The sequence below is a fragment of the Kineococcus halophytocola genome (assembly GCF_041276425.1).
Classification (GTDB): domain Bacteria; phylum Actinomycetota; class Actinomycetes; order Actinomycetales; family Kineococcaceae; genus Kineococcus; species Kineococcus halophytocola.
The window spans coordinates 57,672-115,342 of record NZ_JBGFTU010000013.1; the positions used below are offsets into that span (position 1 = coordinate 57,672).

Below are 57,671 nucleotides of genomic sequence, written 5' to 3' on the forward strand. Positions count from 1 at the left end.
GCTTGACGTCCTCGCGGCTGCGGGCGTCGAGGGCGACGACCGGGACGGCGGGGTCGACGTTGGCCGCGGCCCGCACCTGCTCCAGCGTGAGCTGGCTGCGGCCGGCGAAGGAGTTGACGGCCAGCACGAACGGCAGGCCGATCTTCTCGAAGTAGTCCAGCGCCACGAAGCAGTCGTCGATGCGGCTGGGGTCGACCAGGACGATGCCGCCGAGGGCGCCGTCGGCCAGGTCGTTCCACATGAAGCCGAACCGGTCCTGCCCGGGGGTGCCGAACATGTACAGGATGATGCTGTCGTCGATGGTGACCCGGCCGAAGTCCATGGCCACCGTCGTCGTCGTCTTCTCGCTGCCCTCCCCGGCGTAGTCGACGCCGACCGAGGCCGAGGTCATGGCGGCCTCGGTGCTCAGCGGCTCGATCTCCGAGAGGGCGCCGACGGTGGTGGTCTTGCCGACCCCGAACCCGCCGGAGACGAGGATCTTGACCGGGATGGGGGGGCGTTTCACGGCGACCGCAGCGGGCGGCCGGACGTCAGAGGGCAGCGACACCGTTGATCAACCTCTCGATGAACGAGACGTCGAACGCGAGGGACTTCGCGGTGGACGTCGTGATGAGCAGTTCACGGCCGACGAGGTCGCCGACCAGGACCTGGGCCACGCCCAGGGGGATGCCGACGAGGGCGGCCACCTCGGCGACCGACCGCGCCTGCGCGCACACCTGCAGGACCTGACCGGACTCGAAGGCCAGCGACCGGGCGGCCACCGCCTGCTCCCCCTGCGGGGTGAGCACGGCGGTGGTCTCCATGGCGATCCCGGCCGCACCGCCGCCGGTGCGCCCGCCGGTGAGGAGGTAGGCGCGGACCTCCTCACCGTCTCCCACCCCGTCCTCCTCCCCCGCCGCCGGGACGGTGCCCGGGGCGGTGGAGGAGGTGGGGGTGGGGGTCCCCGCCCCGAGGAACGGGCGGTCGAACTCGTCGAAGTCCTCGACGTCCTCGAACGCGTCGGGGTTCACAGCTGCAGGGACGTCTTCAGCTCGGTGACCAGCTCGGGCGTCAGCAGCGACCCGACCCGCTCGACGAGCATCGTCGTCTCGTAGCCGACGAGACCCAGGTCGCAGTCGGCGGCGGTGACGACCCCCAGGCAGGCCCGGCCCGCGATGGAGGACACCAGCAGGTAGCCGGAGCCGAACTCGGTGATGACCTGGCTCAGCGGGCCCTTGGACAGCAGGCGCGAGGCCGAGACGGCCAGCGTCGTCAGGCCCGAGACCGTGGCGGCGAGCTTGTCGGCGTCGGCGCGCACGAGGTCGGCGCGCATGGTCATGAGCAGGCCGTCGGAGGACACCCCGATGGCCTGTTCCACGCCCGGGGTCTGCTCGACGAAGCGCTCGAGCAGGAAGTTCACGTCCTGCGCGTTCTGGCTGACGGTCGCACTGGTGACGTCGATGCTCATGATCACTCGCTCTCGGGGTGCGCTGCGGTGGCTTCGTCGGACGTGGTGGGGCTGAGGAGGTCGGCGCTGTCGCGGCGGGCGCGCGAGACGCCGCTCTGCAGGCCGGACAGGCCGCGGCGGACCTGCTCGGCCGAGCGGGAGGTGGTCGCCGTCGCCGCGGCGTCCTGGCCGGTGTCGGGCAGCTGGGCACCGCGCACCCGGGTGGGCACGACCGGTGCGGACGGCGCGGAGAGCGCCTGGGCCGGCAGCGAGGCCACGACCGGGCCGGAGCCGGTGTCGGCCGTGCGGCCCAGGTCGCGGCCGAGCTCACCGAGCTGGGCGCCGCGGACGCGGGCGGAGGGGACGGCCGGGGCCGACTCCCGGACCGGGGCCGGGGCGGGGGTCGCCGGGGCGGGGGCCAGGGCCTCGACCGGGGCGGGCTGCACGGCCTGCACCGCGGCGACGAGCGCGGGCTCGGCGACGGGGACGACGGGCGCGCTGACCGGGGCGATGACGGCGGCCTCGGCCGGGGCCTCGGCCGAGGCCTGGACGGGGGCCCCGACGGGGGCCTCGACGACGAGCGAGGCGGGCAGCTCGACCGTCGCGACGACACCCGCGCTCGGCCCGGCGGACAGGACGACCCCCATCGACCAGCGGTCGGCCAGCAGACCGACGACGTGGTGCCCCAGCAGGCGCGAGTCCGGGCGGGTCAGGGCCGCGTAGGCGATGCGGCCGTTGGCCTCGTCCAGCTCCTCGGCGCTCATGCCGATGCCGGCGTCGGCGATGGTGATGCGGTACCCGCCCTCCAGGGTGGCCGCACCGGTGACCACGACCCGGGTGCTGCCGGCGGAGAACGCGGTGGCGTTCTCCAGCAGCTCGGCCAGCAGGTGGGTGGTGTCGGCGGCGGCGCTGCCGTGCAGCGTGACGTCGTCCAGGGCGGACAGGTCGACGCGGGAGTAGTCCTCGATCTCGGCCAGGGCGGCGCGCACGACGCTGGCGACCTTGACCGGGCGGGACTTGGCGCGGGTCTGCTCGGCACCGGCCAGGACGAGCATCGACTCGGCGTTGCGGCGCACGCGGGTGGACAGGTGGTCCAGCTTGAACAGCTTGTCCAGGACCTGCGGGTCGCGCTCGCCGCGCTCCAGGTCGGCCAGGAAGGCCAGGGTGCGGCTGAGCAGGTTCTGGTTGCGGCGGCCGAGGTTGACGAGCATCTCGGCGGCGGCGCGGTCGGCGCGGTGCTGCTCGACGGCCAGGTCCAGGGCGCTGTCCTGGACGTGGTTGAAGGCGACGGCCAGGTCGGCCAGCTCGTCCTTCGCCTGGACCGAGAACGCGGGCAGCGTGGGCGGCGTGGCGTCGGCGGGCATGGCGCGCACCGCGCTGATGGCCGCGGGCAGGCGCTCGGAGGCGACCTCGTCGGCGCGGGCCGTGAGCTGGCGCAGCGGGGTGACGACGGTGCGGATGAGGGCCAGCAGCATGAGGGCCACCAGGCCGACGGCCAGGACGGCGAAGCCGATGATGAAGCCCTGGGCGGTGCGCGCGGTCTGCGCGGCGGTGTCCTGGGCGGCGGCGTCGCGCGCCTCGACGGAGGCGGCGAGCTCGTCGGTCAGCGCCACGATGGAGGTGAAGGCGTCCAGACCGTTGCGCAGGTAGTTCTCGGCGTCGCCGACGCGGTCGTCGCGGTAGGCGATGAGCGCGCGGTTGTTGAAGTCGAACCAGTTGTCCCACAGCGTGATGAGCTGCTTGTTCATGTCCTGCTCGCGCGGGGTCATGATGTCCAGCGGCGCGGTGAGCAGGTCCAGGCGCAGGGCCTGCTTGTCCCGCTCCAGGCCGGCGTAGTTCACCGAGGCCGGGTCCAGGGCGGCGGCGGTGCCGATGCGGTAGGTGTCGAACGCGACGCCGATCTGCCAGCCCGAGACGGTGGCGCTCCAGAACTTCTGCTGCGTGGCGTACTGCACCACCCGGGAGGTCTGCCGGGTGTTGTCCATGGCCTGCGACTGCGCGTGGCTCCCGACGTAGGCGACCAGGCCGGTCAGCAGGGTCAGCGTCAGGATCACCCCGAACGCGATGGCGAAGCGTGCGCCCACCCGGACGCGACGCAACAAGAAGGTCATCCTTGCTCCTCTTCCAGCGGGGCGCCCTCGCGGTCGAGGCGCACCGGACAGTCATCGGTGACGGTGCTCGCCGGGAGACCGGCGCTGGAAGATGGATCGTCGTGCCGCGGCGGGACCTGCAGCCGCCGAACGGATGATCCTGAAACGTTTCTAGAAGGTCAGGCCCGGGCGTCCGAGGTCGTCAGCGCTGCCACAGCAGCGCGGCCAGCTCCGAGGCCACCGCGGTCGGGGCCGAGGCGTGGGCGGTGAGCTCGACGACCTGCACCTGGGCCCGGCCGTCGGGGCCGGCGTGCACGCGCACCCCGTGCCCGCCGGAGGACAGGCCGAGCACGACGTCGAAGCCGGGGCTGTCCGCGGCCAGGGCGGCCACGGCCGTGACCGCGCGGCCGAGGTGGCCGTCGGGGTCCACGACGGACGCGTCCAGGGACGCGGTGGCCAGGGCCGCCTCGAACTCGTCGCGCACGAGGCGCTCCTGGCGCACGTGCCCCTCCAGGCGGGAGGCGACGGCCTGGCGCCGCTCCCAGATCGACTGGTTCATCGCTTCCCTCCCGCGCTCGGAGGTCCGACGGCCCTCCCGAGCTGTCCTGTCGGCAGACCGGGCGGCCACCTTGAGCGCGGGGGCCCGCGGGGGCGGCGTCAGCCGATGCGGCGCTTGAGGCGGCGGCGCTCGCGCTCGCTGAGCCCGCCCCAGATGCCGAAGCGCTCGTCGTTGCCCAGGGCGTACTCCAGGCACTCCTGGCGGACCTCGCAGGACTGGCACACGCGCTTGGCCTCGCGGGTGGACCCGCCCTTCTCGGGGAAGAAGGCCTCGGGGTCGGTCTGGGCGCACAGGGCCAGCTCGGCCCAGCCCGGGTCCTCCGGCGTCAGGCCGGACAGGCCCGTCAGCCCGCCGGTCATCTCGACGAGCGTCAGCTCCGGGCGCCCGTCGGGGCCCGGGGAACCGCTCTCGCCCCCGATCTGGTCCCCGGTCTCGTCCTCGAGGTCGAAGTCGTCGACGTCGTCAGTCACTGGTGGCCCCCACAGCCTCGGTCCTGTCACTCACCGTGATGTGCCTGTCACCGTACGACCACCACTGGTGGAATTACACGCGTGTCGTCCCCCGGAGTCAAGCCCGTCGTGGTACCTGGTCGCGCACGTGCGAAGACTCCGACCACATCCGTCACACCAGGTCCACGCAGCCGCACCCACCGCACGGAGGACTCCGAGGGCCCGGGCGGGCGACAGGGGATGATGAGCACCGTGAGCGACGTGAACGGCCCCGGCCGGCCCCTGCGGATCACGGCCCTCGCCGGCGGTGTCGGCGGGGCCCGGTTCCTGCGCGGACTGCTGGCGCACCTGGCGGCCTCCCCCGACCCGGCCCGGCGCGAGGCGGTGGTGACGGTCGTCGGCAACACCGCCGACGACGTCACCTTCCACGGCCTGCGCATCTCCCCCGACCTGGACTCGGTCATGTACACCCTCGGCGGCGGCATCGACGAGGAGCGCGGCTGGGGCCGGGCGCAGGAGACCTCCGGCGTCGCGGCCGAGCTCGCCGCCTACGGCGCCGGCCCGTCCTGGTTCACCCTCGGCGACAAGGACATCGCCACCCACCTGGTCCGCACCCGGATGCTCGCCGAGGGCGCCACGCTCTCGGAGGTCACCGCGCACCTGTGCGAGCGGTGGCGGCCGGGCGTGCGGCTGCTGCCCATGACCGACGACGTCGTGCAGACCCACGTCGACCTCGCCGACGGCCCCGGCGGCGCGCTGCGCCGGGTGCACTTCCAGGAGTGGTGGGTCCGGCTGCACGCCGCGGTCCCCGCCGTGCGGATCGAGGCCGTCGGCGCCGCCGCGGCCACCCCCGCCCCCGGCGTCCTGGACGCGCTGGGCGGGGCCGACGTCGTCGTCCTGCCGCCGTCCAACCCCGTCGTGTCCATCGGCACCGTCCTGCAGGTGCCCGGGGTGCGGCAGGCGCTCGTGGAGACGGCCGCACCCGTCGTCGGCGTCTCCCCCGTCATCGCCGGGGCCCCCGTGCGCGGCATGGCCGACGCCTGCCTGAGCGCCATCGGCGTGCCGACGACGGCCGCCGCCGTCGCCGGGCTGTACGCCGACTTCCTCGACGGCTGGCTCATCGCCGAGGGGGACGAGGCCCCCGACCGGCCCGGCCTGGCCGTGCGCCGCCGCCCCCTGCTCATGAGCTCACCGGCCGCGACGGCCGACCTCGCCGGGGCCGCCCTGGACCTGGCGGGCGAGATCACCGACCGCGAGCGCGCCGCGTGAGCGCCCACCAGGGCCCGGGCCACCTGCAGGTCGTCGGGCTCACCGGGATCGGGGAGGTCCACGCCGGGGACGACGTCGCCGCGCTCGTCGTGGACGCCCTGCACGCCCAGCGCGCCTCCCTGTCCGACGGCGACGTCATCGCGGTCTCCAGCAAGGTCGTGTCCAAGGCGGCCGGGCTCACCGTGGCCGACACCGACCGCGACGAGGTCGTCCTGCGCGAGTCCCGCCGCCTCGTCGCCGCCCGGCGCACCGCCGGCGGCACCGCGCGCATCGTGGAGTCGGCCGCCGGGCCGGTCATGGCCGCGGCGGGCGTGGACGCCTCCAACGTCGAGGGCGAGGTGGTCCTGACGCTGCCGCACGACCCCGACGCCGCGGCCCGCGCCCTGCGGACCCGCCTGCACGAGCTGACCGGTGCCGTCGTCGGCGTCGTCGTCACCGACACCGCGGGCCGGCCCTGGCGCACCGGTCAGACCGACTTCGCCCTCGGCGTCGCCGGGCTGGACCCGGTGGAGGACCTGCGCGGCAGCCTGGACACCTCCGGCCGGGAGCTGTCGGTGACCGCGCGCGCCGTCGTCGACGAGCTGGCCGCCGCCGCCGACCTCGTCAAGGGCAAGGCCGAGGGGGTCCCGGCCGCGCTGTTCCGCGGCCTGGGCGACCTCGTGCTGCCCCTGGACGACCCCGGGCCCGGCGCCCGGTCCCTCGTGCGCTCCGGGGCCGGCGACTGGTTCCGCCTGGGCCACGTCGAAGCGGTGCGGGCCGCGCTGGGCGCCGGCGGGGTCGAACCCCCGCCGGTGACGCCGGGCACCCTGACCGAGCGCCTGGACCGGGCCGCCGAGGTCGCCCTGGCCGCCGGGCCGGTGACCGGCGGGGTGGTCCGCCGGCAGGGCCCGGCCCTGCGCGTGGAGGCCGCCGACGACTTCTCCCTCGGCGCCCTGACCCAGCGGGTGCTGGCGGCGCTGTGGACGGAGTTCCTCGTGGGGCTGGCCGACCGCGAGGACGGCGGCGTCCTGGTCCGCACCGTCGAACTGCCCCGCTGAGCGTCCCGGTGTCCGCGAGCGGCTGGGTCGACCTGTCCCGGCCCCTCGCGGCCGGGATGCCGGTGTACCCGGGCGACCCGGAGTTCTCGGCCCACCCCCTGCCGGGTTCGGACGGGGAGTTCTGCCGCGTCACGGCCCTGTCGCTGGGGACCCACACGGGGACCCACGTCGACGCCCCCGCCCACGTCGACCCGGACGGCCCGGCGCTCGACGAGCTGCCGCTGGACCTGTTCGCGGGACCGGCGCTCGTCCTCGACGTCCGCGGGGTCCGCGTCGTGGGGCCGGAACCCCTGGGGCCCTGGCCGTCGGGCGCGCGGATCGCGTTGCTACGCACCGGGTGGGACGCCCGCGCCGGGACCGCCGCCGAGTTCGACCACCCCCACCTGAGCCTCGGGGCGGCACGGTACCTGCGCTCCGCCGGGGTGCGCACCGTCGGCATCGACGCGGCGAGCGTGGACGGCCCGGGAACCCTGGCCGTGCACCGGGTGCTGCTCGGCGACCGGTCCGACCCCGGTGTCGTGGTGGAGAACCTGCGCGGCCTCGGGGACCTGCCCGAGCGGGTGGAGTTCGCGGCGTTCGGGTGGGCGCTCGCCGGTGGGGACGGGTCGCCGGTGCGCGCGGTCGCGCGGGCGCCGGCGTAGTCAGCGCGCGGCCCGCACCGCCCGGTTCGGCGTGTGGGTGGGCAGGGTCATCCGCGGGCCGCGGCGGGGCCGGTGGGCCCCGGCGAACTGCAGGAGCCGCTGGACGCGGAACCGGTGCCCGCGGTAGCACTCGATGACCTCGGCGCAGCCGGCGTCGTCGAGCACCTCCCCCGTCAGCGCCCACGAGACGTCCTTGGCGACGTGGTAGTCCCCGAAGCTGAACGCGTCGGCGTGCCCGTGCGCGCGCTGGCGGACCTCCGCCGACGTCCACACCCCCACCCCCGGCAGCGAGCGGAGCGCGCGGTCAGCCTCCTCCGGGCCCAGGGCCAGCGTGCGTTCCAGCCCGGCCGCGCGGGGGGCGGCCAGGATCGTCACCCTCCGGCGGCGCAGTTCGACCCCGGCCTGCAACCACTCCCAGGACGGCACCCGCAGCCACTGCTCCGGCGTCGGGGGCAGCACCAGCCCGGCGGGGCCGGGGGCGGGGTCGCCGAACCGGTGCACGAGGCGGCGCCAGGCGGCGAACGCCTCCACCCCCGTGACGACCTGCTCCAGCGCCGAGGCCGACAGGGCCTCGAAGACGGCCCGGGTGCGGCCGACGCGCCAGTGCTGGTGCGCGCGCCAGGACTCCACGAGGACGGGGTGCTCGGGGCGGGGCACGAAGTCGGCCCAGGTGTCGTCGGCAGCGCCGAGGAGGTCGGGCACCCCGGCCAGGGCCCGGTCCGTCCCCGGGCCCCAGGCCTGGGCGTGGACCGAGGCGTCGGCGGGACGGGCCCGCACCCGCAGCACGACGGGCCCGTCCGGGGTGCGGGTGGCGCGCCAGACGGACCCGTCGGGGTCCTGCCGGTAGGTCGGGTCACCGGCGCCGCGGCGCAGCGGCCGCAGCACGGCGGTGACGGGCACGGGCCGGCCGGGGGCCCAGCGCAGCTCTCCGTCCGGCGTCACGCCTCCACGGTAAGCGCCGGGGCGACCGGCCCGGGACGGCGTGCCGGCGGCCGGGTGGCCAGGTAGGAGCCGGCCAGGACGAGGACGAAACCGGCGAGCGTCGTGGCGGTGACCCGCTCGCCCAGGACGACCGCGCCGGCCACCACGGCGACGACCGGGTTGACGTAGACGATCGCCGTGGCGCGGACCGGCCCGATCTCCCCGACCAGGGCGAACAGCAGCAGGAAGGCTCCGGCGGTGCAGACGACGGCCAGCACCGCGACCGAGACCAGGACCGCACCGGAGGGCACCGCCGGCGGCAGACCGGGCCCGAGGGCCACGACGGGGACGTAGACGAGGGCCGCGAGCACGAGGCTGGCCAGCACGACGGCCGGGCCGGGCAGATCGGCGAGGTGGCGGGCCAGCACGGCGGGCCCGACGGCGTAGCCCACGACGACGACGGCGAGCTCGGCCACGGCCCCGGCCTGCCCCGGGTGCAGGTCGAACCCCACCAGGGTCACCACCCCGGCGGTGCCGAGCGCCAGCCCGGCCCACCCGAGCGCGCCGAGGTGCTCGGCCCGGCGCGTGGCGAGGGCGAGCAGGACGCCGACGACGGGCACGGCGGAGATGACGACGGCCGTCGTGGAGCTGGGCAGGTCGTGCTCGGCGCGGGCCAGGAACAGCCACGGCCCGACGATCTCGAACCCGGTGTAGGCGGCGAGGGCCTTCCACCGGCGCGCCAGGGCGGGCAGGGACCGCCGCACGTCCGGGCGGGCCAGGGCCAGGGGGGCCAGGACGAGCGCGGCCAGCGCGGTGCGCACGAGCACGAGGGTCGAGGGGGCCAGCTCGGCGCCGGCGATCTTGATGAGCAGGTACGGGACGCCCCAGGCCAGGCTCAGGGCGGCGAACAGGAGGGCGGCGCGTCGGGTCACGGTCCGATCGTGCCGCCCCCCTGAGCATTCAGTCCATCTAGAGTTTTCTCATGAGTCTCGACAGCGAGGACTTCACGATCGACCTGCGACGGTTGCGCCTGCTGCGCGAGGTGGAACGGCGCGGGACGGTGGCCGCGACCGCCGCCGCCCTGCACCTGACCCCCTCGGCGGTCTCCCAGCAGCTCGCCGGCCTGGCCCGCGACCTCGACGTGCCCCTGCTGGAACGCCAGGGCCGCGGCGTCCGCCTCACCGGCCAGGCCCGCGTCCTGCTCGGCCACGCCGACACCGTCGCCGCGCAGCTGGAACGGGCCCGGGCCGACCTGCTCGCCTTCGACGCCGGCCTCGTCGGGGAGGTGCGCGTCGGGACGATGGCCAGCGCCGTCTTCGCCGTCGTCGGGCCCGCGCTGGCGCGGCTGCGCACCGAGCGTCCGGGCGTGCGGCTGCTCGTGCGCGAACGCGAACCGGCCGAGGCGGTCGCCGGCCTGGACGGCGGGGACCTGGACGTCGTCGTCACCGTCGACCACCCGGCCGGCCCGCGCAGCGACGACGCCCGCTACGACCGCGTGGACCTGCTCACCGACGTCCTGGACGTCCTGCTGCCCGCCGGGCACCGGCTGGCGGGCCGCGAGGAGCTGGACCTGGCCGAGCTGGCGCAGGAGACCTGGGTCGCGGCCGCCCTCGGCGACGCCTGCCACCAGATCACCGCCGGGGCCTGCGCCGCAGCCGGTTTCGCCCCCGACGTGCGGCACGAGACGTCCGAGTGGGACGACCTGGCCGCCCTCGTCGCGGCCGGCGCCGGGGTCGCCCTCGTCCCGCGGCTGGCGCACCCGCTGCGCCCGGACGGGTTGCGCGTCGTGCCGCTGGCGGGCCGGCCGCCCGCGCGGTCCATCTACGCCGCCACGCGCGCCGGGCGCGGCACGGACGCGCCCACGGCCGCGGTGCTGGAGGCGTTCCGGGCGGTGGCGGCGGCCCGGCCGGACGGGGCCCGCTGAGCCCTCGTCGCCTCCCCGAGGAGCGCGGGGTGGCCTCGTTGCCTCCCCGGGGCCGATGATCGGCCTCGTTGGCCCAGCGCGGCCTCGCTGCGGAGGGACACGGGGTGGCCTCGTTGCCTCCCCGGGGCCGATGATCGGCCCCGGGGAGGCAACGAGGCAGAACCTCGGCGGCGCGCAGGAACCCCGGAGGGCGCGGAGGGGACGGGGTCAGTCGCCGGCCGACACGAGCCCGTGCAGGTGGCAGGCCGCGACGTGGCCCTCGCCCCCGACGCCCTGCCCGACCGCCTGCAGCGCCGGGTCGACGCTGTCGCACGGTTCGAACACCTGCGGGCAGCGCGTCCGGAACCGGCACCCCGAGGGCACCCGCGCCGCCGAGGGCACGTCCCCGGACAGCACGATCCGCTCGCGCTGCCGCTCCCGCGCCGGGGAGGGCACGGGGACGGCGGACAGCAGGGCCTGGGTGTAGGGGTGCTGCGGGTCGGCGGCGAGGTCGGCCGCGGAGGCGACCTCGACGACCCGGCCCAGGTACATGACGGCGATCCGGTCGGACAGGTGCCGCACGGCGGCGAGGTCGTGGGAGACGAACAGCAGCGTCAGGCCCAGCCGCTGCTGCAGCGAGCGCAGCAGGTTCAGCACCTGCGCCTGCACGCTGACGTCGAGGGAGGCGATCGCCTCGTCGCAGACGACGAAGTCGGGTTCACCGGCCAGGGCGCGGGCGATGCCGACGCGCTGACGCTGGCCGCCGGAGAACTCGTGCGGGTACCGGGAGGCGACCGAGGGGTCGAGCCCGACGAGGTCGAGGAGTTCGGCGACGCGGGTCGCGCGGGCCCCCGCCCCGCGGTGCAGGCCGTGCACCTGCAACGGCTCGGCGATGGTCTGCCCCACCGTCGTGCGGGGGTCCAGGCTGGCGTAGGGGTCCTGGAACACCATGACGGCGCGGCGCCGCAGCGCCCGCAGGTCCCGGGACGACAACCCCGTGACGTCGGTGCCGTCGAACTCCACCGTGCCGCCCGTGGGTTCCACCAGCCGCAGCAGCGCGTTGCCCAGCGTCGACTTCCCGCAGCCGGACTCCCCCACCAGCCCCAGGGTCTCGCCGCGGAGGACGTCGAGGTCGACGCCGTCGACGGCCCGCACGGCCCCGGTCGTCCGGCGCCGCACCCCCGTGGACCGGACGGGGAAGTGCACCTGCAGATCCCGCGCCCGCACCAGCACGTCGCTCGTCCCGTCGGTCGTCACCGTTCCTCCAGCCCGTAGAACGTCGCCGCGCGGTGGGTGCCGGAACTCCCGACGGGCACCAGCGGCGGTTGCTCGGTGGCGCAGCGCGCGTCCCCGCGCACGGGGCAGCGCGGGTGGAACACGCACCCCGGCGGCAGGTCCGTCGGGGGCGGCGGCGTGCCCGGGATCGCCACGAGGTCCTCGGTCGGGGACTCCAGCGAGGGCAGCGACCCCAGCAGCCCGCGGGTGTAGGGGTGCGCGGGGGCGTCGAACACCTCCTGCACGGTGCCGTCCTCGACGCAGCGACCGCCGTACATGACGAGCACGCGGTCGGCGGTCCCGGCGACGACCCCGAGGTCGTGGGTGATCCACACGACGCCGGTGCCGTGCTCGTCCTGCAACCGCGCGACGAGGTCGAGGATCTGCGCCTGCACGGTGACGTCGAGCGCGGTGGTCGCCTCGTCGGCGATGAGCAGCCGCGGGTTCCCGGCCAGGGCGATCGCGATGACGACGCGCTGGCGCATCCCGCCGGACAACTGGTGCGGGTAGCGGTCCAGGACCCCGCGCGGGTCGGGCAGGCCGACGTCGGCGAGCAGGTCGGCGGCCCGCTCGCGCGCGGCCTTCTTCGAGGGCACGAGCCGGTGGGCCAGCAACCCCTCGCTCACCTGCCGGCCGATGGTCAGGACGGGGTTCAGCGACGTCATCGGGTCCTGGAACACCATGCCGATGCCGTTGCCGCGCACGGTGCGCAGCTCGGACTCGCTCGCGCCGACGAGTTCGCGGTCCTCGAACCGCGCGGACCCCCCGACGCGGGCGTGCCCGGGCAGCAACCCCAGCAGCGCCATGACCGACACGCTCTTGCCGCTGCCGGACTCCCCCACGATCGCGACGGTCTCCCCGGCGTCGACGGTGTAGTCCAGGCCGTTGACGATGTGCGCCGTCCCGCGCGGGGTGTCCAGTTCCACCCGCAGGTCGCGGACCTCCAGGACGCTCATCGCGACCTCCTCCCCCGGCGACCGCCGGGCGTGCGCTTCCCGGCCTGCAACGCGCTGCGCTGCTGCGGGTCCAGCACGTCGCGCAACCCGTCCCCGAGCAGGTTGAACGACAGGACGAGCAGGACGATGGCCAGGCCGGGGAACACCGCGATCCACCAGGCGAGGTCGATGTACCCCCGGCCCTCGGACAGCATCCGGCCCCAGCTCGGGTCCGGGGGCTGGGTGCCCAGGCCGACGAAGGACAGCGCCGCCTCGGCCAGCACGGCGAACGCCAGGCTCACCGACGTCTGCACGATGACCGGCGGGGCCGCGTTCGGCAGCACGTGCCGGAACAGCAACCGCAGGTCCGAGGCGCCGGTGGACCGGGACGCGCGCACGTACACCGTCTCGCGCACCCCCAGGACCGCCGAGCGCGTGACCCGGGCGAACACCGGGGTGTAGGTGATGCCGATGGCGATCATCGCGTTCGTCGTCCCCGGCCCGAGCACCGCGATGACGGCGATGGCCAGCAGGATCGCCGGGAACGCGAACAGGACGTCCATGAACCGCATGAGGACGGTGTCGACCCAGCGGCCGTAGAACCCGGCGAACAACCCGACGAGGACCCCGGCGACGAGGGAGAACCCGACCGCCACGGCCCCGACCTGCAGGGAGACCTTGGCCCCCAGCACGACCCGGGACAGCACGTCCCGGCCCAGGTCGTCGGTGCCGAACCAGTGCCCCGGGCCCGGTGCCTGCAACCGCTGGGTCACGTCGACGTCGTTGGCCCCGGCGGGGGCGATCTGCTCGTCGAACAGGGCCACCAGGACGACCACGACGAGGACCACCGCGGCGGCCGCCGACGGCGGGGAGGACAGCAGCAGCCGCAGGCCCGCCAGCGACGGGCGCCGGCGCGGGGCGGCGGTGACGCCGGTCTCCCCGGTCTCCCCGGTCTCCCCGGTCTCCCCGGTCGTGGCGCTCACGCGCTGATCCTCGGGTCGAGCTTGGAGTACAGCAGGTCCACCACCAGGTTCAGGACGAGGAACACCAGGGCGAACAGCAGGACGGCCCCCTGCAGCACCGGGTAGTCGCGGGCCTGCACCGACTGCAGCGCGAGCTGGCCCAGCCCCGGCCAGGCGAACACGATCTCCACCACCACGACCCCCGAGAGCAGGTAGGCCAGCTGCACGCCCGTCACCGTCACCAGGGGCAGCAGCGCGTTGCGCAGGACGTGCCAGTTCAGGACCGCGCGCGCCCCCAGCCCCTTGGCCCGGGCGGTGCGCACGTGCTCGGCCGACAACGCCTCCAGCACGCTGGAACGGGTGAACCGCGTCAGCACGCTGCCCGAGACCAGCCCCGTCGTCACGGCGGGCAGGACGAGCGAGCGCAACCAGCCCACCGGGTCCTCGCTCAGCGGCACGTACCCACCGGCCGGGAACCAGCCCAGGGTCCCGGCGAAGACGAGGATGAGCATGATGCCCATCCAGAACTCCGGGACCGAGATGCCGATCTGGGACAGCACCGTGCCGGCCCCGTCCACGACCGAACGCGGACGCAGCGCCGAGGCCGTGCCCAGGGGGACGGCGATGAGCAGGGCCACCACGATCGAGGCCACGGCCAGGGACGCGGTGGCGGGCAGCCGTTCCAGGATGAGCAGGGTGACCGGGTCACCGGAGCGGAAGCTGACGCCCAGGTCGCCGGTGACGGCCCCGCCGAACCACGTGAAGAACTGCGTGAGCAGCGGCTGGTCCAGACCGGCCCGCTCGCGCAGCGCGTCGTAGGTGGCCTGGTCGAACCGGGTGCCCAGCGCCAGCCGGACGGGGTCGCCCGGCACGAGGTGCACCAGGGCGAACGCCACGACGCTGACGCCGACGAGGACGACGAGCGCCTGCAGCGTCCGCCGCAGGGCGAAACCGGTCACGACGGCAGGACCACCGTGTCGAAGTTCACCGCCTTGTCGGCCCGCACCTCGTACCCGGTGATGCCCTGCTTCCACACCTGCACGGCGTCGGGGTTGTACAGGTAGAGGTAGGAGACGTCGTCGACGATCTGCTTGGCCGCCTGGTCGTACAGCGACTTGCGGGTGTCCCGGTCCGGTTCCACCGACGCCCGGTCCAGCAGGTCGTCGGTGACGGGGTTGGAGTACTTCTGGTAGTTGTTCGGCCCGTCGGTGCGGTGCTGCTCGTCGTAGAAGTCCGCGGGGTCGATGTTGCCCAGCCACCCCAGCATGAACGCGTCGAAGTCACCGCGGCCCTGCCGGTCCAGCCAGGTCGCGAAGTCCTCGGTCTGGATGTCCACGGTGATGCCGAGGGGTTCGAGCTGGCTGGCCAGGACCTGGGCGGCGGTGACGGTCTCGGGGTACTCCGAGGTGACCATGAGGCCCATCGTCAGCGGCCCCTGCACCCCCGCCTGCTGCAGGAGCTGGCGGGCCTGGTCGACGTCGGTCTCGAAGGGCGCGTAGTCGTAGTACCACTCGCTGCCCTCGGGGATGGCGGTCTGGTTGGGCCGGGCGGTGTCGAACTTCGCGGCCTCGGTGACGGCCTCGCGGTCCACCGCGAAGGCCACGGCGCGGCGCACGGCGACGTCGTCGAACGGCGCCTTGGCGCAGTTCATCGCCAGGTACCAGTAGTCCACGCTCGGGACCTGGCCCAGCTCGACGGACTCGTCGTCGCCCAGGGTGGCGACCCGCTGCGGCGGCACGTTGTCGGTCCACTGCACCTGGTCGGTCGTCAGCGCCGTCAGCGCCGCGGCCGGTTCGGGCAGGAACTGGAACGTGACCCCGCCGATCTGCGGGGCGTCGCCCCAGTAGTCCTCGAAGCGGCTCAGGGAGATCTCGCTGGCCGAGGACCCCTGCAGGGAGAACGGCCCGGTCCCGTTGGCCTGCGTCGTCAGCGACTGCTCGTCGACGTCCTGGGACACGATGGCCATGCCCTTGAACGCCCCGATGCGCGAGAGCAGGTTCGGCGTGGGCTGGTTCAGGGTGATGACGACGGTGGAGTCGTCGGGGGCGGTGATGTCGGCCACCGTGGCGAACCGCGCGGAGTTCGCGAGCTGCTGGTCGATGATCCGGCGGTAGGAGAACACGACGTCGGAGGCCCTGAACGGGGTGCCGTCGTGGAACGTGGCGCCCTCGACGAGGGTGAACGTCCAGGTCAGCTCGTCGTCGCTGGTCTCCCAGTCCGTGGCCAGCGACGGCTGCATGGACAGGTCGTCGGGGCTGGGCACGACGAGGGTGTCGTAGACGTTCTCCAGCACCTGGAAGGCGGCGTAGGCCGTCGTCTTGTGCGGGTCGAGCTGGTCGGGCTGGGCGCTGATGGCGGCGACGAACGCACCGGTGCCACCGCCGCCGCCGGAGGCGTTCCCCTCCCCCGTGGGCACCTCGTCCCCGGCGCTGCACCCCGCCACCACGAGCGGGGAGGCGGCCAGGGTGGCCAGGACTGATCTGCGGCGCATGGCGATCACTTCCGGGAGAGGTCGGGGTCAGGACGCGTGCCGGGCGCTCACCCTGCCGAGAAGTGCGCCCGAAGACCAATCCAAACCCGCGTCCAGTGCGGTTCGTGACCAGATCGACACCTGCCGGATCACTCCGGCGAGCGGGCCGCCCGGGCCTTGGCGACGATCTCCGCCCGGTGCCCGGCCAGCGCCGCGAAGGCCAGCAGCAGGTCCGAGACGGTGAGCAGCACGCGGGAGCCCAGGACGACGACGGCCGCTCCCCCCGACCCGGCGGCGAGCGCCACGACCGCGCCCAGCACCAGTTCGCGCGCGCCGGCCCCGGCCGGGGCCAGGACGACGAGGAACCCGACCACCCACGCCAGCGCGTACCCGCCGAGGGCGAGCGCGAACGTGGACCCGGCCGGCCAGTCGGCGCCGACGGCGCGCGCCAGGACGAACACCTGCCCCCCCACCGCGACCCAGGAGGCCAGGGCCCAGCCGGCGGAGGCGAGCAGACCGCGCAGCGTGAGGCGGTGCTCCAGCGGTTCCTGGCGGGCCAGCCGCAGCAGGACGCCCAGCAGCGGGTTGATGACCTGCGGCACGAGCAGGACGAGCAGCAGCGGCGTGGCCCAGCGCAGCCAGCCGGTCCACTCCCAGCCGGCGAGGTCGCGGCCCCCCAGCGCCAGCGGCAGCACCCCGGTGACCAGCAGCGAGGCGGTCGTCATGGACACCAGCAGCGCGACGGCGAGGGCGGAGCCGGTGCGCCGGCGCGGGACCCCGTGGTCGCGGGCGAGCTCGGCCTGGGCCACGAACTGGAAGACGGTGCCGGGGATGTACCGGCCGAGCTGCCCGACGAAGAAGACCCGCGCCGCGGCGCCGACGGGCAGCGCCGAGCCGAGGTCGGCCAGCACCGCCCGCCACGACGCCCCCGAGAGGGTCACGTTGGCCAGGGACAGCAGCAGCGCGAGCAGCACCGACCACGCGTCGAGGCGGGCCCAGGCGTCGGCGATCGCGGCGCGGTCGCGCACGACGTAGACGACGGCCAGGGCGAGCGCGAGGAGGAGGAACCCGGCCCGCAGGACGGGCGAGCGCAGGACCCCCAGGAGGCGGGAGAGCACCCCTCAGCGCCGCACGAAGGTGAGCAGCACGAACGTGTAGTCCAGCCCGGTCCGCTTCCAGTGCACGGGACGTTCGGGGTGGGCCAGGACGTCGTCGGTCAGCTCCCCGACGAGGTCGAGCCCGACGCGGGCGGCGAGCGCGACGAGGTCGCGCAGGTCGGCCGGGGAGAAGATCTTCACCGGCGCGCCGTAGGCCGTGACCCCGGTCGTGTCCGGCGGCGACTGGTCGTAGTCGGTCGAGAGGGCCAGCACGCCGCCGGGCCGCAGGATGCGCGCCGTCTCGGTGAGGAAACCGGCGATGGGGACGCCGTGCTCGATGACGGACATGCAGGTCACGGCGTCCAGCGAGGCGTCGGGCAGTCCGGTGTCGGTGACGTCGCCGCGGCGGAACTCCACCCCGTCGCGGTGCACGGTGGCGCCGAACTCCAGGTTGATCCCGGCCAGGTCGCCGCGGGTGCGGCCCAGGCCGTACAGGCGCAGCCACGGCAGGACGGGTGAGTACCGGGCCGAGCCGGCGTCCAGGACGCGGGCCGTGCGCGACCCGTCGTCGGCCAGGGTCAGGACGGCCGCCACGGCGCCGAGGGCGTCCCAGTTCTTCGGGGCGTCGGGGTGGGCGGGCAGGTGCAGCCGCTTCGTCTGCGCGAGCGCGTCGGCGACCTCGGCGGCGTCGTGCAGGACGCCCGTGCGCGGCACGCCCGAGGGCACGGGCCGGGCGGCGGGGGCGGCGGTGAGCTTGCGGGCCGCGAGCTGCTCGCCGGCCCGGCGCTGCACGCCGACGCGGGCCCACAGCGCGTGCTCGGCACCGCGCTTGAGGACGGCCAGGGCCTTCCCCCCGGGCGGGGCCGCGGCCGTGCCGCCGAGGGCGGCCTCGTCCACGGCGCCCAGGTAGGCGTCCCACGGGGCCTGCAGGTCGGGGGCCTGCACGTTCTCCCGCAGCGACGTCAGGCCACCACCCCCGAGGCGCAGCAGCCCCTGCGCCAGGGCCGCGGCGCTGCCGGGCTCGACGAGGAGGCCGTCGACGCCGTCGCGCACCTGGGCCGGGAAGGACCCCACGCGGGTGGCCAGGACCGGCAGGCCGTGGGCGAAGGCGAGCAGCGCGTTCTGCGAGGCGGTGCCGGAGCGGTAGGGCAGCACGACGGCGTCGTGGGCGGCCATCAGCGCGGGGATGGCCGAGGCCGGGACGTACCCCTCGCGCAGGTCGACGTGACCGCGCATCCCGGGGGCCGACGCGAGCTCACGGACCCGCCGGCCGGCGGCGCCCCACAGCTCCCCGGCGATGGTCAGCCGCGCGTCGAACCCGCGCTGGTGGACCTCACCCAGCGCCTCCAGCAGCAGGTCCAGGCCCTTGTACTCGCGCACCACGCCCAGGCTCAGCAGCCGCACCCCGCCGTCGCGGGGCACCCGCGAACCGGCCTCGCCCGCGAGCCTGGGGCCGCCGGGCAGGTGCGGGGGCAGGTCGGCCGTCACGACGCGGCGGGCGCCGTGGGTGTGGGCGAGGGCGGCCTGCGCCTCGGAGTGCACGACCACCCCGTCGACGGCGGCCAGCAGCCGGGACACCAGCAGCTCGTCCCCCGGGCCCGGCTCGTGCGGCAGGACGTTGTGCGCCACGACGACCGTCCGCGCCCGGGAGTGCACCGAGCGCATCGCGGCCAGCACCGTCAGCAGCGCCGGCACCTGCAGCGGCACGACGTGGGCCAGGACGACGAGGTCGGCCCCGGCGATGCGGCGCCCGGTGCGCCACCACGACGCCGGCGAGGACCACGACAGCGGCCGTAGCGTGGGGGAGAACTCCGGCACCTCCGGGGCCGCCTCCGGCAGCGCCACCTGGCCCGGGTACAGCAGCTCGGGGTAGAGGCTGGCCCAGGAGACGAGCTTGACGTCGTCGCCGCCGGTGGCCAGGTGCCGGGCCAGTTCGGTCGTGTGGACCGCGATGCCGCCCTTGTTCGGGTGGGCGGGGCCGAGGACGACGACGCGCCGCGCCGCGGCGGGGGCGCTCACGCGCTGTCCCGCGAGCGCACGACGAGGTCGGCCAGCAGCGCGACGGCACCGATGAGCAGCCCGGAGACCAGCAGCAGCACGGTGTTGGCCGGGAAGTAGAAGGCGTGCCGGAACATGTCGGTGACGCCCTTGACGAAGCCGAGGCCGAAGAGGAACAGCGCCACCGGCATGAGCACGCGCAGCGGCTCGAAGTACATGACCATGCGCAGCACCTGCAGGATGTACCGGTAGGCGTCCTTGGTGAAGTGGAACTTGGACTTCCCGGCGCGCTTGGCGTAGCTCGTCGGCACGTACTTCACGTCGTGCTGGTTGCACAGGAACGACAGCGTGATCGTCGTGACGCAGGAGAACCCGGCCGGCAGCAGCCGCAGGTACGGCAGCGACACCGACTTGCGGAACGCGCGCAGCCCGGAGTTCAGGTCCGGGATGCGCTGGCGGGCCAGGACCTCGGCGACCTTGCGGATGACGAACTTCGCGGGCACCCGCAGCGCCTTGTGCGACCCCTCCTCCGTCGTGCGCGCCCCGACGACCTGGTCGTAGGAGTCGTCCTCGAGCAGGACCCGCACCAGCTCGGGGATGCGCTCGTTCTCGTAGGACATGTCCGCGTCGGTCCACACGACGATCTCGCCGCGGGCCATCTGGGTGCCGATGCGGCGCACCGTGCCCGAGCCGCCGTTGCGGCGGAAGGCCACGACCCGCAGGTGCGGGTACTCGTGCTCGACCGAGCGCAGGGCCTGCAGCGTGTCGTCGGTGGAGCAGTCGTCGATGGCCAGCAGCTCGTACGGCATGCCGTCGTCGTCCATCGCCTTGGTGATGCGCGCGACCTCCAGCAGGACGTGCGCCTCCTCGTTGTAGCAGGGCAGCACGATCGTGGCGACGGGCGCCGGTCCGCTCGGGGGCTGGACCTCATCTTCGACAGGCATGGCGGGCAGAGCTTACCGACGAACGGGGCGGTTCCCCGGCCACCGGCGCGGGACGGCACCATGTGCCCGTGAGCCACCCCGGGTCCCCCAGCGAGCGCGCCGCGGACGCCGCGCTCGAACGCGCACGGTCCTTCGGAGCCGTCGCCGACGTCTACGACCGCGCCCGCCCCAGCTACCCCGACGAGGCCCTGGACTGGCTGCTGCCCGCGGCTCCCCCGGGCCGTCGGCTGCGCGTGGTCGACCTCGGCGCCGGGACGGGGAAGCTGACCCGCTCGCTCGTGGCCCGCGGCCTGGACGTCACCGCCGTCGAGCCGTCCCCGGGGATGCGCGAGACGTTCTCCCGCGTGCTGCCGGGCGTGGAGGTCCTCGACGGCACCGGGGAGTCGATCCCGCTGCCCGACGGGTCCGTCGACGCCGTCCTCATGGCCCAGGCCTGGCACTGGGTCGACCCCGCCACCGCCGTCCCCGAGGTCGCCCGCGTGCTGCGCCCGGGCGGCCGGCTCGGCCTGCTGTGGAACGTGCGCGACGCCGGGGTGGAGTGGGTCGCACGGCTGGACCGGCTGCTGCCCGGCCCCGGGGAGGAGCAGCTCGGCAGCCTCGCCCCCCGCGTCGGTGCCCCCTTCGGACCGGTGGAGCGCTACGACGTGCGCTGGTCCGACCCGGTGACCGTGGAGTCCCTGCTGGACCTGACCCGCTCGCGCAGCTGGGTCATCGCCCTGGAGGAGGCCCGGCGCGAGGAGGTGCTCGCCGACGTGCGCGCGCAGGCGGAGGAGCGGCTGCGGCAGGTCGGGTCACCGCTGTCGGGGACGTTGGCGCTGGAGTACGTGACGCGCTGCTCGCGGGCGACGCTGCCGGGCTGACCGCCGCCGCGCCCGATGCCCGCGCCCGACGCGATCGGGACACCCATCGGTGTCACCACGGGTCGCACCGCCGTGGAGTGAGCCGTGGGTGGCCCGAGGGGGTCGTCCGGGCGACCGGATCGGGACACCCACCGGTGGTCCCACCCACCCCGTCCCCGCGGTCCACCCACCAGGAGAGACCGCGGGAAACCTGTGGGCGCCGACGGCGAGGTCCTCGACGATGGCCCCGTGCCCCGCATCGTCCCCGCGACCCCCGCCGACGCCCCCGCCGTCGCCGACGTGTTCCTCGCCGCCCGCGCCACGATGCGGTACCTGCCGCACCTGCACACCGAGGAGGAGACCCGCGCGTTCATCGCCGACGTCGTGCTCGCCCGGCAGGAGGTGCACCTGGCCCGCGACGACGACGGCGTGGTGCTGGGGTTCGCGGCGGTCGAGGACGCGTGGCTGCAGCACCTGTACGTCGCCCCCCGCGCCTGGGGCCGCGGGATCGGGACGCTCCTGCTCGGGCACGTCACCGCCCGGCGGGACGCCGTCGGCGGAGCGCTGCTGCTGCACGTCTTCCAGCGCAACGTCGGAGCCCGCCGCCTCTACGAGCGGCACGGCTTCCACCTCGTCGCCAGCGGCGACGGCGACGGCAACGAGGAGCGCGAGCCCGACGCGACCTACCGCCGTCCGCCCTCACCGCGCTCACCCTGAGTCACTGCAGGGCGGGTCGGGGGGCGACTCCGGTGACGAGCCGGACGTCGATCCGCTGCACCCCGTCCGGGCGCCGCGTCAGCACGCGCTCGTCCTCGCTGGTGCGCAGGCTCACGACGACGCGCGGGTCCTGCACTCCCAGGCGGGTCAGCACCTCGACGGGGTCGGTGTCACCGCCCGCGGCGACGAGCACGGGGGTCCCCCCGGCCGCGCGGACGCGCTCGGACTGCCGGTCCACCGCCGCGCGCAGCACCTGCCAGTACTCCGGCGTCCCGGGCCGTCCCTGGCCGGTCGGCACGACGAGGGAGGCGGACGGCACGTCGCACGTGCCGCGCAGCAGCTGCGGCCACTCGTTGCGCGAGCGGGGGTCGACGGCGAGGGCGACGTCACCGGGGGCGAAGCTCGCGCAGGCGCGGGCGACGGCGGCGGGCTGGCCGACCTCGGTGCGCTGGGTGGCGACGGGCAGGGTGCCCCACGCGGCGGGCCCGAGGAGCAGGACGACGGCGACGACGACGCGCAACCCCGTCAGCCGCTGCCCCGGGGCGGAGTACCGCACGACGACCCACCGGCAGGCCGCGACGGACAGGACCACGACGGCGGGCAGCACGACGACGACGAACCGGCGGTCGGCCCACGGGTGGTCGGGGGTGATGCCGGGGCGGTACAGGGTCAGCAGCGTCGAGCCGAGCGCCGCGACGTACGGGGCCGTCCACGCCGGCAGCGCACCCCGCCCCTGCACGCCCCGCACCACCCGCGGCAGCGCGACGACGGCCGCCGCCCCGGCCAGGGCGACCGCGGGCCAGCCCAGGTACCAGGCGATCCAGTCGACCGAGTGCTCGGCGTAGGTGCGGCCCCCGTCGACTGGGAGCCCCTGCGCCAGTTGCAGTCCCGCGACGAGCTTGCTGCCGGAGTCCTCCGGGTCCTGGCGCACCACCAGCCACAGCGGCCGGCTCGCCAGCCCGGCGAGCACCACGCCGAGCACCACGGCCAGCACCGTCGGCAGCCGCTCGCTCCTCAGCCACCCCTGCCGGGCCAGGACGCCGCGGCGGGCCAGCCGCACCACGACGGCGCTCGCGACCGCGAGGACCACCAGCCCGGCGACGAGCGGCAGCAGCGAGCCGGAGATCGTCCCCAGGTAGGGCCGGGAGGTGAGCAGCGCGGCGGCGACGGCGAGCGCCGAGGCGAGCGCCGTCCCGGCCAGCAGCGCGCGGGCGCCGGGGTGGCGGACGACGAGCAGGACGGCCAGGACGGGGACGAGGACGGCGACCTCGCGCAGGAAGTCGATGCGGACGAACCCGCACGCGCCGACGAGGAGCCCGGCGCCGAGGCCGAGGCGGGCCGCGGCCCGGCCGGTGGCGGGCAGCAGCGCGACGAGCAGGGCGGCGGCCCCGAACAGGACGAGCAGCGCGGGCGGTTCGGAGTAGGTGGAGCGGTTGGCGTGCAGGACGGGCTGGGCGAGGGCGAGGACGGCCGCGGCCAGCGGCGCCCAGCGGGGGCCGACGACGCGGGCGGTGAACCCGGCGACGGCCAGGACGCCGAAGGCGCCGAGGACCCCGGGCACGACGAACATCCCCGTCCACCCGCCGGCCCAGTCCCCCAGGGAGTACAGCGCGGGGGCGCCGAGGAGGAACTGCGGGACGACGTGGTCGCCGACCTCGTAGAAGGCCGGGGAGGCGAGGGTGAGGTTCGGGTCGGCGAGCGCCGCGGCCCCGCCGAGGGCGGGGACGGAGGCGTCGACGGGCAGGCCGTGGCGGGTGGCGAGGTGGTGGGCGTAGAGGGCCACCGACCCGGCGTCGCGGCGCAGGACGACGTGCTCGGCGTGGGTGAGGGCGGCCCACGCGCCGGCACCGAGCGCGATCGCGGCGCTGCCGCCGGCCGACCACCACCCGGCGGCCACGACGGGGGTGCCCCAGGCCAGGCGCCCGGCCAGGACGGCGACGACGAGCCCCACGGGCAGCGCGACGGGCGGGGTCCACAGGTCCAGCAGCACGAGCGGGACCGCGACGGCGGTGAGCGCGGCGACGGCGGCGGCCAGGACGACGGGGACCCGCGTCAGAAGGGTTCCCGCGGCGGTGCTCCCGGTGCTGCTCACGCCGGGAGAACCTACCGGCACACTCGGGACGTGATCGTCGTCGTGACGGACGTGGCCGCCCCGCCGCAGGTGCTGCACGACCTCGTCCTGGACGTGGACGTGCACGCGGACTCGTTGTCCGGCAGCGGGGAGAGCGCGACGACGAGCACGGGGCGGCGGGTCCTGCGCGCCGGGGACGAGGTGACGTTCACCGCCCGCCACCTCGGGGTCCGGTGGACGATGACGAGCCGGGTGAGCGTCGCCGAGCGCCCGCACCGCGTCGTCGACGAGCAGGTGCGCGGCCCCTTCCGCCGGCTGCGCCACGAGCACCTGTTCACCGCGACGCCGGCGGGGACCCGGATGACGGACCGGGTGGAGGTGGCCCTGCCCGGTGGGCCCCTCGGCGCGCTGGCCGTTCGGCTGGTGGCCGGGCCGTACCTGCGCCGGCTGCTGCGGGAGCGTGCCGCGCACCTGCGTGCGGTCGCCGAGCGGGGCGCCGCACCACCCCCCGCCCCCTGACCCACCCCGCGTACGGTGACGGCGTGCTCCCCGTGCTGCGCCGCCTCCTGGACGACGACCCGACCGTGCCGCGGCTGACCTGGTACGCCGCCGACCACGCCTCCTCCGGGGAGCGCGTCGAGCTGTCGGCGCGGGTGCTGGCGACGTGGGTGGCCAAGACGGCCAACCTCCTGGAGGAGGAGTTCGAGGTCGGTCCCGGCTCCGTGGTGGCCCTGGACCTGCCGACCCACTGGCGCACGCCGGTGTTCCAGCTCGCGGCGTGGTCGACGGGGGCCGCGGTGCGCCACGGCGCCGACGGGGCCGCGGACGTGCTCGTGTCCTCATCGGTGGAGACGCTGCGGCGCAGCACGACCCAGGATCGCGTGGCCGTCTCCCTCGCCCCGCTGGCGACGAGCTTCGGTGCCGACCTGCCCCCCGGCGTCCTCGACTACGCCCGCGTCGTGACGGGGTACGGCGACACGCACGTCGCGCTGGCCGACCCGGGGCCGGAGGACCCCGCCCTGGAGGAGCCCGCCCTGACCCACGGCGGGCTGCTCGCGCGGGCGCAGGACCTCGGCGCGGACTGGCCGGTGGGGGTGCGCCTGCTCACCGATGCCGGTCCCGACGACGTGGTGCGCGGCCCGCTGGCGGCGTGGGCGCGGGCCGGGTCGGTGGTCCTGACCCCCGACCTGGACGCGCTGGCCGAGCGGGTCGTGACCTCCGAGCGCACCACGGCCACCCTGCGCACGCGCCCGGCCGCCTAGGACCACCGGACCGGGGACACGGACCCTGTAGGGTCCGGGTCAGGGGTGGTCGGGAGTGCCTGCGCAGTCCGATGTTGTCGTGCACGGGATCGGCGTGACGGTGTTCGTCGTGCTCGCGGTCCTGGGTTTCGCGGTCTGCCTGCTGTCGTTCGTCTTCGACGGCGTCTTCGAGGCGTTCGACCTGGACCTGGCCGGGGGGTTCCTGTCCCTCACCTCCCTGTCCGGCGGCCTCGCCCTGTTCGGCCTCGCCGCCACCCTCGCGCAGACCTCGTTCGGCTGGACCACGCTGCAGGCCACGGGTTTCGGGGCGGGCGTGGGGCTGGCGACGATGGCCGGGGTCGGCGGGCTCGTCCGCACCCTGCGCCGGGAGGAACCCGAGACCCACGTCTCGATCCTGGGCGCGCGCGGCCACGTCACCACCCCGGCCGCGCGCCCCGGGTCGTTCGGGGAGGTGAACCTGCGCCTGCACGGGACGACGGTCAAGCGCAGCGCCGTCAGCGACTCCCCCCTCGTCCGCGGCGCCGAGGTCGTGGTCGTCGCCGAGGTGTCCGCGACCGCCGTGCGGGTGGAACCGCTCCCCTGAACCGAGTCGAACCCTGAGGAGAGGACCGTCGTGGAGTTCCTGACCCCTGCCGTCATCCTGGTGGCCGCAGCCGTCGTCGTCGTGCTGCTGCTGGCCGTCGCCGTCGTGCGCCGGTACCGCATCGCCGGCCCCAGCGAGGCGTTCATCATCACGGGGAAGAAGGGCCAGCCGGTCACGAACCCCGAGACGGGCAAGGTCTCCACCGACCTGTCCGGCCAGAAGGTCGTCATGGGCGGCGGGGTGTTCGTGCTGCCGTTCGTGCAGCAGGCCTACACGCTGTCGCTGGCCTCCCGGCGCATCTCGGTGCAGATCCGCGGCGCGGTCTCGGCCAAGGGCATCCGGCTGAACCTCGACGGCGTCGCCATCATCAAGGTCGGCGGCACCGAGGACTCCGTGCGCGCTGCGGCGCAACGGTTCCTGCACCAGCAGGACGAGATCGAGTCGTTCACCCAGGAGGTCCTGGCCGGTTCGCTGCGGTCCATCGTCGGGACGCTGACGGTCGACGAGATCATCCGCGACCGGGCCGCGTTCGCCTCCCGCGTCGCCGAGGAGGCCGAGACCTCGCTCACGAACCAGGGGCTGGTGCTGGACACGTTCCAGATCCAGGACGTCACCGACGACGTGAACTACCTGCGGGACCTGGGACGGCCCGAGGCCGCCATCGCCGCCCAGAACGCCGCGATCGCCGAGGCGAACTCCCAGCAGGAGTCCCAGCAGGCCGAGGCCCGCGCCCAGGAGAAGATCTCCGGCGCCACCCGCGACCTGCACCTGCGCCAGGCCGAGTTCAAGGCCGAGACCGACACCGCGCAGGCCCGCGCCGCCGCGGCCGGGGTGCTGGCCAAGGCCGCCCGGGACCAGGAGGTCCTCCTGGAGCAGGAACGCGTCGCCGAACGCCAGGCCGCGCTCACCGAGCGCCAGCTCGACACCGAGGTGCGCAAACCCGCCGACGCCCGCCGCTACGACGCCGAGCAGCAGGCCCAGGCGCGCCGGAACTCGGAGATCTACGAGGCCGAGGCGAAGAAGGCCTCCGACATCGCCAACGCCGAGGCCGACGCCCGCCGCGTCGAACTGTCCGCGACCGCGGAGGCGAACCGCATCAAACTGGCCTCCGAGGCCGACGCCCAGCGCGTCCGCGTCGCCGGTCAGGCCGAGCTGGACCGGCGCACCGCGCTGGCCAACGCGACCCGCCTGGAGGGCGAGGCCGAGGGTGCGGCCATCCGGGCCCGCGGGGAGGCCGAGGCGGAGACGATGCGGCTGCGGGCCGAGGCGTTCGAGCAGTACGGCGAGGCCGCCGTCGCCCAGATGGTCGTCGACGCCCTGCCCCGGGTCGCCCACGAACTGGCCGCGCCGATGTCGGCGATCGCCGACCTCACCGTCATCTCCACCGACGGTGCCTCCCAGCTGTCGCGGCAGGTGGGCTCGAACCTCACGGAGACCCTGGAGGTGGTCAAGCGCACGACCGGTGTGGACGTCACCGAACTGCTGCGCAACCTCACGGGCCAGCCGGGCCGGGCGGACCAGCCGCGCCCGGCGACGGCGCAGCAGCCCGCCCCGCCCGCCACGGACCCCGCCACGGAACCCGGGACGGTTGTGACGCCCGACGCGGGGTAGTCGCCCTGGGTGAGCACTGCGACGTCGGCGCCGGCCGGCACCCCCCTGCGCCGGGCGATCACCGGCAAGCTGCTGTTCCTGTTCATCCTCGGCGACGTCCTCGGCGCGGGCATCTACGCCCTCGTCGGGGAACTCGCCGGGGAGGTGGGCGGGGCGATCTGGATCCCGCTGGCCCTCGCCCTCGTCCTGGCCCTGCTGACGGCCTCCTCCTACGCCGAGCTCGTCACGAAGTACCCGAAGGCGGGTGGGGCGGCGGTCTTCGCGCAGCGCGCGTTCGGCCGCCCGCTCGTCTCGTTCCTCCGGCGCTGAGCGCCGGCTCCAGTCGGTTTCTCGATGCTGGCCGCGGGCGTGACGAGCGTCGCCGGGCTCGCGCTGGCGTTCTCCGGCGACTACCTCGGCGCCCTGCTCGACGTGCCGGCCCTGCCCGCCGCGCTGGTGTTCCTCGTGCTCGTGGCGCTGCTGAACGCCCGCGGCATCAAGGACTCCCTGCGCGCCAACGTCGTCATGACCGTGATCGAGGTCGGGGGGCTGCTGCTCGTCGTCGCCCTCGCCGCGGTGGTCCTCGGCCGCGGGGAGGGGTCACCGGGCCGCGTCCTGGAGTTCTCCCCCGACCACTCCCCCGTCGCCGGGATCCTCGCCGCGGCCGTCCTGGCGTTCTACTCCTTCGTCGGGTTCGAGACGTCGGCCAACGTCGCCGAGGAGGCCGTGGAGCCGAGCCGCACGTACCCGCGGGCCCTGTTCGGCGGGCTCGCCGTCGCCGGGGTCGTCTACGTCCTCGTCGGCCTGGCCGTGTCCACCGCCGTCGCCCCCGCGCAGATCGCCGGGTCGGACGGGCCGCTGCTGGAGGTGGTCCGGGTCGCCGACGTCGGCCTGCCCGGCTGGGTGTACTCCCTCATCGCCCTCATCGCGGTCGCCAACGGCGCCCTGCTGACGGCGATCATGTGCAGCCGGCTGACCTACGGGATGGCCACCGAGGGGCTGCTGCCGCCGGTCCTGGCGCGCGTGCTGCCGGGCCGGCGCACGCCGTGGGTGGCGATCGTCGTCACGACGCTCGTCTCGATGGCCCTCGTCCTCACCGGGGACCTCGCCACGCTGGCCGCGACCGTGGTGCTGCTCCTGCTGTTCGTCTTCGTCAGCACGAACGTCGCCGTCCTCGTGCTGCGCCGGGACCGGGTGCGGCACGAGCACTTCCGCGCCCCGACCGCCCTGCCGGTCCTGGGCGTGCTGGCCTGCCTGGGGCTGCTGACCCAGCAGGAGGCCGGTGTGTGGCTGCGCGGGGCCGCCCTGCTCGCGGTCGGGGTGGTGCTCTTCCTGCTCACGCGCAGGATCAGCGGCGGGGCGTCCCGGGGGACGCGGCGACGAGTCGACCTGACCCGCTCAGCGTCAGCGGGTGCTCGGCGGCCGTGACGAACGCCGCCTGGCCCTGCTCCAGCTCCAGCGTCCCCGCGGCCGAGGACAGCGTGAGGGTCCCCTCCAGGACGAGCACGGCCCGCGGGACGTGCTCGTCCCAGCGGCGCCCGGACCCGAGGGTGAGCACGGTGAGGGCGAAGTCGGGCAGGGGGCAGAACACCTGCTCGTCGGGGTCGGAGGACGGCAGGGGCGCCAGCAGCGGCGGCGGCAGCTCGCGGAAGTCGAGCACGTCGAGCAGTTCGGGCACGTCGACGTGCTTGGGCGTCAGCCCGCCGCGCAGCACGTTGTCGGAGCTGGCCATGAGCTCCACGCCCGTGCCCGACAGGTAGGCGTGCACGTTGCCCGCGGGCAGGTACAGCGCCTCCCCCGGGGCCAGGCGCACCTGGTTCAGCAGCACCGAGACGAGCACCCCCGCATCGCCCGGGTAGTGCCCGGACAGGTCCACCACGCACTGCGCCGAGGGGTCCTCGGAGTCCGCGCACGCCGTCGCGACGGCCTCCACGAGCGGGGCGACGGCCTCGGCGGGCGCCGTCAGCAGCAGCCGCGTGGCCTCCTTCAGCGCGCCCGGCGCGTCGGGCCCGGCGAGCACGTCCAGCAGCTCGTCGTGGAGGTCGCGCGCGTCCGGCGGCAGGGCGGGCAGCTCCAGCCCGGCCAGCAGGTCGTGCGCCGCGGCCGGGGACCGGAACCCGGCCATCGCGGCGAACGGTTCCAGGGCGTACAGCAGCTCGGGCTTGTGCGAGTCGTCCTTGTAGAGGCGGTGGGGCGCGTCGGCCGGGACCCCGTCGGCCTCCTCCTGCGCGTACCGGCGCTGCGCGGTCGCGCTGTCCGGGTGGGCCTGCAACGACAGCGGCGCCCCCGCCGCGAGCACCTTGAGCAGGAACCCGAGCCGGTCCCCGCCGTCGGGCCCCAGGAACTCGACGGGCGCCGCGGCGATGCGCTCGTCCAGCCGGACCCCGTCCGCCAGCGACGGCGCCCCCGCGTGGGCGCCGAGCCACAGCTCCGCCTGCGGCCGGCCGTCCGGCGCGCGGCCCAGCAGCCGCGGGATGGCCGTCGTCGAGCCCCAGGCGTAGGGCTGGACGGTGTTGGTCAGTCTCAGCACACCGGGCAGGCTGCCACAGCGGCGGGGACCGGCGCTCCAGTACGGTCGCAGCCATGAGCGTTCTCGTGACGGGCGGTGCCGGCTACATCGGGTCCCACGTGGTGCGGCTGCTGCAGCAGCGCGGCACCGAGGTCGTCGTGGTCGACGACCTGTCCAACGGGCGGGTCGAACGGGTCGGTGGGGCGGCCGTGGTCGAGGTCGACCTCGGCACCGACGCCGCCGTCCCGGCCCTGGAGCGGGCCTTCACCGAGCACGGCGTCGACGCCGTCGTCCACTTCGCCGCCCGCAAGCAGGTCGGGGAGTCGGTGGCCCGGCCCGCGCGGTACTGGTCGCAGAACGTCGGCGGCACGGCGAACCTGCTGCAGGCCATGGAGACCGCCGGGGTCGGCAAGCTCGTCTTCTCCTCCTCCGCGGCCACCTACGGCGCACCGGACTCGCCGGTCGTGCGCGAGGACGGCCCGGCCGAGCCGATCAACCCCTACGGCCAGACGAAGCTCGTGGGCGAGTGGATGACCCGGGCCGCCGGGACGGCGTGGGGGCTGCGCGCGGCGAACCTGCGCTACTTCAACGTCGCCGGCGCCGGCTGGGACGACCTGGGCGACTCCGCCGTCATGAACCTCATCCCCATCGTCTTCTCCGCCCTGGACGCCGGGCAGGCGCCCGCGGTGTTCGGCGACGACTACCCCACCCCCGACGGCACCTGCATCCGCGACTACGTCCACGTCCTGGACCTGGCGCAGGCGCACCTGGCGGCCCTGGACCACCTCGCCACCGACGAGCGCCCCTACGACACGTTCAACGTCGGCACCGGCGCCGGCGCCTCGGTGCTGGAGGTGCTCGCCGAGGTCCGCGCCGTCACCGGCGTCGACGTCGACCCCGTCGTGCACGCCCGCCGCGCCGGGGACCCGCCGCAGCTCGTCGCCGACGTGGAGCGCATCACCTCCACGCTGGGGTGGAGCGCGACGAAGGACCTGCACGACATCGTGACCAGCGCGTGGGAGGCCTGGCGCCGCTGACCGTCCGCCACCGCGGGTCGGTGCGGCGGGGGTCGGTGCGGCGGGGGTCAGTGCGGGAGCAGCACGCTGACGAGCAGCAGCACGGGCACGACCAGGACCGTCGTCACCAGCACGGTGTCGCGGGCCAGGTCGCGCCCGACGCCGTAGCGGACCGCGAAGGTGAAGACGTTCTGCGCCGTGGGCAGGGCCGCCACGACCGTCGCGGCGAACACGGACTGCTCGTCCAGCCCCAGCGCGAACCGCGCCACCAGGTAGGTGACGCCCGGCTGCACGAACGCCTTCAGGGCGCTGGACAGCAGCACCTCGGGCCGGCGCCAGCCGTGGGTGCTGCGTCCGTGCAGGGAGATCCCGAACGCCACCAGGGCGCCGGGGATGGCGAACCCGGCCAGCAGCTCCAGGGGCTGGGCCAGCGCGGTCGGCACCGGCCACCCCGTCACCGACAGCACGATGCCCACGGCGCTGGCCAGCAGGACGGGGTTGGCCAGCGGGGCCAGCAGACGGCGCGCACTGGGTCCCCCGCGGTGCCGGCCGACGTCCAGGACGCCGAGCGCGATCGGGGTCAGGACGACCATCTGCAGCAGCATCGCCGGCAACACGGCGGTCAGGTCCTGCAACACGTACGCCGCGACGGGCAGGCCGATGTTCGCGGCGTTGACGAACGAACTGCTCAGGCCGCCGATGACGAGCTCGTCGCGCCCCAGCCGCAACCGCCACCGCGCCAGGACCAGCCACAGCCCCAGCGCCACGAGCACCCCGGCACCGGTGACCAGGAGCTGGGCCGACAGCAGGACCTGCACGTCGGCGCCGGCGAGGGTCTGCACGAGCAGGGCCGGGGACCCGACGAAGAACACCAGCCGGGACACCACGACCTGGCCGGTGGGCCCCAGGACGCCCGTGCGGCCCAGGACGTACCCGACGGCGATGAGCGTGGCGACGACGACGAAGCCGGTGAGGACCCCGCTCACGGCCTGCGCACGGACCGGGCGCGGACGGTCCGGGAACGGGGGCGGGGCACCGCAGGAGGCTACCGGGGCCCGGTACCGGTCCCGTCCGGCGGCGCGGACCACGGGGGGCACCCCCGCAGCGGCGGGCCACGTCGCCGGTCACGCGGCGGGTCACGGTCGGCTCACGATCGCGCCGCCGCGGGGCTCGTCCGCCGGGGGTGCCCGCCCGGCGTTGCTAGGGTCGAGACCCGTGATCGACGCCCTCGGGAACCCCGCCTCCGTCCTCCTGCTCGGGGGCACCTCCGACATCGGTCTGGCCATCGTGGAACGGCTCAGCCCCGAGCGTCCGCTGCAGGTCACCCTGGCCGCCCGGCCGGGCTCGCGCCGCGAGGAGGCCGTCGCCCGGCTGCACCGCCGGGGGCACCGGGTGCGCACCGTCGACTTCGAGGCCACCGACCTGGCCGCGCACGAGGGGGTGCTGGAGGAGGCCTTCGCCGCCGGTGACGTCGACGTGACCGTCCTGGCCTTCGGCGTGCTGGGCGACAACGAGGTGTCCTGGCAGGACGCCCGCGCCGCCGTCGACGTCGCCACCGTCAACTACACCGCCCCCGTCAACCTCGGCGTGCACCTGGCCACCCGCCTGCGGGCCCAGGGCCACGGCGTCCTCGTCGCGCTGTCCAGCGTCGCCGGGGAACGCGCGCGCCGGTCCAACTTCGTCTACGGCTCCTCCAAGGCCGGGTTCGACGCCTTCTTCACCGGCCTGCGCGAGGCCCTGCGGCCCAGCGGGGTGCGGGTCGTCGTGGTGCGCCCCGGTTTCGTCACCACGAAGATGACGCAGGGGCTGGACAAGGCCCCGCTGTCGGTCTCGGCCGAGCAGGTCGCCGAGGTGGCCGTCGACGCGGTGCGCACCGGCAAGGAGACGGTCTGGGCCCCCGAGCCGATGCGCTGGGTGATGTCGGCGCTGCGGCACGTGCCGGCGCCGGTGTTCCGCAAGCTGCCGATCTGACGCGACGAGCCGCCCCGTCCGCCCCCTCGACCTGAGAGGTCACCCTGTCGAGCACGCACACCCGCCCCGACGCCCCGGCCGTGGCTGACGTCCCGGCGGCGCGTCACCGTCCCGGTGAGGTCCAGGGCTCGGCCCCGGGGACCCCGCGCCCGGCCGGGAGGCGGATCGACCTCCTCGCCGGCGTCGTGGCGACGGTCGTGGCGGCGGTGGTGTTCTCCTGGCGGCTCGGCACGCCGAGCCCGTGGCGGGACGAGGCGGTCACGATCGCCGTCGCCGCCCGCACGACGGAGCAGATCTGGGCGCTCGTGCAGAGCGTGGACCTGGTGCACGCCCCCTTCTACTTCCTGGCCCACGCGCTGTTCGGGACCGACGTCGACGTCGTCCAGGCCCGGTGGATCTCCGTCGTGGCCGCCGCCCTGACCGCCCCGGTGCTCTACGGCCTCGGCCGCCGCCTCGCCGCGGGTGCCGCCGGTGCCGCGGGTGCCGTGGGGCCGGGCACCGCCCGGCTCACCGGGGCCACCGCGGCCGCGCTGTTCGTCTCGATGCCCTTCGTCAGCCGGTACGCGCAGGAGGCCCGCCCCTACGCGCTGGCCACGCTCGTGGCCACCCTCGGCACCTACCTCCTCGTCCGGGCCGGGACCGGCACCGGCGGGCGGCGCTGGTGGGTGGCCTACGCGGTCTCGGTCCCGGTGCTCGTCGCGCTGAACACCGTCGCCGCGCTCGTCCTCCTGCCGCAGGCCGGGTGGGCGCTGGCCGCGGGACGGCGCACGTCCGTGCGCGCCGCCGCGGCCGCCGGCGCCGGGCTGCTGGCCTCGGTCCCGCTGCTGCTGGCCCAGAACGCCCAGAGCGGGCAGGTCGCCTTCCTGCAGCGCCCCACCCCGGGCGAGCTCGGCAGCCACGTCCTGTTCGCCCTGGGCTCCTCGCCGGTCGCGGTCGCCGTCGCGGCGCTGGCCGTGGCCGCCGCGGTGCGGTGGGGGCGGGCCCGCCGGCTCGTGCTCGTCGGCCTGCTGTGGGGGGTTCTGCCCTGGCCGCTGCTGTGGACGATCTCGCAGGTCACGCCGTTCTGGACGACCCGCTACCTCGTCTTCGTCGCCCCCGGCACCTGCCTGGCGATCGCCGCCGTCGTCACCGTCCGGCTGCGCCCGCGGGTGGGCGCGGCGCTGGCGGGGCTGCTCGTGGCGGTGATGACGGTGACGGGGCTGCACATGCAGTTCGTCTTCCGCTCCCCCACCATCGGGCACGCCGAGGACCTGCGGGGCACGGCGACCTACGTCGCCGCGCACGCCCGCCCCGGTGACGGGCTGCTGTTCCTGCCCGACGGCGAGTACCGCTACCGCGTCCTGACGCAGCTGTACCCGGAGGCGTTCGCGCGGCTGGACGACATCGCCCTGGAGCGGACGGCGGCGCAGTCCGCGACCCTCGTCGGCACGACCGTGCCGGCCCCGCACCTGTGGGAGCGGGTCGCGGGCGTGGACCGGATCTGGGTCATCGGCGGCGTCGGCCCGGTCGTCACCAAGACGGCCGAGGACCGCGAGGTCAGGCGCCTGCTGAACCAGGACTACCAGCTCGTCTCCACCGAGGAGAAGCGCGCGTTCAGCGTCAGGCTCTACGTGCGGCAGGGGCCGGGCGCCGCGGGCTGAGGGCCACCCGGCTCAAGGCGGCCGGGCCACCTGCCGATGGGGGCACCACCCGTACGACGCGAGGAGCCCCGTGGACCACCCCCGCCGCACCGCGGCCGTGCTGACCGGCGTGACCGGCGTGACCGGTCTGCTCGCGGTCTCGGCCTGCCTCGCGGCCGGCCCGACCGCTCAGCCACCGGCCCCCCGGGTGGCCACCGACCCCGGGGCGAGCGCGGGCCCGTGGGCGCGGTTCCGCGCCCCCCTGCACGTGCCGGCCCCACCCGTCCCCCCGGCCCCGCGGGTCGACCCCGGCCCCGCACCGGGCCCGGGGGTGCTGGGCCCGGGGACCGTGGTCGTCCCACCCCCGGCGGCACCGGCCGGCCCGCCGCACGCCGTGGTCCGGCCCGCCTGACCTCACGGCCGCGGGTCGGTGACGTGCAGGGCCAGTAGGGCGCAGTCGTCCTCGGGGCAGGACCCGGCCAGGTCCTGGACCAGCCGGTCGCACAGCTGCTCCAGCGGCAGGTGCCGGTGGGTGCGGATGCCGGCGCACAACGCCTCGATGCCCTCGTCCAGGTCGCGCCGGCGGGACTCGATGAGGCCGTCGGTGACCAGGAACACCGTCGTCCCGGCACGCAGCACCTCCCGGTGGCCGCTGCGGTCGGTGCCGGGGTCGACCCCGACGATCAGCTCGGCCGGGGTGCGCAGGACCTGGGTGGACCCGTCGGGGTGCAGCAGCACCGGCGGGGGGTGCCCGGCGTTGGTCCAGACGAGCGTGCCGACCGCGTCGGCGTCGTCGGCGGCGTCGGCGTCGTCGGCGTCGGCGTTCGCGGGGGTGTCCGCGCCGTCGGCACGGTCCGCGTCGGCGGTCCAGTGGACGCGGGCCAGCAGGAGGCTGGCGTGCAGGTGCAGCGCCAGCCCGGCGACGGCGCGCTCGAGGCGCGCGACGACCGCCTCGACCGGTTCGGGACGGTCCCAGACGAAGGCGCGCAGCAGCCCGCGCAACTGCCCCATGGCCGCGGCGGCGTCGATGTCGTGACCGGCGACGTCGCCGATGACCACGTTGGGCACCCCGTCGGCGGGGACGGTGATGTCGTACCAGTCCCCGCCGACCTGCTCTCCGGTGCCGGCCGGGACGTAGCGGGCCTGCACCTGCAGGTGCGGGACCGGCGGCAGGGTCGGCAGCAGCGAGCGCTGCAGCACCTCGGCGGTGCGGCGCTGGCGCTCGTACAGCCGCAGCCGGGCCACCGCCTGCGCGGTGAACGCGGTCAGCGCCTGCATCACCTCCCGCTCCCGGTCGCCGAACCGGTGCGGGCGGCGCCAGGCCAGGCCGAGGGCGCCGACGGTGTCGTCGCTGGTGCGCAGGGGGAAGTGGACCATGGCCCGGTAGCCGATGGCCTCGATCTGCTCCCGCAGGTGCGGGTAGGCGCGGATCACGTCGGCGGCGTCCTCGAAGACGAGGGTGTGCCCGCGGGCGGCGTCGGTGGGCGGGGAGGACGACGACATCGGCAGCACGGCCCACTGCCGGGCCAGCCCGGGGTCCAGGCCGGTGGTGGTCAGGTGCACCAGCTCCTCGGACTGGGGGTCGGTGACGGCCAGCAGGACGATGTCGGCCCCCAGCGCCGTCTGCGCGATCCCCGGCACCTGCGCGGCGAGCGCGGTCACCGAGTCGGCGGAGATGAGGACGGCGGCCAGCTCCAGCAGGGCGGCCAGCGCCGTCCGGCCGGCACCGTCCGGGGCCGGCACCTCGTCCGGGGGCGACGCCGCGTCCGGGGGCGACGCCGCGTCCGGCTCCTGGTGCGGTCCCTCGGTGACGGCCATGCCCGACAGCCTGGCAGGAAGCACCGGCCGCGGTGCCGGAATCCCCGGTCCGGTGCGCCCCGCCCGGAACCGCGGTCCGGGGCCCCTAGCCTGCTCGCGTGGACCACCAGCCCGTCCGGGCACCCCGGACGGGCCGGGCCCCGGCCCCGCCACGGGTCCGCGCCGTCGCCGTGTGCACCGGGTGGGGGCTGGTGGCCTTCCTCGCCTACGCCGCCCTCGGCCTGCTGCGCTACCGGGGTGGGCGGGTCGGCTCCTACGACCTCGGCATCTTCGCCCAGGCCGCGCGGGGCTGGGCGAGCGGCACCGGCCCGGTCTCGGACGTGCGCGGGCCGGGCTACCTGCTGCTGCAGGAGCACTTCAGCCCCGTCACCGTCCTGTTCGCCCCCGGCTGGTGGCTGTGGCCCGACCCGCGCAGCCTGGTCCTGACCCAGGCGCTGCTCCTGGCCGGCGCGGTCGCCGTCGTCGCGACCGCCGCGACCCGGCGTCTGCCGCCCCCGGCCGCGGCGGCGGCCGTCGTGGCCTTCGCCGCCTCCTACGGCGTCGTCGGCGCCGCCCGCTTCGACGTCCACGAGGTCGCCTTCGCCGCGCCCGCGCTGGCGGTGGTCTGCACGGCGCTGCTGGAGCACCGGCCCCGCCTCGCGTTCTGGGCCGCGGTCCCCCTGGTGCTGGTCAAGGAGGACCTGGGGGCCACCGTCTGCGCCGTCGCCCTGGTGCTGTGGTGGCAGGGGCGGCGGGCCTGGGCGGTGCGCACCGCGGTCCTCGGCGTGGCCGGTGGCCTGGTCGGGGTCGGCACCGTCGTCTGGTTCAACCCCCAGCACACCGTGCCGTTCCTGGGGTTCCTCACCGGCACCACCGCCACCGCCGACACCCCGCTCGCCGCCCGCGCGGGCGACACGGCGGTCCTGCTGGTGCTGCTCCTGCTCACCGGCGGCGTGGTGTGGGTGCGGTCCCCGTTGGCGGTGCTGGTGGTGCCGACGCTGCTGTGGCGGCTGGCCTCGAGCAACCCCAGCTACTGGTCGCCCCACCTGCACTACGACCTGGTGCTGATGCCGGTGGTCAGCCTCGCGCTGCTCGACGTGCTCGGCCGGCGCACCCCGCGGCCGGGCCGGGCGCGCGCGTGGGTGCGCCCGGCGGCCCTGACCTGCGCGGTGGGCACGGCCGTCGCGGCGCTGCTGGCCCACCCGCCCCTGCCCCGGCCGGCGCAGGCGTGGACGGCGGACGTGGACCGGCGGGTGCAGACCGCGGCGGCGCGCATCCCCGACGGCGCGACGGTGGCCGCCGACAACGACACCGGCCCCTACCTGGTGTCCCGGCTGCGGGTGCGGATGTGGTCCTACGACCACAGCACCCGGGCGCGGTGGGTCCTGGTCGACACCACCCGCGGTTCCTCCGCGGCCCCGCTGCCGGGCAAGGAGGCGACCCTGGCCGCCCTGCGCGGGCAGCCGGGGGTCGCGGTGGAGCAGGTCGGGGACTACGCCGTGATCGAGCTGCCCTGCGAGGGGTGGGTGCGCCAGGTCCGGCCCGCCGCCCCGCGACCCCAGCCGGACCCGGTCTGGGAGACGGGGTGCGCGTGAGCGCGGGACCGAGGGACCGGTCGCGGGCGTCACGACCCGGGGCGGTCCCCGGACTTCGAGAGTGAGGTCCCCGCGCGACCGGTCAGAGACCCACCCGACGGCTGGTGACGAGCACCCCGCCCGCAGCAGAGCTTCGTCGGTCCATCGTCGACCACCACCTCTTGCGGACTTTACCGAGCTTTGCGTTTCGCTGGTAAAGCTCCGAAAAGGCTGCAATGCTGTACGGGTGGCGCTCGACCCGGTGACCAACCCGTACACGCCGGGAGCAGGCCAACGTCCTGCCCTGCTCAGCGGACGAGATCAGGAGTTGCAGGACTTCCGGGCCCGACTGCAGCGACTGGAGCGGGGACGCGCCGCGCAGTGCACCCTCATCGTGGGATTGCGTGGAGTCGGGAAGACGGTGCTGCTGAACACCTTCGGACAAGAGGCGGTCCGTCGGGACTGGGTGGTCGTCGAGCACGAACTCACCGCTCGAGGAGACCTCCTGGCGACCCTCGCCCGAGTGGCCCACCAGGCACTTCTCGAGTTGTCGCCACCCAGTAGGTGGACCAGAGCGACCCGGCGGGCGGGGGCGATCCTGCGCAGCATGGAGATCAGCTATGAGATCGCCGGACTGAGCGTGTCGTTGCCGACAGCCGATGTCGGCGACGCCCTGCCGGCGAGTGGTGACCCAGCGCGTGACGTGACCGAGTTGCTCCTGGCACTCGGTTCAGCGGCCGCAGAACACCAGCGGGGAGTCACGCTCATGTTCGACGAGCTGCAGTTCGCGCCGATCGAACCGCTGGGTGCGCTGGTCGCCGGACTCCACAAGGTCGCACAACGGGATCTTCCGCTGACGATCGTGGCAGCGGGACTGCCCCAGACCCGAGGAGTACTGGCGGAGGCCGCCACGTACTCGGAGCGCATGTTCGAAACCCGCACGGTCGGCGCACTGACCGAGGCGGATGCGAAGCGAGCGCTGGCTGAGCCAGCCGCGGACGAGGGTGTGGCGATCGCCGACGCCGCTCTCAGCGAGGCGGTCCGCTTCACCGAGGGCTACCCGTTCTTCCTGCAAGTCTTCGGTGACCACCTCTGGCGACTGGCATCCGGTGATCGCATCACCGAGGACGACGCACTGCGGGCCGGACCCATGGTCCGCGAGTGGCTCGACCGGGGGTTTTTCACGTTCCGCACCGACCGTTTGCCGACCGCGCAACGCCGGTACCTGCGGGCGATGGCCGAGCTAGGCTCGCACGAACAGGCCAGTGGGGACATCGCCACCGCCCTGGGCCTCAGCAGTTCAGCACCGGTCGGCCAGACCCGGGACGCCCTCATTCGACGCGGGCTGATCTACAGCCCCAGACTGGGTTACGCAGCGTTCACCGTCCCGCAGTTCGATGACTACCTGCGCCGCCACTTCGAGCTCGAGGCGCACGTCCCTCGTCGCCGGGCGGCCGATGACAGCGATGGTTGACCGGTCACCGTCCCACCGGAAACCGCCGAACTCCTCCCCCGTCCGTGGAGGATCGCCAGCGACGTGCTCACGAACCGCGGACGATGCAGTACGAGCCGCAACGGCGGTAACGTGTAATGTGGACACTTGCGCCACCTGGAGCTGTGGCGAGACGACGCCACCGTCACCGGGGACCGTGACCCTGGCTGCTGCAGCAACTCGACTGCTCCCGCATCGACACCTGGGCCACCGGCTGCACCTGGTCCCTGGACCAGGCGCGCGTGGTGCTGTGACCCAGCGCCGACCGCGTCCTCGGCTGCACCGACCGGCTCCGCAGCGGCATGAACCACCTCGTCCTGTGGACCGGCAACTGAGCAGCCGTCGACGTCAGCGGCGGCTCGCGGTCCAGCCGCCCCGGGCGATGCGCCGGAAGTTGCCGCCCAGGACCGCGCGCACCACCTCCTGCGGGTACCCCCGGCCCCGCAGCGCCGAACCCACCGTCAGCAGCTCCTCGGGCGTGACGAAGTCGATGGGACCCCACCCGGTGTAGCACTCGGGGAACAGGTGCGGGTTCGAGGTCAGCTCGGCGTTGAAGTCCTCCACGTCGAAGGGGTAGTCGGTGGACACCCCGACGTGCTCGGGTCCCACCAGCTCCACCGCGTGCTCCAGGTGCCTCAGCAGCGCCTGCAGGGAGGCGTCGTTGGGACCGAGGAAGATCCCCACCCCGGTGATGCCGACGACCCCGCCGGTGGCGGCGCAGGCCAGGGCCTGCTCGTCGGTGATGTTGCGGGGGTGCTCCCACACCGGGGCCAGGCAGGAGTGGCTGTAGACCATCGGCCTGCTCGTGGCCTCACTCAGCTCCAGGCCGGTGCGGCGCCCGCAGTGCGAGCCGTCCACGACCATCCCGACGCGGTTCATCTGCGCCACCAGCTGGTGCCCGTAGCTCGTCAAACCCTCATCGACGGCGTCCAGGCAGCCGCCGCCGGCGGCGTTGCGGGTGTTGTACGTCGGCAGCAGCGTCCGCACCCCGGCGTCGTGGAACGCCTGCACGAGTTCCAGGCGCCCCTGCAGCGGGGCGGAGTCCTCCAGGTCGAAGGCGATGGCGATCTGGTCGTGTGCCGCGGCGCGGTCGACGTCGGCCGCGGTGGCGACGGGGGTGAACCGCGGGTCGGCGTCCAGCCGGTCCCGCCAGCTGCGGGTGATCGCGTGGACGTCGTCGGCGCTGTGGGGGGCGTAGCCGACGTTGACGGAGACGAACGCCCCGCCGGGGCGGGCGTAGCGGGCCAGCTGACCCACGTCGGCCTGCGGGGTCAGGGGCAGGCAGCAGTGCTGCTCCCACAACAACGGCGGGCGGGTCATGGGAACCTCCTGACGACGACGCGCCGACGCCCGGTGCAGTCGCCGCCTGGCGTCACCCTGCCAGGTGACGGTGCGCCGACAGGCCGGTCTGCACGAGGTGCGGACGCCGTCGCCCGCACCGCGTCGCCCCTCTCGCAGGAGGAGGCGCCCGCGTGAGCGATCACCGGAGGCCACCTACGGGCCCGCACGGACCGGTGCGGTGCCGCCCGGTCCCCGTCGTGCCGGGCCTCGTCCTCAGCGTCGTCTCCGCCCGGGCCCGGCCCGGCCGGCCCCGCGGACGGGTCGACGCCACCGGCCCCGCCCCGGCACCCTGGGGGCAGACGGCCGCCTTCCCGTAACGAGAACGTCACACAGGCACCACCCGTCACTTCATTTACAACAGGCGCACACATCATCTACGTTCCGTCACAACCCCGACGGACGGAGCGCACCACCCCATGCCCTCGCCCACGCCTTCCCGTGTGCCCCTGTCCCGCCGCGCCGCCCTGTGGGGCGCCGGCGGCACCCTGGCCGCGGTGGCCGGCGCCGCCTTCGCCGCCCCCGCCGTCGCGTCGGTCCCGGCGGGCGCCGGGGCCACCGGTGGACTGCGCCGGCTGACGGGAGCCGGCGGGGTCCGCTCCCTGGAGCTGCCGGCCACCCGCTCGCTGCTGGCGACCGGCTCCCCGACCGACGACGCGGTGCTCTCCCTGCCCGTCGACGGCGGCAGCATGCTCGGCCTCACGTTCACCGGTCCCCTGCCGTCGGCGGCCGCGGTCCGGGTGCGCCGACCGGGCACGGCCGCCGGCCCGTGGACGGCGCTGACCCTCGAGGACGGCGCGAGCGACCCGCTGTGGACGGGCCCGCTGGGGCCGGGGACCGTCGTGGACGTCCGCCTGCCCCGCCCGGCCGCGGCGGGCACCCGGCTCGCGGTCGTCGACCCGGGCCCCGACCCCGCCGACGCCCCCACCGAGGCCCCCGCCGACGCCCCCGCCGACGCCCCCGCCGACGCCCCCGCCCGGGGGGCCCGGACCCTCGCGGCCGAGGCCGCCGCCGACGGCCCCGTCGTCCGCTCGCGCGCGCAGTGGGGCGCCGACGAGTCGCTGCGCGGGGGCCGGGCCGCGGTCGCCGGCACCCTGCGCGCCGCCGTCGTCCACCACACCGCCGACGGGGGCCGCTACTCCCGGGCCGAGGTGCCCGCCGTGATCCGGGGCATGTACCGGTACCACACGCAGGCGCTGGGCTGGGACGACCTCGGCTACAACGTCGTCGTCGACCGGTTCGGCGGGATCTGGGAGGGCCGGGCCGGCGGGGTGTCCCGGCCGGTCGTCGGCGCGCACACCGGCGGGTTCAACTCCGGCACGTTCGGGGTCTCGATGATGGGCGACTTCTCCCGGGTCGCCCCCAGCGAGGAGTGCCTGGCCTCGGTGGCCGCGGTCATCGCGTGGAAGTTCGCGCTGCACGGCCTGGACGCCCGCGGGCGCACCACCCTGACCTCCTCCGGCGGGGGGACCTCGCGGTACGCCGCGGGCCGGACCGTGGAGGTCGCGCGGATCAGCGCGCACCGCGACCTCGGGTACACCGCCTGCCCCGGTGACGTCGGGTACGCGCACATGGACGACCTGCGCGAGCGCGTCGCCGCGCGCCTGGCCACGACCCGCGGGATGGCGGCCGCCTCCCCCGTGGACCGCCGCTACGCCGACGTCGACGGCCCGTCCCTGCTGGGCGCACCGACCAGCGCGGAGGGGGACGCGCTGCGCGGCGGCCGGTTCCGGCACTACGAGCGCGGGTCGATCTACCACCACCCCGGGATCGGGACCTTCGTCGTGCGCGGCAGCCACCGCGACAAGTACGCCTCCGTCGGCTGGGAGCACTCCCCCCTGGGGTTCCCCACCGCCGACACGACGGACCTGCCCGGCGGTCTGGGCGGCTACACGCACTTCGAGCACGGTTCGGTCTACCGCCGCACCGGCGCCGACCCGCACGTCGTCGTCGGGGCGATCCGCACGGCGTGGGCGTCCCGGGGCTGGGAGCGGTCGGGGCTGGGGTTCCCCGTCTCCGACGAGTACGACGTGCCCGGCGGGCGGGCCTCGGACTTCGAGGGCGGCGGGCTGCGGTGGACCGCGAGCACGGGCCGGGTCCGGCAGGTGTGAGGGCGGCGCCGGGCCGCTGAGGCCCCAGCGGCCCGGCTCAAGCCGGGGAGATCCCCTGCCGAGAAGTGGCCGTGCCCACCTCGCCCCTCGTCCCCCGCGGCCGCCGCCGGGTCGCGCCCGCCCCGTTCGCGCACGAGGCCCCGGCCGACCAGCTGCACCTGCTGCGCCGGGCGACGTGGGGACCGACCCCGCAGTCCCTGGCCGAGGTCGCCCGCCTGGGCACCGCGGCGTGGCTGGACCGGCAGCTCGACCCCGGCTCCCTCGACGACGGCGCCGTCGACGCCCTCGCGGGCCGCATGACGTTCTACGGACGTTCCGCCCAGCAGCTGTGGGCCGGCGGGTACGCCGCGACGGAGTGGAACGCCATGTTCGAGACGGGCCGCATGACCCTGGCCCGGCAGATCTGGAGCAGCCGGCAGTTGTTCGAGGTCGTCGTGGACGTGTGGAACAACGTCCTGCACGTCACCTGCCCGAGCTCGGAGGTCTGGGCCAGCCGGCAGGACTACGACCGCACCGTCGTGCGGCGCCACGCGTTCGGCACGTTCGGCGACATGCTCGTGGCCTCGGCCCGCCACCCGGCGATGCTGACCTACCTCGACAACGCCAGTTCCACCGCGGCCCAGCCGAACGAGAACTACGGCCGGGAACTGCTGGAGCTGCACACCCTCGGCGTCGAGGCCGGGTACTCCGAGGCCGACGTGAAGAACTCCGCCCGGCTGCTCACGGGCCTGACCATCGGCCGCGACGGCGGCGGGACCTACGACGCGGGCCGGCACGACGGGGGCGCCCGCACGGTCTACGGCTTCGGCGTCCCGGCGCACTCCCCCGCCGACGGCGACGGCTGGATCGACGCCTACCTGCGCTGGCTGGCCGTGCACCCCGTCACCGCCCGCCGGTTGTGCGGCAGGCTCGCGACCCGGTTCGTCTCCGACACCCCGCCCGCGGCGCTGGTGGAGGCGATGGCCCGCACCTGGGTCCAGTCCGGTGGGCAGGTCGTCCCGGTCCTGCGGACGATGTTCGACTCCCCGCACTTCTGGGCCTCGGCCGGGCAGAAGGTCCGCACGCCGCAGGAGGACTACGTCGCGACGCTGCGCACGCTGGGCACCGGGATGGAGACCGGCGGCGTCGGCGGGCTCACCAAAATCTACTGGCACGTCCTGGACCAGGGGCACGCCCCGATGGCCTGGGGCGCCCCCAACGGCTACCCCGACGTCGCCGCGGCGTGGACCTCCCCCAGCGGGACCCTGGCGCGCTGGAACCGGCACATGGACTTCGCCGCGGGCTGGTACCCGCCGGAACTGCGGTTCACCCCCGCGATGGACCTGCTGCCCGGGATCCCCGCCACGTTCGGGGCGCTCGTCGACGCCCTCGGGGTGCGGCTCACCGGCAGCCAGCTCAGCCCCGACGAGAAGGCCGGGCTGCTGCTGTACGCGGGGCGTTCGGAGGGCTCGCCCTGCTCGGCCGGGGACCGCTGGCTGCAGAACAACCTGCGCTACCTCGTCGCCCTCACCCTCGACACCCCGTCCTTCACGATCCGCTGAGGAGCCCCGTGAGCACCGCCGCCACCCGGAACGACCAGCACTGCGGCTGCGAGGAGGGCTCCCGCCTCCTCTCGCGCCGCTCCGTCCTGCGCGCGGCGCTCGCGGCCGCCGCCACCGGGGTCACGACGTACGCCGTCGGCGACGTCTCCACCCAGGTGTCCTTCGCCGCCCCGGGCTGGAACGGGGAGACCCTCGTCGTCCTGAGCCTGCACGGCGGGTTCGACGGCCTGTCCGCCGTGGTCCCGGCCGGGGACGGCGCCTACTACGCGGCCCGGCCGACGATCGCGGTCCCCCGCTCGACGCTGCTGGGCCTGGACCAGGTGTTCGGGCTGCACCCGGCGATGGCCCCGCTGATGCCGTTCTGGCGGAACGGCACGTTCGGCGTCGTGCACGCCGTCGGCCAGGCCGACCCGACCCGGTCGCACTTCGCGGCCATGGAGCGGATGGAGACGGCCGCGCCGGGCAGCTCGGTGCGCACCGGCTGGATCGACCGGACGATCGGGTCCCTGGGCACGGGGTCGGTGCTGAACGCGGTGGGCCTGTCGCACCAGACCCCGCGCTCCTTCGCCGGCCCGGCCCAGGAGACGACCACGACGTCCCTGGCCGACTTCGCCCTCATCGGTCCCGGGGACGACCGGCCGCGCTGGCACGCCGCGCTGCGCCGGATGCACACCGGGGCCCGCCCGGAGGTCGCCGCGCCCGCGGCCACCCTGCTGAGCGCGATGGAGGACGTCGCGAAGCTGCCCGGGACCGCGGCCGGGCCCGCGAACGGGGCCGTCTACCCCGATTCCGACCTGGGGCGGGCGCTCGCGCAGGCCGCGGCCCTGAAGAAGTCCGGGGCTCCCGTACAGGTCATCGCCCTGGACTCCGGCGACTGGGACATGCACGCGGGCCTGGGCCGCGTCGACGGCGGGTGGATGCGGGACAAGCTCACCGAGCTGTCCACGGCGCTGGCGGCGTTCGCGACGGACCTGGGGACGGCGTTCGGCTCCACGACCCTGGTGACGCTGTCGGAGTTCGGCCGCCGCGTCGGGGAGAACGCCTCCGGCGGGCTCGACCACGGCCACGGCAACGCGGTCCTGCTGCTCGGCGGCGGGGTCGTGGGCGGCCGGGTGCACGGCGTGTGGCCGGGCCTGGGGGCCGACCGGCTCGTGGACGGCGACCTCGCCGGCACCACCGACTACCGGGCCGTCGTCGGGGAGGTCCTGCAGAAGCGGTGCGGGGCGGGTTCCCTCGGGTCGATCTTCCCCGGGTTCGGCGGCGCGCAGCTCGGCGTCGTCCGCGCCCGCTGACCCCGCTCCGGTGAGCCGTCACTGACAGTGACATCACCACCGTCCGGGCGCACCCCGGACGATCCCTGGGAAGCGACTGCACCCGGGCGCCGAACGCGCTGGAGCGCTCCTCTCAGGCTCCTGCGACCCCGCTCCACCAGCCCCCCGAACCCCCTGCGGGAGTTCGGGGGGCTTCGTCGTCCCCGGGTCCGGCCGGTTCCCGGTGCCCGCTTCAGGTCTGGGACTGGTGCGCCGATTGTGACGTAGAGTGAACGAGTGACCACAGAGGTGTTACGAGGTTGTCCCCTCGAGCACCTTGTACACCACGGGCATCGTCCCCTACTTTGCGTGACGGACCGGGCACACTCCGGTAGCGACACGCTCAAGGTGAGGAGTCGACGCGCCGATGCCGAGGCCGAGCGTTCGCCCGTGTGGGTGTCACCCGCGCAGTGAGCACCGGTAGTGAGCACCGCCCCCGCCAGAGAGGAACGAACCCGATGCGGTCCGTCCAGACCACCCTGTCCCGCCGCGCCCTGCTGACGGGCACCGTCGGCACCGGCGTCCTCGGCGCCTCCCTCGCGGCCGGGAGCGGTTCGGCCAGCGCCCTCACCCCCACCGCCCTGCAGGTCACCGGCTCCACCCGCGCGTTCCCCCTGGGCGCCCAGCGCTCGGCCTCGCTGCTGTCCGCCGAGACCGGTGCCGGCGCGGGCCTGGCCGTCGTGGGCGTCGACGTCGACGGCGGGCACATGGTCGGGGTCACCTTCCCCTCCGGGGCCTCCACCGACACGATCTCCGTGCGCGTCCGGACCGCCGGCGGCGCGTGGACCGCGTGGAGCGACCTGCCCCTGAACGACTCCGAACCCGACCCCGACACCGCCGAGGGCCGCCGCTCGATCACCGCCTCGGACCCGCTGTGGGTCGGCCCCCTCGGCACCGGCGCCTCCGTCCAGGTCCGGCTGCCGAAGGCCGACGTGGCCGACGCGCACCTGCAGCTCGTCGACGCCGGGGAGTCCACCGCCCTGGCCCGCACGACGCTGGCCGGCACCGCCTCCGACCCCGGCACCAAGGCCTCCCCCAAGGTGCTGCCCCAGCCGAGCATCCGCACCCGGGCGCAGTGGGGGGCCGACGAGTCCCTGCGCAAGGGCGGGGCCGGCTACAGCGACACCATCAAGGCCGTCGTCGTCCACCACACCGCCGATGGCGGCACCTACAGCCAGGCCCAGGTCCCCTCGGTCATCCGCGGCATGTACCGGTACCACACCGTCTCCCTGGGCTGGGCCGACCTCGGCTACAACTTCGTCGTCGACCGCTTCGGCGGGATCTGGGAGGGCCGGGCCGGCGGCATCACCAAGGCGGTCGTCGGCGCCCACGCCGGCGGGTTCAACGTCGACACGTTCGGCGTCTCGATGATGGGCGACTTCACCTCCACCGCCCCCAGCGCCGCCTGCCTGGAGTCCGTCGCGCAGGTCATCGCCTGGAAGCTGTCGATGTACGGCGTGCCCGCCGACGGCACCACCTACCTCACCTCCGCCGGCGGCGGGACCGCCCGGTTCCCCCGCGGCACCACCGCCCGGCTGCGCACCATCAACGCCCACCGCGACGTCGGTTTCACCGCCTGCCCGGGCAACGTCGGGTTCACGAAGATGGGCTGGATCCGCGACCGGGTGGGCCAGCTCCTCGGGGGCGCGACCACCACGGCCATCGCCGCGAAGTACGCCGCCGTCGGCGGGGCCGGTGCCCTGGGCGGCCCGACGACCCCCGAGAACGACGTCCCCGGCGGCGGCGGGTCCTACCGGTTCTACTCCGGCGGGGCGATCTACTGGTCCAAGGCCACCGGCGCCCACACCGTCCGCGGGGCCATCCTGCAGCGGTGGGGCCAGCTCGGCTGGGAGAACGGCCTGGGGTTCCCCACGACCGACGACTCCCCCGCCAAGGGCGGTTTCTACAACCACTTCGAGGACGGCTCGATCTACTGGTCGCGCGCCACCGGGGCCCACGAGGTCCGCGGCGCCATCCGCCAGAAGTGGGCCTCGATGGGCTGGGAGGGCGGCCCCGCCGGTTTCCCCGTCACGGGCGACGAAGCCGTCAAGGGCGGCTGGTACACCCACTTCCAGGGCGGCTCGATCTACTACTCCGCCGCCACCGGGGCGCACTGGACGACCGGCGCGATCCGGGACCGCTGGGCCGCCCTCGGCTGGGAGAACGGGCTGGGTTTCCCCGTCACCGACGACACCCCCACCCCGAACGGCAAGGGGTACTACACCCACTTCCAGAAGGGGTCGGTGTACTGGTCGCCCAAGACCGGTGCGCACGCGATCTCCGGGGGCTTCCGCGACACCTGGGCCTCCCTGGGCTGGGAGAACTCCTTCCTGGGGTTCCCGACCAAGGACGAGAACTCGGTCGAGGGCGGAACCCGCATGGAGTTCGAGGGCGGAACCCTCACCTGGACGCGGTCCTCGGGCAAGATCACCGTGAAGAAGAAGTGACGTGAGGCGTCGACGGCCGCGGCGGACGGGTCTGCGGCGAGGGCTGCGCAGGGGGCTGCGGACGGGGTTCACCGCGCTGCTGGTGGGGGGCCTGCTGGCGACCGCGGTCCCCGCACAGGCCGCTCCCCGCGCACCCGGCGGGCTGCCCGCGGACGTCGACGCCTTCCCCCGCTACCAGGCCCCGATCACCTGCGCACCACCGCAACCCGGGACCCTGGCCCTCGCCCAGCTCATCCGCGACGCCTACGGCCGGCAGACCCTGGGCCTGGCCCGGGCCTGCCCGGCGAACGGCGTCCCCGTCTCCGAGCACTCCGACGGCCGGGCCGTCGACTGGATGCTGCAGGCGGGCGACCCCGCCCAGGCCGCGCTCGCCGAGGAGTTCCTCACCTGGTTGCTCGCGACCGACGAGCGCGGGAACGTCGCCGCCCACGCGCGCCGCCTCGGCGTCATGTACGTCATCTGGAACCAGCAGGTGTGGAAGACGTACCAGGCGGGCGCGGGCTGGCAGCCGTACACCGGCCCCGACCCGCACACCGACCACGTCCACCTGTCGCTGACGTTCTCCGGCGCGGCGCGCGAGACGTCCTGGTGGACGGGCACCACCGACCCGTTGCGCGGGCACTGGATCGCCCTGGGCGGCGAACGGTCCGTCCTGGGCGCCGACGTCGGCGGCCGGCGCACCACCGCGGCCGGCGGCGTGGCGCGCAAGGACTACCGCCACGGCACCGTCTACTCCTCCCCCACCACGCCCGTGCGCGAGGTGCACGGCGGCATCCGCGCCCGGTTCGAGAAGATCGGCGGGGTCGGGACCCTCGGCGTCCCGCTGACCGACGAACTGCGCACACCCCGCCGGACCGGGGCGTACAACCACTTCCAGTTCGGGTCGATCTACTCCTCCCCCGCCACCGGGTCCTTCGAGGTGCGCGGCGCGATCCGCGACCGGTGGGCCCAGCTCGGCTGGGAGAACGGCCTGGGTTTCCCCGTCACCGGCGACACCCGCACCCCCGTCAAGACCGGCTACTACACCCACTTCGAAGGCGGATCGGTCTACTGGTCCCCGACCACCGGGGCCCACGCCGTCCGCGGCGCCCTGCGCGACGCGTGGGCGCGGCAGGGCTGGGAGAACGGCCGCCTCGGGTTCCCCACCGGCGACGAACAGCCCGTCCCCGGCGGCCTGCGCCTGGAGTTCCAGGGCGGGTCCATCACCTGGGACGCCGCCCGGCGCACCACCTCGACCAGCCACACCGGCAACTGAAACCCAGGAGGAACCCCGTGCGCACCCGAACCCGCCTCACCCGCGCCCTGGCCGCGACGGCCGTCGCGCTCACCGCGACGGGGACCCTGGCGACCCTCACCACGCTGCCGGCGCACGCCGACGAGGTCCGCCCGGCCGTCGGGGGCTCGTTCGCCGTCGTCGGGCACGGCTACGGCCACGGCATCGGGATGTCGCAGTGGGGGGCGCAGTCGCGCGCCCTGTCCGGGCAGTCCTACCGGACCGTCCTGGACTTCTACTACCCCGGGACCTCCGTGGGGAACCAGCCCGACCGGACCCTGCGGGTGGGCCTGACGGCCTTCGCCAACGCCGCCGTCGCCGTCTACGCCCCCTCCGCGGCGCAGCTCACGCTGTCCTCCAGCGCCGAGAAGCTCGGCCCCGGCGAACGCCTCGTCGTCGCCCCCGCCGGCGACGGCCTGGCCGCCACCGTCACCGCGGCCGACGGGTCGGAGGTCCGGCGCCAGACCTGGGGCGGCACCGTCAGCGTCAGCGGCCCCGACGGGGTCCTGCTGCAGAAGGGCGACGGCACGTTCGTCCGCTACGACGGCACGGTCCGCATCGTCACGGGCGCCAAGCTCACCGTCGTCAACGACGTCCCGCTGGAGACGTACCTGCGCGGCGTGGTCCCGGCCGAGTCCCCCTCCTCCTTCCACCCCGAGGCGCTGAAGGCCCAGGCCGTCGCCGCGCGCAGCTACGCCATGTCCGTCCTGCGCCCGCAGGCCCTGACCGACATCTGCGACACCACCGCCTGCCAGGTCTACCGCGGCGAGGAGGTGCGCGACCGCAACGGCGTCACCACCTGGTCCACCCCCGCGTCCACGAACGCGGCCATCGCCGCGACGGCCGGGGAGATCCGCACCTACGGCGGCCAGGTCGCCTTCACCCAGTTCTCCTCCTCCAACGGCGGCTGGACCGTCACCGGTTCCAAGCCCTACCTCACCGCCCGCGCCGACCCGTTCTCCGGGCCGGGCGCGGCCGCCGGGGCCAGCGTCGCGGACTGGTCGGCCACCGTCCCGGCGAAGACCTTCGACGCCGCCTGCGGGAACGCCGGGACGGCCACCGGGCTCGTCGTCACCGGCCGCGACGGCCGCGGCGACTACGGCGGGCGCGTCACGACGGCGAAGCTGGTGTGCACCGGCGGCACCGTGAACCTCACGGGGACCCGCATCCGCCAGCTCGGCGGGCTGCGCTCGGACTGGTTCTCGATCGTCAGCGCCGTGCAGCAGCGCTACGGAGCCCTCGGCGGCGCGCAGGGCGCGCTGGGCGCGGCCACGAGCGCGGAGCTGCCCACGCCCAACGGCCTGGGGTCCTACCAGCACTTCGCGGGCGGCTCGATCTACGCCTCGGCGGCCGGCGCGTACGACGTGCGCGGCGCGATCCGCAGCGAGTGGGCCCGGCTGGGCTGGGAGAACGGCCTGGGCTTCCCGACCACCGGTGACACCCGCACCCCCCGGGGCGGGGGGTACTTCAACCACTTCGAGGGCGGCTCGGTGTACTGGTCCCCGGCCACCGGTGCGCACGCCGTCCGCGGCGCGATCCGCGCCGAGTGGGCCCGGCTCGGCTGGGAGACCGGCCTGGGCTTCCCCACCACCTCCGACGCGCCCACCCCGAACGGGGCCGGCTGGTACACCCACTTCCAGGGCGGCTCGGTCTACTGGTCCCCGGCCACCGGCGCGCACGCCGTGCGCGGGGCCATCCGCGCCGAGTGGGCCCGGCTCGGCTGGGAGACCGGCCTGGGGTTCCCGACCACCGGCGACACGGCCCTGCCGAACGGCCGCGGGTTCTTCACCCGGTTCCAGGGCGGGTCGGTCTACTGGGGCCCGGCGACCGGTGCGCACGCCGTCCGCGGCGCCGTGTACGACGCGTGGGCCGCGCAGGGCTGGGAGAACGGCTCCCTCGGGATGCCCACCGGTGACGAGGTGTGGAACGGCTCGACGCTCACCCAGACGTTCCAGGGCGGGACGCTGAGCTTCAGCTCCACGACCGGGAAGGTCGCCCGCGTCTGAGACGCGCGCGAACGACGTCCTGCGGTCGTCACCGACGTGCCCTCGCGCCGGTCCCGCACCCGACGGTCCGGGCGCGGGGCGGCGCCGAGGGCGCGTACCGGCGGCGCCTCGGCGAGACCCGGTGGTTGTGCATCGGCGCCGGTAGCGCCAGAATGGCGCCATGCCCAGCGTGCAGATCAAGGACGTCCCCGACGAGACGCACGCCGTCCTGCGCCGACGTGCCGCCCTGGCCCACCAGTCCCTGCAGGAGTACCTGCTCGCCAAGCTCGTCGACGACGCCGGCACCCCCTCCCTGGAGGAGGTGCTCGACCGTGCCGGCGGCCGGACCGGCGGCAGCCTGCCGTTCCGCGAGGCCGTGGAGGCGGTGCACGACGACCGTGATCGTCGTTGACGCCAGCGTCCTCGCCCCCGCCCTGGCCGACGACGGGCCCGACGGGGACCGCGCCCGGGACAGGCTGCGCGGAGAGGTCCTCACGGCCCCCGACGTCATCGACCTCGAGGTGACCTCCGTCCTGCGCCGCGCCGCTGCAGGCGGCCGCCTGCCCGATCGCCGCGCCGAGCTGGCGTTGAACGACCTCGTCGACCTGCCCCTGCGCCGCACCGGTCACCGGCCGCTGCTCCGCCGCTGCTGGGAACTGCGCCACACCGTCACCAGCTACGACGCTGCCTACGTCGCCCTGGCCGAGGCGTTGGGCATCGTCCTGGTCACCGCCGACGCCCGCCTGTCCCGTGCGCCGGGCACCACCTGCGAGGTGGAGGTCCTGCGCTGACCACGGCGCCGCGGCCTGCAGGTCCTGCGGCTCAACCGCGAGCGGTGACCGCCGGCGGCCCGGGACGTCCGCGCGCGGGGGACCGCGGCGTGCGGGCCAGGAGGGCGACGAGGACGAGCAGCGAGACCGGCCGGGTCTCGGCGGCGAGCGTGCCCCAGTGCAGCACCGGCAGCAGCCACGGGACCCCCGCGAGCACCACCAGCCAGCGCACCCGCCCCCACGCCAGCAGCGCGACCGCGGCGATCGGGGCGGCCAGGGCGTGGTGGGACCACGTCACGGGCGAGACCAGGCACGTGACGAGGGAGACGAGCAGACCGAACCGCAGCCGGTCGGACCGTTCCAGCCAGTCCGCGCGCAGCGCCACCACGACGACGAGCGCGAGCAGCGGGACGGCCAGGACCAGCCCGAGCGCCGAACTCACCGACGAGGGCAGCCCGGCGTGCGCGAACGCCCCGGCCAGGGAGTTGTTCGTCGTCGTCCCCGGCGCCGCGACGCGCGCGGAGTCCCACACGAGCGAGCCGAAGTACGACACCGCCGAGGCCGGCGCCACGAGCACCCCGACGACGGTGGCGACCAGGCCCACGACGACGACGGCCGAGGCGAACCACCAGCGCGCCCGCCGGTTCACGAACGCGACGACGACGAGCGCGGGCGTCACCTTCACCGCCCCCGACACCCCGGCGAGCACCGCTCCCCCGCGCCCGCCGTACAGGCAGCCGACGACGAGGCCGACGACGACGAGGGGGCTGACCTGCCCCAGCACGAGCGCCTCGCGGAACGGGTCGGACACCAGGACGACCGCGGTGCCCAGCCCGACGAACCACCCCGCCGCCACCGACCCGAACACCTTCGCGCACGCCCACCCCGTGACCGCGAGCAGCACGGCGTCCCACACGAGGAGGTCGACGGCCGGCGGCAGCGCCAGCAGCGGCAGGAACAGCACGGCCGCGAACGGCGGGTAGACGAACCAGTGCCCGCGGTAGGTCTCGCGCTGGTACAGGTCCCGGCCGGCGAGCAGGTCGCGCGCGCCGTCCCGGTAGACCGCCAGGTCGTACCCGCGCTGCCACGCCTCCTGCCCGAGACCGGACAGGACGAGGGCCACCGCGAGCACGGCGCCCACCGCGGCGGGCAGCCAGGACCGGCGGTCAGGCACGCGAGGCGGACCGGTCCGGGAAGACGAACGTCCGGAACGTCAGGAACCGGAAGACCATGGCGATCGCCATGCCGACGACGTTCCCGGAGACGTTGTCCACCAGCGGCGACGTCCAGCCGAACCCGTAGTGGGTGATGACCAGGCACAGCAGCTGCAACCCCGCCGCGATGGCGGAGAACAGGAAGAACAGCGCGTACTCCCGGCCCGGGTGGGCGCTGCGCCGGTCCCGCCAGGTGTAGTACCGCGAGCCGAGGAAGGCGATGAAGATCGCGATGACGCTGGAGACGACCTTCGACAGCGCCGACCCGACCCCGGAGAACAGCAGCACGTTGAACACGAGCAGGTCGGCGAGGTAGGCGATGCCGCCGGAGACGAGGAACCGCACGACCTCCCCGAAGCGCTCGTGCTGCGTGACGGCCCGGATCACAGCCACACCGCCAGCAGCAACGACCCGCACCAGGCCAGGGCCAGCACGAGGAGGACCTTGTCGTGCAGGGCGATCTCCTCGGGTTCCTCCGCGTTGCCCTTGTCGACGTCCACGGCGTACCGCATCACGGCGAGGACGAACGGCACGACGGACAGCGTCGCGAGCTGGGTCCCCGACTGCGGCACGAGGACCTCCACGGCCCACAGCGCGTACGTCGTGACGACGACGGTCGCGGCCAGCGTCCACACGAACCGCAGGTACGTCGTGGTGTACCGCTGCACGACGCGGCGCACGGGTTCGCCCGTCAGCTCCCCGCGGCGCGCCTCGCCGTACCGCTTGCCGGCGGCCATGAACAGCGACCCGAACGCCGTGGTCAGCAGGAACCACCCCGACAGCGGGATGTCCCCGGCCGTGCCGCCGGCCAGCATCCGCAGCAGGAACCCCGAGGCGACGCAGGCCAGCTCCAGCACGGGTTCGTGCTTGACCCCGAAGCAGTACGCGAGCTGGATCGCGAGGTAGACGGCCAGGACGACGCCGAGCGTCGGCTGCCACAGCGCGCCCCCGGCGAGGGCGAGGACGGCCAGGGCGACGGCGAGGCCGACGGCCGTGCGGGCCGAGAGCTCACCGGCGGCGATGGGCCGGAACCGCTTGCGCGGGTGGGCCCGGTCGGCCTCGACGTCCTTGGCGTCGTTGACGAGGTACACGGCGCTGGAGACGAGGCAGAACAGCACGAAGGCCACGCCGACGCCGGTGAGGGTGTCGAGCCCGACCTGCGCCCCGGCCGGGACCACCGGGGCGAGGACGAGGACGTTCTTGACCCACTGCCGCGGACGCATCGCCCGCAACCAGGCGGGCAGCACGGACGGGGAGGTCTGCGTCACGCTCACCCGGACCGCTCCACCAGACCCGCGGCCACCCGGCGGACCACGACGGTCGTCACCGCACCGAGCGCCGCCCCGGCGGTCACGTCGGTCGGGTAGTGCACCCCGAGGACGAGCCGGGAGGCCATCATCACGGGCACGAGCGGCCACGTCGGCACGGGCAGCAGCGGCGCGAACGCGACCGCGGCGGCCGTCGTCGAGGTGGCGTGCGAACTCGGCATGCTCCAGCGGCTCGGGGTGCCGACGCGCACGTGGACGTGGTGGTCCAGCGGGCGGTGCCGGCGCGCGACGCGCTTGAGGACGACGGAGGCGCCGTGCGCGGCGACGACGGCGGTCGTGGCGACGGCCCACTCCCGCCGGCGGCGGGGGTCGACGAGGAACCCGACGGCACCCAGACCGATCCACGCCGCGGCGTGCTCACCGGCGTGGGACAGGGCCGTCGCGACGGGCACCGCGCCGGGGACGGCGACCGTGTCCTGGACGGCGCGCAGGACCCTCAGGTCCAGCTCCGCCACCCGTTGCCGACCGTTCGAAGACCGCGCGTTCACAGACCACCCGCCGGGAGCAGGACGATGTCGGACAGGGGCATGTCCCACGTCGTCGTGACCGGCCACGTGGGCAGGCCGCGCGCCGCGGGGGGTTCGGTGCCGCGGTCGAACCGGAACAGGTCACCGGCCACGGGGACGGGTTCGGCGGCGGTGTCGCGGTGGGTGAAGTTCCACTCCAGCAGCCGGCGGCCCAGCGGGGAGGACTCGGCCTGGACCTGGTCGATCATCGGCTGCACGCGGGCGGGGTCGGCGAAGTAGTCCACGACGCAGTCGCACACGTAGGCGAGGTGGCCGACCTCCCCGGGCGAGCCCACGTGCTGCGGGCCGCCGCGCTCGGTCAGGACCTGCTGCACGTCGAGGGCGATCTGCGTGTACTGCGACGGTTCGGCCCAGTTCGTCTGGATCGGCGCGATGCGCCACGGGGTGCCGGCGCGCAGGTCCACCCCGACGCTGGCGACGCCCACCACGAGGGCCGCCGCCGCCGCACCGAGCCCCACGGGCCGGACCTCGACGGTCCGGAACAGCACGCCGAGGGCGGCCACGGCCGTGACCGTCGAGAGCGCCACGAGGACGGCGTAGTACCAGTGGTACGGCGGCACCCCCAGCAGGGACAGCGCGACGTAGTGCGCCAGGCCCCCCAGACCCAGCACCAGCCACGGCCACAGCCGGGGCCCTCCCCCGCCCTCGCGCCGCCCGGTCCAGGCGAACGCGGCGAGCACGCACCAGCCGAGCCCGCCGAGCACGACGGGCAGGAACGCCAGGACGGCCGTGATCCCGTACACCTCGACGTACATCTGCGCGCCGTTGGTGACGTCGTACTGCTCCCACGACTTCTGCAGCGTCTTGATGACGACGGTGTCGGGGACGGCCGAACCGAGGACGAACCAGCTCCACGTCATCCACGGCAGCACGACGAGCAGGGCCGCGGGCACGGCCACCCACACCCGCCGCAGGATCGCCGGGGTCAGCAGCGTGAGGACGGCGATGACGACGCCGGCGTCCATGCGGGTGAGGAACACCGCCCCGGCGACGAGGCCGAACGGCAGCGCCCGGCCCTGCACCGCGGTGAGCAGCAGCAGCGACAGCAGCAGGACGAGGAAGGCCGACTCCAGCCCGACCGAGCTCAGCAGCAGCGGGTTCACCCCGACCGCGACGGCGGCGACGGGCCCCACCCACGCGGGCAGCCGGGTCCGGCGCGCGGCCGAGGTCAGCGACAGGGTCAGGGCGACGGCGACGAGCACGTGCAGGATCCCGAGGGCCACGACGGGCCGGCGCACGACGAACGTCACCGCCCCCAGCAGCAGCACCCACAGCGGGGACGTCGCGGTGTTGGACTGCACGTCCGACAGCAGCCCCCACGTCCCGTGCAGGGCGAGGTTCCGCGCGTAGGCGAGGGTGATGTAGGCGTCGTCGACGAGGGCGGTGCGCAGCAGGACGAACGTGGCTGCGGCCAGCACCCCGATGCCGAGGGCCGGGACGAGCGCCCCCACCCGCGAGGCCGGCCGGCGGGCCGGGACCGCCCGGACCTCGTCGGTGACCCCGTCGCTGATCCCGTTGCTCACCCCTGCCCCCGCATCCGGGCCACGACCCGGGCGGCGGTGTCGTCGGCCACGACGCGGCCCTGCTCCAGCAGGATCCCGCGGGTGCACAGGTCCGAGACCATGTCGAGGTCGTGGCTGACGATGACCAGGGTGCGGCCCTCGGCGCGCAGCTCCTCGATCCGGGCCAGGCACTTCTTCTGGAACGGCTCGTCGCCCACCGACAGGATCTCGTCGATGAGGAACACCTCGGGGTCGGTGTGCACCGCGACGGCGAAGGCCAGCCGCAGGAACATCCCCGAGGAGTAGAACTTCACCTCGGTGTCGATGAAGCGCTCGATCTCGCTGAAGGCGACGATGTCGTCGAACCGCGCGGTGATCGTGGCCTCGTCCATGCCGAGGATGGCGCCGTTGAGGAACACGTTCTCCCGGCCGGTGAGGTCGGGGTGGAACCCGGCGCCGACCTCGATGAGCCCGGCGATGCGCCCGCGCACGCCGATGGTGCCCTCGTCGGGGCGCATGACCCCGGAGATCAGCTTGAGCAGGGTGGACTTGCCCGAGCCGTTGAACCCCAGCAGGGCCAGCGACTCGCCCTGGTGCACGGTCAGGTCGACGCCGTGCAGGGCGCGGAAGCTGTCCGAGATCGGCTTCTTGCGGATCTTGGCCATCGCCAGCTCCTTGAGGGAGCGGTTGTGGCGCAGGGTGAAGTCCTTGACCAGCCCGCGCACCTCGATGGCGGTGGGGGTGCCGGCCGCGGCGGCGGGGTGGGGGTTCGATCCGGAGTCCGACCCGGTGTTCGGTGCGGTCACGCTCATCACAGCTCCTGGGCGAAACGGCCTTCGATGCGGCGGAACACGGCCTGCCCCGCCGCGAGCAGGACCAGGGCGATCAGCAGGCCCCACAGCCCCGACCACAGCAGGTGCGGCGGCAGCGGCGGGGGCACGGCGGCCTCGCGCACCCCGCCCGTGGGGTACCAGAACGCCCAGTGGAACAGCTCGACGGCCGCGGTCACGGGGTTGAGCTGGTACAGGGTCATGAACCACGAGTCCGGCCCGCCGACGGCGTCGGCCACCTTCTGCCAGTCGTACAGGACCGGGGAGGTCCACGTGACGACCATGAGCAGCAGGTCGACGATGTTCTCGAAGTCGCGGTACAGGACGTTGACCGCCCCGAACAGCAGGCCCAGGCCCACGGCCAGGACGGCGACGATGACGAACCCCAGCAACCCGCCGAGGAGCTGCCCGGGCCCGGGCCGCCAGCCCGTCACGACGCACGCGATGAGCAGGACGACGAGCTGGGGCAGGAAGTGGAT

General features: G+C 75.1%; 52 protein-coding genes and 1 pseudogene (2 of these 53 cut by a window edge). 25 read left to right on the plus strand and 28 right to left on the minus strand.

The window, feature by feature from the left end:
- The 6 genes from AB2L27_RS12560 to AB2L27_RS12585 all read right to left on the minus strand — a co-directional run.
- Positions 1-505 carry the 5' portion of a GTP-binding protein gene (locus AB2L27_RS12560; RefSeq protein WP_370441813.1) on the minus strand. Its footprint begins 53 nt before the window's first position, so the window shows 505 of its 558 coding nt (coding positions 1-505); it begins with the start codon at positions 503-505; its stop codon lies beyond the left edge, outside the window.
- A 25-nt stretch (positions 506-530) separates the two neighbouring features.
- Complete coding sequence (locus AB2L27_RS12565; protein WP_370441814.1) at positions 531-1,010, minus strand: DUF742 domain-containing protein; 480 nt, start codon at positions 1,008-1,010, stop codon at positions 531-533.
- Positions 1,007-1,447, minus strand: a complete 441-nt coding sequence (locus AB2L27_RS12570; protein WP_370441815.1) for a roadblock/LC7 domain-containing protein — start codon at positions 1,445-1,447, stop codon at positions 1,007-1,009. Before AB2L27_RS12570 ends, AB2L27_RS12565 begins: the two co-directional genes overlap by 4 nt.
- Positions 1,448-1,449: 2 nt before the next feature.
- Positions 1,450-3,537: a HAMP domain-containing protein gene (locus AB2L27_RS12575; RefSeq protein WP_370441816.1), complete on the minus strand. Its 2,088-nt coding sequence runs from the start codon at positions 3,535-3,537 to the stop codon at positions 1,450-1,452.
- Positions 3,538-3,718: 181 nt separating this feature from the next.
- Positions 3,719-4,075: a hypothetical protein gene (locus tag AB2L27_RS12580; protein WP_370441817.1), complete on the minus strand. Its 357-nt coding sequence runs from the start codon at positions 4,073-4,075 to the stop codon at positions 3,719-3,721.
- Positions 4,076-4,173: 98 nt separating this feature from the next.
- Complete coding sequence (locus AB2L27_RS12585; RefSeq protein ID WP_370441876.1) at positions 4,174-4,434, minus strand: WhiB family transcriptional regulator; 261 nt, start codon at positions 4,432-4,434, stop codon at positions 4,174-4,176.
- Positions 4,435-4,767: 333 nt separating this feature from the next.
- Between AB2L27_RS12585 and cofD the strand changes: the two genes are divergently transcribed.
- From cofD to AB2L27_RS12600, 3 genes are read left to right on the plus strand one after another with little or no spacing between them, the layout of a single operon-like run.
- Positions 4,768-5,793, plus strand: a complete 1,026-nt coding sequence (gene cofD, locus AB2L27_RS12590) for a 2-phospho-L-lactate transferase (RefSeq protein WP_370441818.1) — start codon at positions 4,768-4,770, stop codon at positions 5,791-5,793.
- Positions 5,790-6,830 carry a coenzyme F420-0:L-glutamate ligase gene (cofE, locus tag AB2L27_RS12595; RefSeq protein WP_370441819.1) on the plus strand — a complete coding sequence of 347 codons (1,041 nt, stop codon included), beginning with the start codon at positions 5,790-5,792 and terminating at the stop codon, positions 6,828-6,830. Before cofD ends, cofE begins: the two co-directional genes overlap by 4 nt.
- 8 nt (positions 6,831-6,838) lie before the next feature.
- Entirely contained in the window at positions 6,839-7,471 is a 633-nt protein-coding gene (locus tag AB2L27_RS12600; RefSeq protein ID WP_370441820.1) for a cyclase family protein, read from the plus strand.
- On the opposite strand, the gene AB2L27_RS12605 is transcribed toward AB2L27_RS12600, so the two are convergent.
- Both AB2L27_RS12605 and AB2L27_RS12610 read right to left on the minus strand, forming a co-directional pair.
- Positions 7,472-8,413, minus strand: coding sequence for a DNA-3-methyladenine glycosylase family protein (locus AB2L27_RS12605; RefSeq protein WP_370441821.1), 942 nt, complete (start codon positions 8,411-8,413; stop codon positions 7,472-7,474).
- The gene (locus AB2L27_RS12610; protein ID WP_370441822.1) at positions 8,410-9,324 is read right to left on the minus strand and encodes a DMT family transporter; all 915 of its coding nucleotides are present in this window, start codon (positions 9,322-9,324) and stop codon (positions 8,410-8,412) included. The genes AB2L27_RS12605 and AB2L27_RS12610 overlap by 4 nt, the downstream gene beginning before the upstream one ends.
- A 50-nt stretch (positions 9,325-9,374) precedes the next feature.
- Here AB2L27_RS12610 and AB2L27_RS12615 point away from each other — a divergent pair, with 50 nt between their 5' ends.
- Positions 9,375-10,316 carry a LysR substrate-binding domain-containing protein gene (locus tag AB2L27_RS12615; RefSeq protein WP_370441823.1) on the plus strand — a complete coding sequence of 314 codons (942 nt, stop codon included), beginning with the start codon at positions 9,375-9,377 and terminating at the stop codon, positions 10,314-10,316.
- Positions 10,317-10,523: 207 nt separating this feature from the next.
- Here AB2L27_RS12615 and AB2L27_RS12620 read toward each other — a convergent pair whose 3' ends face one another.
- From AB2L27_RS12620 to AB2L27_RS12655, 8 genes are all read right to left on the minus strand, one after another.
- Complete coding sequence (locus AB2L27_RS12620) at positions 10,524-11,552, minus strand: ABC transporter ATP-binding protein (RefSeq protein WP_370441824.1); 1,029 nt, start codon at positions 11,550-11,552, stop codon at positions 10,524-10,526.
- Entirely contained in the window at positions 11,549-12,526 is a 978-nt protein-coding gene (locus AB2L27_RS12625) for an ABC transporter ATP-binding protein (RefSeq protein ID WP_370441825.1), read from the minus strand. The genes AB2L27_RS12620 and AB2L27_RS12625 overlap by 4 nt, the downstream gene beginning before the upstream one ends.
- The gene (locus AB2L27_RS12630; protein ID WP_370441826.1) at positions 12,523-13,488 is read right to left on the minus strand and encodes an ABC transporter permease; all 966 of its coding nucleotides are present in this window, start codon (positions 13,486-13,488) and stop codon (positions 12,523-12,525) included. The genes AB2L27_RS12625 and AB2L27_RS12630 overlap by 4 nt, the downstream gene beginning before the upstream one ends.
- A complete protein-coding gene (locus AB2L27_RS12635) occupies positions 13,485-14,426 on the minus strand; it encodes an ABC transporter permease (protein WP_370441827.1) in 942 nt (313 codons plus the stop codon). Before AB2L27_RS12635 ends, AB2L27_RS12630 begins: the two co-directional genes overlap by 4 nt.
- The gene (locus tag AB2L27_RS12640; protein WP_370441828.1) at positions 14,423-15,967 is read right to left on the minus strand and encodes an ABC transporter substrate-binding protein; all 1,545 of its coding nucleotides are present in this window, start codon (positions 15,965-15,967) and stop codon (positions 14,423-14,425) included. Before AB2L27_RS12640 ends, AB2L27_RS12635 begins: the two co-directional genes overlap by 4 nt.
- 119 nt (positions 15,968-16,086) lie before the next feature.
- Positions 16,087-17,055, minus strand: a complete 969-nt coding sequence (locus AB2L27_RS12645; RefSeq protein ID WP_370441829.1) for a lysylphosphatidylglycerol synthase domain-containing protein — start codon at positions 17,053-17,055, stop codon at positions 16,087-16,089.
- A gap of 3 nt (positions 17,056-17,058) precedes the next feature.
- Positions 17,059-19,053 (minus strand): glycosyltransferase, encoded by a 1,995-nt coding sequence (locus AB2L27_RS12650; RefSeq protein WP_370441830.1) that lies wholly within the window; start codon positions 19,051-19,053, stop codon positions 17,059-17,061.
- Positions 19,050-19,976 carry a glycosyltransferase family 2 protein gene (locus AB2L27_RS12655; protein WP_370441831.1) on the minus strand — a complete coding sequence of 309 codons (927 nt, stop codon included), beginning with the start codon at positions 19,974-19,976 and terminating at the stop codon, positions 19,050-19,052. The genes AB2L27_RS12650 and AB2L27_RS12655 overlap by 4 nt, the downstream gene beginning before the upstream one ends.
- A gap of 68 nt (positions 19,977-20,044) precedes the next feature.
- Between AB2L27_RS12655 and AB2L27_RS12660 the strand changes: the two genes are divergently transcribed.
- Together AB2L27_RS12660 and AB2L27_RS12665 are read left to right on the plus strand one after the other, a co-directional pair.
- Positions 20,045-20,836, plus strand: coding sequence for a class I SAM-dependent methyltransferase (locus AB2L27_RS12660; RefSeq protein ID WP_370441832.1), 792 nt, complete (start codon positions 20,045-20,047; stop codon positions 20,834-20,836).
- 228 nt (positions 20,837-21,064) lie between these two features.
- Positions 21,065-21,532, plus strand: coding sequence for a GNAT family N-acetyltransferase (locus AB2L27_RS12665; RefSeq protein ID WP_370441833.1), 468 nt, complete (start codon positions 21,065-21,067; stop codon positions 21,530-21,532).
- 1 nt (position 21,533) lies between these two features.
- Here the strand turns inward: AB2L27_RS12665 and AB2L27_RS12670 are convergent, their stop codons facing one another.
- Positions 21,534-23,624 (minus strand): hypothetical protein, encoded by a 2,091-nt coding sequence (locus AB2L27_RS12670; RefSeq protein WP_370441834.1) that lies wholly within the window; start codon positions 23,622-23,624, stop codon positions 21,534-21,536.
- A 30-nt stretch (positions 23,625-23,654) separates the two neighbouring features.
- Between AB2L27_RS12670 and AB2L27_RS12675 the strand changes: the two genes are divergently transcribed.
- The 5 genes and pseudogenes from AB2L27_RS12675 to AB2L27_RS12695 all read left to right on the plus strand — a co-directional run bounded on the left by AB2L27_RS12675 (position 23,655) and on the right by AB2L27_RS12695 (position 28,466).
- Entirely contained in the window at positions 23,655-24,122 is a 468-nt protein-coding gene (locus tag AB2L27_RS12675; RefSeq protein ID WP_370441835.1) for an SRPBCC family protein, read from the plus strand.
- A 23-nt stretch (positions 24,123-24,145) separates the two neighbouring features.
- Positions 24,146-24,865 (plus strand): TIGR03089 family protein, encoded by a 720-nt coding sequence (locus AB2L27_RS12680; protein WP_370441836.1) that lies wholly within the window; start codon positions 24,146-24,148, stop codon positions 24,863-24,865.
- A gap of 79 nt (positions 24,866-24,944) precedes the next feature.
- Entirely contained in the window at positions 24,945-25,448 is a 504-nt protein-coding gene (locus AB2L27_RS12685; protein ID WP_370441837.1) for a hypothetical protein, read from the plus strand.
- A 39-nt stretch (positions 25,449-25,487) separates the two neighbouring features.
- Entirely contained in the window at positions 25,488-27,059 is a 1,572-nt protein-coding gene (locus AB2L27_RS12690; protein WP_370441877.1) for a flotillin family protein, read from the plus strand.
- Positions 27,060-27,068: 9 nt separating this feature from the next.
- Positions 27,069-28,466 (plus strand): annotated as a pseudogene (locus tag AB2L27_RS12695) (APC family permease).
- On the opposite strand, the gene manA reads toward AB2L27_RS12695, so the two are convergent.
- The gene (gene manA / locus AB2L27_RS12700) at positions 28,387-29,568 is read right to left on the minus strand and encodes a mannose-6-phosphate isomerase, class I (RefSeq protein ID WP_370441838.1); all 1,182 of its coding nucleotides are present in this window, start codon (positions 29,566-29,568) and stop codon (positions 28,387-28,389) included. The pseudogene AB2L27_RS12695 and the gene manA overlap by 80 nt on opposite strands.
- A gap of 53 nt (positions 29,569-29,621) precedes the next feature.
- Here manA and galE point away from each other — a divergent pair, with 53 nt between their 5' ends.
- The gene (galE, locus tag AB2L27_RS12705) at positions 29,622-30,584 is read left to right on the plus strand and encodes a UDP-glucose 4-epimerase GalE (RefSeq protein ID WP_370441839.1); all 963 of its coding nucleotides are present in this window, start codon (positions 29,622-29,624) and stop codon (positions 30,582-30,584) included.
- A gap of 47 nt (positions 30,585-30,631) precedes the next feature.
- Here galE and AB2L27_RS12710 read toward each other — a convergent pair whose 3' ends face one another.
- Positions 30,632-31,549: an AEC family transporter gene (locus AB2L27_RS12710; protein WP_370441840.1), complete on the minus strand. Its 918-nt coding sequence runs from the start codon at positions 31,547-31,549 to the stop codon at positions 30,632-30,634.
- 229 nt (positions 31,550-31,778) lie between these two features.
- Between AB2L27_RS12710 and AB2L27_RS12715 the strand changes: the two genes are divergently transcribed.
- From AB2L27_RS12715 to AB2L27_RS12725, 3 genes are all read left to right on the plus strand, one after another.
- Complete coding sequence (locus tag AB2L27_RS12715; RefSeq protein WP_370441841.1) at positions 31,779-32,534, plus strand: decaprenylphospho-beta-D-erythro-pentofuranosid-2-ulose 2-reductase; 756 nt, start codon at positions 31,779-31,781, stop codon at positions 32,532-32,534.
- Between the two features lie 80 nt (positions 32,535-32,614).
- Positions 32,615-34,174, plus strand: coding sequence for a glycosyltransferase family 39 protein (locus AB2L27_RS12720; RefSeq protein WP_370441842.1), 1,560 nt, complete (start codon positions 32,615-32,617; stop codon positions 34,172-34,174).
- A 70-nt stretch (positions 34,175-34,244) separates the two neighbouring features.
- Positions 34,245-34,565 carry a hypothetical protein gene (locus tag AB2L27_RS12725; RefSeq protein ID WP_370441843.1) on the plus strand — a complete coding sequence of 107 codons (321 nt, stop codon included), beginning with the start codon at positions 34,245-34,247 and terminating at the stop codon, positions 34,563-34,565.
- A 2-nt stretch (positions 34,566-34,567) separates the two neighbouring features.
- Here AB2L27_RS12725 and AB2L27_RS12730 read toward each other — a convergent pair whose 3' ends face one another.
- Positions 34,568-35,971: a PP2C family protein-serine/threonine phosphatase gene (locus AB2L27_RS12730; protein WP_370441844.1), complete on the minus strand. Its 1,404-nt coding sequence runs from the start codon at positions 35,969-35,971 to the stop codon at positions 34,568-34,570.
- 98 nt (positions 35,972-36,069) lie between these two features.
- On the opposite strand from AB2L27_RS12730, the gene AB2L27_RS12735 reads away from it, so the two are divergent.
- Together AB2L27_RS12735 and AB2L27_RS12740 are read left to right on the plus strand one after the other, a co-directional pair.
- Complete coding sequence (locus tag AB2L27_RS12735) at positions 36,070-37,545, plus strand: DUF2079 domain-containing protein (protein ID WP_370441845.1); 1,476 nt, start codon at positions 36,070-36,072, stop codon at positions 37,543-37,545.
- A 226-nt stretch (positions 37,546-37,771) separates the two neighbouring features.
- Positions 37,772-38,998, plus strand: coding sequence for an AAA family ATPase (locus AB2L27_RS12740; protein ID WP_370441846.1), 1,227 nt, complete (start codon positions 37,772-37,774; stop codon positions 38,996-38,998).
- 366 nt (positions 38,999-39,364) lie between these two features.
- Here the strand turns inward: AB2L27_RS12740 and AB2L27_RS12745 are convergent, their stop codons facing one another.
- Positions 39,365-40,336, minus strand: coding sequence for a dipeptidase (locus AB2L27_RS12745; protein WP_370441847.1), 972 nt, complete (start codon positions 40,334-40,336; stop codon positions 39,365-39,367).
- Positions 40,337-40,797: 461 nt separating this feature from the next.
- Here AB2L27_RS12745 and AB2L27_RS12750 point away from each other — a divergent pair, with 461 nt between their 5' ends.
- The 8 genes from AB2L27_RS12750 to AB2L27_RS12785 all read left to right on the plus strand — a co-directional run bounded on the left by AB2L27_RS12750 (position 40,798) and on the right by AB2L27_RS12785 (position 51,812).
- A complete protein-coding gene (locus tag AB2L27_RS12750; protein ID WP_370441848.1) occupies positions 40,798-42,465 on the plus strand; it encodes an N-acetylmuramoyl-L-alanine amidase in 1,668 nt (555 codons plus the stop codon).
- 71 nt (positions 42,466-42,536) lie between these two features.
- Complete coding sequence (locus AB2L27_RS12755; RefSeq protein ID WP_370441849.1) at positions 42,537-44,006, plus strand: DUF1800 domain-containing protein; 1,470 nt, start codon at positions 42,537-42,539, stop codon at positions 44,004-44,006.
- A gap of 8 nt (positions 44,007-44,014) precedes the next feature.
- A complete protein-coding gene (locus tag AB2L27_RS12760; RefSeq protein ID WP_370441850.1) occupies positions 44,015-45,298 on the plus strand; it encodes a DUF1501 domain-containing protein in 1,284 nt (427 codons plus the stop codon).
- Positions 45,299-45,774: 476 nt separating this feature from the next.
- A complete protein-coding gene (locus tag AB2L27_RS12765; protein WP_370441851.1) occupies positions 45,775-47,763 on the plus strand; it encodes an N-acetylmuramoyl-L-alanine amidase in 1,989 nt (662 codons plus the stop codon).
- Position 47,764: 1 nt separating this feature from the next.
- Positions 47,765-49,018 carry an LGFP repeat-containing protein gene (locus AB2L27_RS12770; RefSeq protein WP_370441852.1) on the plus strand — a complete coding sequence of 418 codons (1,254 nt, stop codon included), beginning with the start codon at positions 47,765-47,767 and terminating at the stop codon, positions 49,016-49,018.
- A gap of 17 nt (positions 49,019-49,035) precedes the next feature.
- Complete coding sequence (locus AB2L27_RS12775) at positions 49,036-51,042, plus strand: SpoIID/LytB domain-containing protein (protein ID WP_370441853.1); 2,007 nt, start codon at positions 49,036-49,038, stop codon at positions 51,040-51,042.
- A gap of 160 nt (positions 51,043-51,202) precedes the next feature.
- Positions 51,203-51,433: a FitA-like ribbon-helix-helix domain-containing protein gene (locus AB2L27_RS12780; protein WP_370441854.1), complete on the plus strand. Its 231-nt coding sequence runs from the start codon at positions 51,203-51,205 to the stop codon at positions 51,431-51,433.
- Positions 51,420-51,812, plus strand: a complete 393-nt coding sequence (locus tag AB2L27_RS12785; RefSeq protein ID WP_370441855.1) for a type II toxin-antitoxin system VapC family toxin — start codon at positions 51,420-51,422, stop codon at positions 51,810-51,812. The genes AB2L27_RS12780 and AB2L27_RS12785 overlap by 14 nt, the downstream gene beginning before the upstream one ends.
- A 31-nt stretch (positions 51,813-51,843) precedes the next feature.
- On the opposite strand, the gene AB2L27_RS12790 is transcribed toward AB2L27_RS12785, so the two are convergent.
- The 7 genes in view from AB2L27_RS12790 to AB2L27_RS12820 are tightly spaced (at most 47 nt apart) and all read right to left on the minus strand, a layout consistent with a single transcriptional unit that may run on beyond the window.
- Entirely contained in the window at positions 51,844-52,965 is a 1,122-nt protein-coding gene (locus AB2L27_RS12790; protein WP_370441856.1) for a glycosyltransferase family 87 protein, read from the minus strand.
- On the minus strand, positions 52,958-53,398 hold the full coding sequence (locus AB2L27_RS12795; protein WP_370441857.1) for a GtrA family protein: 441 nt from the start codon (positions 53,396-53,398) through the stop codon (positions 52,958-52,960). Before AB2L27_RS12795 ends, AB2L27_RS12790 begins: the two co-directional genes overlap by 8 nt.
- Positions 53,389-54,228, minus strand: coding sequence for a decaprenyl-phosphate phosphoribosyltransferase (locus AB2L27_RS12800; protein WP_370441878.1), 840 nt, complete (start codon positions 54,226-54,228; stop codon positions 53,389-53,391). The genes AB2L27_RS12795 and AB2L27_RS12800 overlap by 10 nt, the downstream gene beginning before the upstream one ends.
- Before the next feature lie 47 nt (positions 54,229-54,275).
- Positions 54,276-54,788, minus strand: coding sequence for a phosphatase PAP2 family protein (locus AB2L27_RS12805; protein ID WP_370441858.1), 513 nt, complete (start codon positions 54,786-54,788; stop codon positions 54,276-54,278).
- A 29-nt stretch (positions 54,789-54,817) separates the two neighbouring features.
- Positions 54,818-56,383, minus strand: a complete 1,566-nt coding sequence (locus AB2L27_RS12810) for a hypothetical protein (RefSeq protein ID WP_370441859.1) — start codon at positions 56,381-56,383, stop codon at positions 54,818-54,820.
- Positions 56,380-57,174 carry an ABC transporter ATP-binding protein gene (locus AB2L27_RS12815; RefSeq protein ID WP_370441860.1) on the minus strand — a complete coding sequence of 265 codons (795 nt, stop codon included), beginning with the start codon at positions 57,172-57,174 and terminating at the stop codon, positions 56,380-56,382. The genes AB2L27_RS12810 and AB2L27_RS12815 overlap by 4 nt, the downstream gene beginning before the upstream one ends.
- A protein-coding gene (locus AB2L27_RS12820) for an ABC transporter permease (RefSeq protein ID WP_370441879.1) crosses the window boundary here: on the minus strand, positions 57,174-57,671 show its 3' portion. 393 nt of this gene lie beyond the right edge of the window; 498 of the gene's 891 nt are visible here — the last part of the coding sequence; the start codon falls outside the window, past its right edge — the gene reads right to left on this strand; its stop codon occupies positions 57,174-57,176. The genes AB2L27_RS12815 and AB2L27_RS12820 overlap by 1 nt, the downstream gene beginning before the upstream one ends.

Excerpts from the sequence above, each read along its gene's own strand:
- AB2L27_RS12570 (WP_370441815.1), bottom strand. The coding sequence starts at position 1,447 with ATGAGCATCGACGTCACCAGTGCGACCGTCAGCCAGAACGCGCAGGAC.
- AB2L27_RS12575 (WP_370441816.1), bottom strand. The coding sequence starts at position 3,537 with ATGACCTTCTTGTTGCGTCGCGTCCGGGTGGGCGCACGCTTCGCCATC.
- AB2L27_RS12580 (WP_370441817.1), bottom strand. The coding sequence starts at position 4,075 with ATGAACCAGTCGATCTGGGAGCGGCGCCAGGCCGTCGCCTCCCGCCTG.
- AB2L27_RS12585 (WP_370441876.1), bottom strand. The coding sequence starts at position 4,434 with ATGACCGGCGGGCTGACGGGCCTGTCCGGCCTGACGCCGGAGGACCCG.
- cofD (WP_370441818.1), top strand. The coding sequence starts at position 4,768 with ATGAGCACCGTGAGCGACGTGAACGGCCCCGGCCGGCCCCTGCGGATC.
- AB2L27_RS12615 (WP_370441823.1), top strand. The coding sequence starts at position 9,375 with ATGAGTCTCGACAGCGAGGACTTCACGATCGACCTGCGACGGTTGCGC.
- AB2L27_RS12625 (WP_370441825.1), bottom strand. The coding sequence starts at position 12,526 with ATGAGCGTCCTGGAGGTCCGCGACCTGCGGGTGGAACTGGACACCCCG.
- AB2L27_RS12655 (WP_370441831.1), bottom strand. The coding sequence starts at position 19,976 with ATGCCTGTCGAAGATGAGGTCCAGCCCCCGAGCGGACCGGCGCCCGTC.
- galE (WP_370441839.1), top strand. The coding sequence starts at position 29,622 with ATGAGCGTTCTCGTGACGGGCGGTGCCGGCTACATCGGGTCCCACGTG.
- AB2L27_RS12730 (WP_370441844.1), bottom strand. The coding sequence starts at position 35,971 with ATGGCCGTCACCGAGGGACCGCACCAGGAGCCGGACGCGGCGTCGCCC.
- AB2L27_RS12745 (WP_370441847.1), bottom strand. The coding sequence starts at position 40,336 with ATGACCCGCCCGCCGTTGTTGTGGGAGCAGCACTGCTGCCTGCCCCTG.
- AB2L27_RS12765 (WP_370441851.1), top strand. The coding sequence starts at position 45,775 with ATGCGGTCCGTCCAGACCACCCTGTCCCGCCGCGCCCTGCTGACGGGC.
- AB2L27_RS12780 (WP_370441854.1), top strand. The coding sequence starts at position 51,203 with ATGCCCAGCGTGCAGATCAAGGACGTCCCCGACGAGACGCACGCCGTC.
- AB2L27_RS12800 (WP_370441878.1), bottom strand. The coding sequence starts at position 54,228 with ATGCGTCCGCGGCAGTGGGTCAAGAACGTCCTCGTCCTCGCCCCGGTG.
- AB2L27_RS12815 (WP_370441860.1), bottom strand. The coding sequence starts at position 57,174 with ATGAGCGTGACCGCACCGAACACCGGGTCGGACTCCGGATCGAACCCC.